We start from the raw sequence: 56,740 nt of genomic DNA on the forward strand, positions 1-56,740 counted from the left end.
GGCGATCATGCCCCCGTGTCGTCAAAAAGCTACCAGCCAAATATCCTGTCAGAACACTGAAGGTGCCTAAGTGAACTGCATTAGGCCTCGCGCCCGGCTTTTTTTGTGTCTGAGTGATTTTCCCGGGTGATCGGGAAATCAATTCCGGGGTAATCGGCTATCAACCGGGAATGCAGGGCTTCAGCTCTGGAAACTTCTCGTCGAAGCGCGCAGCCCACCGTGTCAGCCGGGCGCGGCCCTTTTCCCATTTTCCGGCAAAGCGCAGCGAGAGATAGCCAAGGCAGGCGCGCAGCGCCATCTGGCCGGCGGTGATCTTCTTCGGCAGCTTCGGCGGGTTGGCGTTGAGCAGGTCGAGTGCCGCCGTGATCTTCGCCCACTGGCGATCGAGCCAAGGCTGATAGACCATCTCCTCGGGCCGCGTGCGCCGTTCATAGACCATCGACAGCGCGCAGTCGCAAATGCCGTCGGCCAATGCCTCCAGCACTTCCGCCTCGAGCCGCTTGTCGGGATTGCGTGGAAAAAGCGCGTTCTTCGACAAACGGTTGAGATGCTGGGTGATGGCGCGACTGTCATGGATGGAGCGACCGTCGTCGAGCACCAGAACCGGGATCTTGCCGAGCGGGTTGGCGTCGACCAGTTCGGCCGGTTTGTCCTCGGTTTTGACCGCCACCGTTTCGATGTCGATGCCGGCATAGGCTGCGGCCATGCGCACTTTGGAACTGTAGGGAGAGGTGGACGCATAGAGCAGTCTGGGCATGATCGGTTTCCTGTTTTGCAGGCCGGCAGTGTTGACCGATCAGGCGCGATCGAGCAATGGCCAGAAGCGGAAAACCCAGCCGCCAGCGAGCGGCGCATCGGCCAGGGCCGTTTAGCGAGCGCTCCGTGAAGACGGCGCTTCATCACCATGGTCGCCGAGTTGCCGGAATCGCAGGGATCGCTCAGCCGGCAGGCAAGACCGAAGAGCCTCGCGCCGATATTTCATCACCCGCATGAATGACACAAAAAAAGCCCCACCGGACTTCGCCCTATGGCGAAGTCCTGGGAGCTGCGAAAAGATATCCTCCGTCCGCCTCTGTTCTCGCCTTCCGACTGCCTAAACAGCGAGCGGGGCGCCTGTCAGGCACCCGCCCTTGACTGTTTCGGCACCGCCCCGGCGAGGGAAGACGCGACTACTTCTTGCCGGCCTTCGCGGGCGCTGCCTTCGGCTTGGCCGCAGGTGCCGCTTTCTTCACCGGTGCTGAAGATTTCGCTGCCGCAGCCTTCTTTGCCGGAGCAGCCTTCGCAGCCGGCTTCTTGGCAGGTGCAGCCTTGGCAGCCGGTTTCTTGGCGGGCGCTGCCTTCTTCGCTGCGGGTTTCGCCGCGGCTTTCGCTGCAGGCTTCTTGGCCGGTGCCGCCTTCGCAGCCGGCTTTGCCGCTGCCTTCGCGGGTGCCGCCTTCTTCACTGCCGGTTTCGCAGCAGCTTTCGCTGCCGGCTTCTTGGCCGGTGCTGCTTTTGCCTTGGCCGCCGCGGCCTTCGGCTTGGCAGCGGGTGCTGCTTTCTTCACTGCAGCTGCGACCTTTGCCGTCGCTGCTTTTGCGGGTGCTTTCTTTGCCGGTGCCTTGGACGCCGGCGCTTTGGATGACTGCTTAGCCATGCGATGCCCCTTCCTTTGTGCCGACGGCCGTAATGACCCGGCACGCTCATGCATATCTGACTCGCGGCTTGCTAGCCAGCGAAGCAATAGACCGATTTTCGCAGCTTAAATTTCGGTTACGATCGGCACATGGTCGTGCTGACCGTCGCAGAAATTCACTGCTGATCTTCGACCAATGGCTAGAATGTGTCGCCGACATTCTCCACACTCCGCGGGACCGCTCCTCTCGTGAAGCTCCCAAGATCAGTGAACAGCTTTGCATGTCGATCGTCGGTCGCCGATATCATGACCGCCGCCTCATCGGTGCGATCATCTCGTGCAGGCGCACGATCTATACTGCAATGCGACAGCCGGTCGATGCATCGTCTTGTCAAGCACGATCGCAGATCGGCTTGCTCGTGAATTGACAGATAACTCTACATGACAGAGTATTCTGTACAGCATGCGGGAGCACTTCAATGTCGATCGCACAGGAGCAAGCGGCGCTGCCGCCGTTCCAGATTGCCAAGACGGTCCGCCACGGCGGCAGCATGGTTGTCCGTGGCCTCCGGCTTGGCTGCGCCGGAGCCAATCGATGAGTGCCGACGAAATCATCCACCAGAGCACTCGGCTCAGGATCATGGCCGCGCTGAGCATGCTGGAAAGGCGTCAAACACTGGACTTCACCGGGCTGAAGGCCATCGTGGACGTCACCGACGGCAATCTCGGCGCGCACCTCGATACGCTGGCCAGGGCGGGTTATGTCGACATCGAAAAGCTGTTCGTCGGCCGCCGGCCGCAGACGCGCGTCAAGGCGACGACGAGTGGACGGCGCGCGTTCCGCGGCCACGCCGCATTCCTGCGCAAAATCCTCGATCAGGCCGAGGCGGCGCCGCGCAGGAAATAGCATGGTGACCGGGCAATCCTGCGCGATCCGCAGTTCCGTCACGGCTGATAACCGAGGCAGATGGCGCCGAGCGCGACGATGGCGCAGGCGCCGACCCGCCGCGGCGTCAGCACCTCGCCGAGGAACAGGCGTCCGATGAAGGCCGCGAAGACGACGCTGGTTTCGCGGATCGCGGTAATCGGCCCGGCCGGCCCGAGCGCGAAGGCCGCGACCACGACACCGTAGGCCAGAAGTGCAAACAGGCCCCCGCCCAGCGCCTTCCAGGTTTCAGACGCGCGCAGGTCGACAATGAGCCGGCCACGGCAGGCGACGAAGGCCGCCGGCAGCAACGGGCCGTAGATCAGCAGGACCCATGCGGTGTAGGCGCCGGCGTTTCCCGCCGCCCGAACGCCGAGCGCATCGACCGTCGCATAGGCGGCGATGATAGCTCCCGTTGCCAATGCATAGAATATCGATGTCGTGGCGGCCCTGCCCCGTCCGAGTGAAAGGCCCATGATGCCGCCCGCGACCAGCGCGACACCAATGGTCTGCGGCAGAGTGAGCTGCTGGTTGGCCAGGAAGAACCCGCCGAGCGTGACAAGCAGCGGCACGCTGCCGCGAACGATCGGATAGACCTGTCCCAGTTCGCCATATCTGTAGGCGGCCACCAGAAACAAACTGTAGCCAACCTGCAGGCAGGCCGAGAGCACGATGTAGGACCAGGCCGGCGCGGCCGGAAGGGCGTGGAAGAAGGCGAAGGGGATGGCGAGCGCCGTGCTTGAAAAGCTCATGACGGTGACGGTCCACAGCCTGTCGGCCCCCGTGCGCAGGAACGCGTTCCAGCTTGCGTGCAGGATCGCCGCAAACAATGCGAGCCCGATGACCAGCGGGCTCATTGCGGCCTGCGCGAAGCAGCGACGATGCCCATGGCCGCCTTGCGGGCGTCGCGAATGGCGGCGTCGGCCTGCCCCATCTGCGCCAGCAAGGTCGCACCTTCGATCAGCATAAGCAGCGTCGCCGCCACGCTCTCGGCGCGGCCGCGCGGCATCACCTCTTCGAGGATAGACCGCATGCGCCGCTTGAGGCCGTTCTTTTGCCTGACAACGGCCTTGAAAACCGGATGCCTGGGATCGCCGAACTCGGCCAGCGCATGTGCGAACAGACAGCCATGGAAATCCGGGCTGCGGAACCAGCGTGCATGCCAGTCGAAGATTCTTCCGATTTTCTGTTCCGGCGGAATGCCCTCTTGGGCGAGCCGGTCGAGCTGGCGGTCGAAACGCATAGCGCGATAGCCAAGCACCTCGACGATCAGTTCGTCCTTGCTGGGAAAGTGGCGATACATCGTCATCTTGGCCACATCGGCTTCGGCGATGATCCGGTCGATACCGGTCGCATGGAAGCCGGCGCGCTTGAACAGCACGTAGGCCGTTTCAACGACGTGCTGGCGCTTATCGGAAACGGGCGATGGTGTCATGCGTTTACCGAGTGGTGAGACAGGTCTGTCTCATAGCTATGCGACGGATCGCGTCTGCTGTCAACGCGGCACAAAAAACGCCTGCAGCCGATCAAGCCACAGGCGCGGAAGAGATTGGAAGGGGAGACCGGGTTTAGCGCAGAATGCGGCAGCGGCCGTTGTAGACCATCCAGCGGTCGAAGCCCGAGACGCAAAATTCGACATTGTCGCCGATCGAGGCAAAGCCCTGGCCTTCCTCGATCAGGTACCAGATGGTGCGATCGCGGCCGTCGGACAGACTGACGGTGGCGCCGCAATAACGGCGACCGATCGGCCAGGTATCGTTGGCCGCCAGATAGCGATGCTGGTGGATGCGCCGGAAATCGGTGATCTGCACGTCAGGCAGATGCGGCACGTGATGCACCTGATAGGAAAAGCGGCTGGTGATCTTGTTCAGTACCCAGGGCTGACCGCAGACCCCGCTGTCTTCATCGGAATAGACCGTAAGATCGGCGGCCTGCACGGTCTGGGTGATACCGAGAGGCGCGGCAAGCGGGGTGCAGAGCGAAATCAGGGCGGCAAGGGCGGATTTGGCGAAGCGAGTCATGGCAGCCTCTCAAGGTCGATTGCGCGCACTGTGCGGATTCGCTCGGCGGCGGTCAAGCGGTTGCGTTGACAATGGTTTCCCAGTTTGAAACCGCTTTTTGACCAAAGCCGAGTTTGCACGCACCGGAATGGCTCTGGCACGTTCATATCCAGACCCAAGAGAGCACGGTCCCTGGGTCATCGATGAGCCCGCCTCAAGCCTGCTCGCCGGCCAGCCATTCCAACGACCAGTGCGCCGGCCGCCCCACCGCAAGCAGCCTGTGCAGGGCCGGCAGCAGCGTCCGCAGCTCGCCCTCCAGCGTGAACGGCGGGTTGACCACCAGCAGACCGCTGCCGTCGAGGCTGGGTTCCGAAGAGGCCGGCCTGATCTCGAATTCGATGTCGAGCAGCTTCGGAATGCCGGATTGCTTCAGCGCCTTGCGGAAGGCGATGATCGCCTTGCGGTCCTTGATCGGATACCAGAGCGCGTAGATGCCGCCGGGCCACCGCTTGTGCGCCCTTATAAGCCCGTCGACAAGGCGTTCGAACTCACCCGCTTCCTCGAATGGCGGATCGATGAGGACAAGGCCGCGCTTTTCCTTCGGCGGCAGATGGGCGCCGAGCGCCAGCCAGCCATCGAGCTCGATGATCCGGGCCTGGAAATCGCCGGCAAAGAACGTCCTCAGCCTCGCGGCATCCTTGGGGTGCAGCTCGATCGCCGTCAGCCGATCCTGCTTGCGCATGAGATGGCGCGCAATCAACGGCGAGCCCGGGTACTTCTGGATGCCACCCTCGGGGTTGAGCGACCGTATTGTCTCCAGATAAGGCGCGAGCAGCACCGCCACCGGCGCGGCAAACGAAGCATCGATCAGCCTGCCGATGCCGCCTTGCCATTCACCCGTCTTCTGCGCCTCGAGCGACGACAGGTCGTAGCGGCCAATACCGGCATGGGTGTCGACGACCCGAAACGCCTTGTCCTTCTGCTTCAGATACTCGAGCAAGCGTGTCAGCACGACATGCTTGACGACGTCAGCGAAATTCCCGGCATGATAGGCGTGGCGGTAGTTCATGGTTTTGTACCGTTATGCACGTCGTTGTCCCAAACCGCTGCACACTTTTGGGCGACATGCATCAGCCCCTGCCCCAGCGCGGCGGTGGCGGCTGCGAGTTGGGATTTTCCGGCCGGCCGCCACGAGTGCGCAAAGTCAGCAAGAACCCGATCAGGCCGATCGCCATCAGCGCGAAGCCGACCGGCCGTGCACGGCTGTCGATCTCGCCGGCGCCGGAGCGCAGGATGAGATCGACCGCCCGCATCGGTATGTCGTCGGCATCACCCGGTCCGACGGTGAAGATGTAGGGACCCGGGCTGACGGTCGCGATCACGCCGGCCTCGTCGCGAAAGATCTTGTCGGGCAGTTGCGGGCTGGCCTGGCGAGGATTGTCGGAATGGTTGAACTGCAGCGTCGAGGCGAGCACCGTGCGGCCATTGCTTGCAGCGGTCAGCGTCAGCACGGTGCGCTGCTGCGAGACGATGCGCTCTGCTCTTGCGGTCAGGTCGACCAGCACCCGCACCGGCGCGTCGCGGCCGGAGAGCGGCACCGTCAGCGGCTTGAAGCGGCCCTGCTCATAGACCCGCCAGGTGCCGATCTGATGGCCGGAGAAATTGCTCATCGCCCAGGGATAGACGACACCAATGCCGGCGCCGACGAGCAGGATCAGGACAAACAGAAAGCGCATTCACATCACCACATTCCATCGTGACCTTGCCAATAGCGCCCCAACGATCAAAAGGCGATGGCCAGCCGAGTCGCCACCCCAGGCGATCGAGCTAGACGTGCGCAAGCAACAACCCTGTGGCGGCGTGGCCGGGCGCCAATGCGGAGTTCTACCTATGCGCTTAAAATTCGTTGCCGAAATGACCGCTCCTCCACTATGAAATGAACACGCGCATGCGCTTTTCGGCGAAATGGGCCATCGGTGCGCCTTGCGAACCAGAGGCCTTGATGGGCAAAGATCATGAACAGCGGCACCAAAAGAGGATAAAGTCAAAATTCGTCCCTGTGAATGAATTTGCTTACAAAGCTTTAGCCCTTGCCCTTCTTCCAACTATAGCCAGCTGCGGCGTGCCTACGATAGGTCAAGCCCTATGGTATGAATATTCGCGCCCTGGAATTTATATTTTCACTCCGAGCGGTTTCGGGCAGCAATCTCGTTGCTATCTGAAATTTTCCCGTCGCTTGGGTCGTTAAATCCACTTTCGGCTGGATCCATCCCGACCTCGCCCTGAATTGCGCAACCCCTCCTCCATGGCGATCTTGGCTGCCAAGCGCTGATTCGACATAACGAACAGCGTGTGGCGCCGACGGCCAGCGACCGACCCAATACGCTGATTCGAAATGAGGAACTGCTCTGGACATCTCCCGGTTCAGCTTCGAGGCCGATGCCGGCCCGTGATTAACCATTCGCAAACAGATATGGTTAAGAAATATCTAATTTAGTTGACTATGATTTCCACAGGTATATTTTCGATGCGTTGGGATGTGCAATTTGGGCGAGCAATCGACGATGGTGACACCGAGCGTGTAATCGCGATTTCGGGGCGCAGAGAATGCTGAGTGGCAGCACGGAGGTTGTGTAGTCGCACCAGCTTCGCGAAAGCCAAAGAACAATTGACGCACATCAGTGATGGCGCTTCCGCAGATGCGGAGGTTTGCCACGTTCTGAGTAACGTGGCCGGGCGATGCTTTGTCCCGGCCCGGCGGTAGCGTGTGCGGTGCGTATGAGGAAAGCATGAGTAAGCTTGTCAAGGTTCTGAAACTGGAATCCGGCAGCCAAAGGGGCGCCAACCAAAGCCGACCACGCGCCCTTGTCGCCGGAGGAGCGGGATTTTTAGGATCGCATCTGTGCGAACGTCTTTTGCGGGACGGATACGACGTTGTCGCGCTGGACAATTTCCACACCGGCAAAAGATACAATCTCAATACCCTCCTGCATAATCCGCGCTTCAGCTGCATCGAGCACGACATCGTCGATGCATTGCCTTCGGATCTTCAATGCGACGAGATCTACAATCTCGCCTGCCCCGCCTCTCCGCCGCACTACCAGGCAGACCCGATCCACACCTTCAAGACAAGCGTGCTTGGATCGCTGAACCTTCTGGAACTCGCGCGACAGAACAAGGCCAAGATATTCCAGGCCTCTACATCCGAAGTCTATGGCGATCCCTTCGTGCACCCACAGCCCGAGAGCTACTTCGGCAACGTCAACACGCACGGACCGCGTTCCTGCTACGATGAAGGCAAGCGCTCGGCCGAAACCCTGTTCTTCGATTATTCGAGGACCTATGGCCTCGATATCCGTGTCGCCCGCATTTTCAACACCTATGGTCGCCGCATGCAGCCCGACGATGGGCGTGTGGTTTCGAACTTCATCGTCCAGGCGCTGCGCGGCGAGGACCTGACCGTCTATGGCAGCGGCCAACAGACGCGCTCTTTCTGCTATGCCGACGATCTGATCGAGGGCTTTATCCGACTGATGAACGCGCCGAGCGCGCCCGCCCACCCGGTCAATCTCGGCAACCCTGCCGAATTCACCATCATGGAACTGGCGACGCTGGTCGTCGATTACACCAACGCCCGATCGAAGATCGTGCATCGGCCGCTGCCCGTCGACGATCCCAGGCAGCGCAAGCCGGACATCTCCTTTGCCAAGGCCAATCTCGGCTGGGAGCCGAAAATCAGCTTGAGCCAGGGGCTCGCGCGTACCGTCGAGTATTTTGATGCCCTGCTTTACGGAAGCCACATCGCCAGAGGAGCTGCCGCTTCATGAGCCGGCCGGCAGTCCTGGTGACGGGTGGAGCCGGTTTCATCGGCAGTCACACCTGCAAGCAGCTGGCCGCCGCCGGCTACATGCCGGTGGTTTTCGACAATCTGAGCCGCGGCAATGAGAGATCCGTCGGCTGGGGTCCGCTTGTCGTCGGCGATATCCGGGTTCAGGATGCACTGCGGCGGGCTATGGAAACGTACCGGCCGACGGCCGTGATCCATTTTGCGGCGCTGGCCTATGTCGGAGAGTCCGTTCGCGAGCCGGCCGAATATTATTCGACCAATGTGACAGGCACCATCGCGGTGCTCGATGCCGCACGCGCGAGTTCGATCGAAAACATCATCTTCTCCAGCAGTTGTGCGACCTACGGCGTGCCGGAAGCGTTGCCCGTTCGCGAGACCTCCTCGCAAAATCCGATCAGCCCCTACGGGCGCTCCAAGCTGATGGGTGAACAGATCATCGGCGACTATGCATCCGCGTATGGAATGAAATTTGCGATCCTGCGCTATTTCAACGCTTGTGGCGCCGATCCCGACGGCGAGCTTGGCGAGTGGCATTCGCCGGAAACCCATCTGGTTCCCAGAGTGCTCATGGCCGCAGCGGGCATCATCGACGCGATCGAGGTTTTCGGCACCGACTACGACACGTCGGACGGCACCTGTGTAAGGGATTATATCCACGTCACCGATCTGGCCCGCGCGCACGTGAAAGCGCTCACGCATCTCGAGGGTGGCGGACGGAGCCTTGCAGTCAATCTCGGCACCGGGCGGGGCGTCTCCATCAAGGAGATCGTCAAGGCGGTCGGCCGAATGACGTCGAGGCCGGTTCCGGCAGTGCTCAGGAGCCGACGCCCTGGGGATCCGGCGGAGCTCTACGCCGATCCGGGAAGCGCACGCGAACATCTTGGCTTTGTGCCGGAGCTTTCAGACATCGACACCATTGTCAGGACGGCCGCTCCCTTTTTCGGACTGAAGACCAAGCCAATGAAACTGCCGCCAGCCAGGGTGGCAGCGTCGGTCGTCGCTCGACGAGTCAGAGATAGCGGGGGTGACAGCTCGCGCGCTGGCCGAATCCGCTAGGGCTGCAGATATAAGGCGAGCCGCCCGAGAACGTGCTGCCATCGCCCGGATTGAACGAGATTTTCACCGGCGCCGGCGTGCTGGCTTTGATCCGTTGCGGTGGTGCAAAGGCGTAGGCATTTTCAGTTGCTATTGTGCTTGTCATCTGGATCGGATGGTCGGCACGGAGCGAGCGCACGAGAAATGTGGCCTGCACGGGCTGGACCGCGGGCTGACTGCGGACCGGGTGGACTATGGGCCTGATAAGGACCGAACCGGTTTCAGTTGCGTCCATACCTTGACAACCTGCAACCATAGAGCTCAACGCTACGGCCGCGGCAATAGATACGACATTTTTGCTTGAGCAAAATACGCTCGCGGAATTTCTCATCCTCTGTCCCTTGCTATCAAGTATAAGCCAAGGGCGCGTTGCGACATACTATACTTGGGCCGCTTTCACGCCGCACGAGTGACCACTCGCACATCACACATTATATTAGATATCACTAATTATTAAATTTCATCAAAACCGTATGGCAGGGGCCATCGTCTCGTCGTCTGGCTGATGCAATTGAATGCGACTAGATGCGATCGGCGCGCCGACCGCGCCTGCCGAGCCGCTTAAGGCTTCACCATAAGCGATTCGCGGGTTCCGCGACAGGCGCACGGCAAGAACAGCCAGGCCACTGGCTCAGCGTGGCTGGAAGCATGGCCTACTTCTTGGCATCGACCAGCTTGCGGGTCTCTTCGAACTGCGCGCCCTTGGTGTCTCCTGCTTCGAATTTCTTGTATTCGTCGGAAGGATCCTCGGGAGATCGCTTGAAACCGTACCATTCCCCGTCCGGATCCTTGCGTTGCTCGATGTTCCGGCCCTGAATGCGATGGCTGTAGCAGGTGCGGTGCGGCTCGCCGGTGTAGCTCTTCGATCGCCAGGCGAGCTCCATGCACATCTTGCCGTCCTTGGTCACCAGCCATCTGCCCTCCGCGACGGTTGCCGTGCGCTGCCCGGACGTCCAGGCCCTGAGGTGTCGATTGTCCCGCGCGAAATAAGCTGCTCCGTCCTTCCATATCCATGTGCGGCCGGCATACAGAAGCTGTAGTTCGTAAGCAGTCGGAACAGCGGCGGTACCGGCTTCCGCCGTGCTTTTGTCGTTGGCGGCGGCCGCGTGCGCCGCTCCCGAAACAGCCACCTGACCGCAAAGAGCTAGGAGCAGCACAAGTTGCTTGAGACTTGCACACCGCCGAGGCCCCTTGCGATGCCGACGGCCGACATCAAGCGGCAGCGATCTGATCAAAGCTGTCGGCATAGTTGGCACTCGCATGTCTATTCGGTCCAAGGCGGCTGCGTCAGCACTTTGACGGCCACGCGAACCATTTAACAGTCGTGAGAAAGGCGGTGTCAACCGCCGCAAAGCATGCGGGCAACAACTATTCGCGACACGCGCATTGTCCATCAAGACGGCAACATCGCGATTGCGCATCGGGCTTATGGATCCGGACAGCCGGCCGACCTAAATCAGCAGCCATCGATGAAACCGAGGCCATAGTCGGGTTGGAAAGCAGGCCAATGCCGGAGGTTCCGCGGCCGCCTGAAGTTGCGCGGATGCGCGCTCGCAAGCCAGGCAATGCGATCGATCGGAAAGGCTTGGGCCGCTACCAATGCTGTGGATTTTGAGATACAGCACGCCGCGGCCGACGGAATCCGATAGCGCAAGCCTGCGCAGGAATTGTTGAATTGTTGAAACGAGCTGCCTCAATAATCGTGAGCCTGGCCCTGCTGGCGTGGGTCGTCAGCGACTCGCGCTGGAAGATGGTGGGCGATGCTTTCGCGAGCATTACGCCCGGCGCTTTCGCGGCGGTGGCGCTTGCGCTGTTCGTCACCTACGTGCTGCGCGCGCTGCGCGTCTGCGACGAGTTCCGCGACGAGGTGCATGGCCGTTTCGGTGCCTGCCTGCGGATCATCCTGATCCACAATGCAATGATCAACGTCGTGCCCTTTCGCGGCGGCGAGACGGCCTTTCCCCTGCTCCTGCGCCAGGTCTTCGGCATACCGATCATGCGCGCCAGCGCCTCGCTTCTGTGGTTCAGACTGCAGGATGCCTTCGTCGTCGGCGTGCTGGCCCTGGTGGTGTGGCCGGGCCTGCATCCGGCGACAAGGATCGCGGGCGTGGCGGCGGTGGTCGCTGCCGCCTGGTATCTGCCGCGCTGGGCGCGGGCGCCGCATGACTGGGCAGGCCGCGGCAAGATCGTGGCGAAACTCGGCAGGCTGCGCGATGTCTTCACCGAGGCGACCGGCCGATCGCGCTATGGCTGGTGGTGGACGATCGCCAATTGGTCGCTGAAGCTCACCGTACAGGGATGGTTGCTGGCAATGCTGCTGGGGACATCCTTTTCGACCGCCTTTCCAGGCGTCGTCGGGGCCGAAGGCGCCGCCATACTGCCGGTGCAAGGCGTTGCCGGCTTCGGCACCTACGAGGCGGGTGCAGCGGCGGCGCTGCTCACCTCCGGCATTGCCATGAAGAGCGGCCTTCAGGCAGCGCTGGCACTGCATCTGTTCATCTTCTGCTCGGCAATCGCCACGGGTGCGATCGCCTGGCTGTTTCCCTCGAAATCGACGCTGCCGGGGAACCCGGCCGTCGGCCCTGCAAGGAAACCATCCCTATGAGCGTATTGCCCATCCCTGCTTCGGGACTGCCTGACGGCACGGTGATGCCGGACCATACACTGTCCATCGTCGTACCCATGTACAACGAAGCCGAAAACGTCGAGCCACTGCTGGCACGGATTCACCAGGCTATGGAACGCTACGAGCAGCCATGGGAGGTCGTGCTGGTCGATGACGGCAGTACCGACGCGACGGTGAGCGAGATCAGGCGCCTGGCGGCGCATTACGGCCCGCATGTGCATGCGGTCGAGCTGGTGCGCAACTACAAGCAGACCGCCGCGATGCAGGCCGGCATCGACGCGGCGCGCGGCGACGTCATCGCCACGATCGACGGCGACCTGCAAAATGATCCCTTCGACATTCCGCGTATGGTCTACCGCCTGTTGAGCGAGGATCTCGACCTGGTGGTCGGCTGGCGCAAGGATCGCCAGGAAGGGTTTTTCATGCGCAGGCTGCCCTCGCGCATTGCCAACGCGCTGATCGCGCGCGTCACCGGGGTGCGCCTCAAGGACTATGGCTGCAGCCTGAAGGTCTATCGCGGCAACGTCATCCGCAGCGTCAAGCTCTATGGCGAGATGCACCGCTTCATCCCGGCATGGCTGGCCACGGTGACGACACCCAGACGCATCGCGCAGGAGGTGGTGACGCACCATGCCCGCATCCACGGCCAGTCCAAATACGGCATTTCGCGCACCTTCAGGGTCGTGCTCGATCTGGTGTTCATGTATTTCTTCATGCGCTATCGCACACGGCCCGGGCACTTCTTCGGCGGCATCGGCATCGTGCTTGGCGCGCTGGGTTCGCTGATCCTTGCCTACCTGCTTTGCCTGAAGCTGCTTTTCGCCGAGGACATCGGAACACGCCCGATGCTGTTCACCGGCTTCTTCCTGCTCATCGCCGGGGTGCAGATGGTGACGTCGGGCGTGCTGGCTGAAATGCTGGCACGGGTCTATCACGAAGCGAATGGAGCATCGGCCTATGTCGCGCGGCCACAGCCGGCGCCCAGTGACAATGACGGCTGGCTCCGCCCGGGCCGGCCATCATGAGCTGATCGGGACTTCCTGAAGGTTCCCGCCCAACAGACCGATGGCGCCCGGAGGGCAAGAGGCAAGGCGCAACGCGCCAAACCTCTCGCCCTCGACGGCGCCCCCCGGCGAAGACCAGACGGCGATCAAATCGGCCGCCACTTCAGGTCCGATGTTCCAGTCTAGTAACGCGAACGGCAGCTGGCGCGCTGGCCGAAACCGCTCGGGCCGCAAATCCAGGGCGAATGACCCAGGAACGGGCCGCCATTGCCCGGGCTGTAGGAGACCTTCACCGTCGCCGGCCTGCCGACCCGCTGCGGCCGCACGAAGGCGGCATAGGCCTCCTGCCTCGTACGCGTCACCATGGTCGTCTGTGTGAGCGGCTTGCGGTAGAGAACCTTCTTTCCGACGCGATCGAGCTTCCTGACGTGCTGGACCTTCTTGCCAAAACCTTGATCAACGATCCGTCCGTTGATTGAGCTGGTCTTGGTCGTGTCCATCGTCTGGCAGCCTGACAACATCGAGGCCAATGCGATTGCAGCAACAGCATAGGCATATTTTCTGCCGGTCAGATTTTCCATAAACTGTCTCATCATCTGCTCCCTGCCCTGTAATGCAACGTGATTGAAAGCGAAGAATATACTTCGAATCCGTCGTTTCTAATCGCTCGTGATTGGTCGGTTTCCACTCACATCGTTCCGTCATATTAGAAGAGACTTATTAAAATTCGTGCAAACGTCATAATGAACGCAGCCTTTCACTCTTCGCTCGAATTTGAAGGAAATTCGATTGTCGGATCGGCTGGCAGACGGAGCCTTGCCAAACGGCACACCGGCATACGCGACGGACTCGCGCCCGCGGCAAACAGAAGCCGGCGCTTGGGCTGTCAGGGATGTTGCGATGTATAAAACGCTCAGCGCCGCAACCGGCGCCGGCAGGGCCGACTGCCCCAGGCTCTCTCCAGCCGACAAAAAGGGCTGGCGATCCTTATCGCCGGAAGTGGCTGGATGTGGCGGCCCGCTCCAGAGTGCCTATGCCGCTATATGCACCCCTCGACAAATGGACCGCTGACCCACAGCGAGCCGCTGTTGAACATGCTGGTCCCGCTGTCATCGATGAACCCTACAGTCTTGTTGTCGACATGCAGCTTGCTCTTCGGCACCACTCGGCCGTCTATCTTGATATTCTTGACGAACAGGTTGCGATCGCCAGCCTTGCCCTGCCCCGCCCACAAGTCGTTGGCATAGCGGAGTTCGATTTTCCGCGGATTGGGCACGGCGCTTAGATTGAAGCGAAATGGTACGGTATGAGCGGACGCTGCCTTCAACTCCGCGACGATCGATTCTGCTGTGATCGCCGTGCTTTCCGTCCCCAGGACGTCCGCCTGTCCAACCGGCTTTCCGTCGACAAGCACGTCGAGCCGAGGGGAACCTTCGAAGCTGGTACCGGCCGCGTCGATCTCGAGGCTGGCAATGCTGCAACGCGCCGCGTCTTTCGTCGCATCGGCGATCATATCGGCAACGCGGCGCTTCTGCGACTGTACCCATCCCGCGATCGGCTGCAGGATGGCGGTGCGATCGCCGGTGCCGGCCTTGATGAGGTTGACCTTTTCCGTAGGATCCGTCTTGAGGTCATACGCCTCGATGCTGCCGGTGGTCGCGTTGAAGGTGACCTTTCGATCATCTTCGCGGTAGCCGAATTGGAAACCGCTCCAGGGAATGAAGAAGAATGTCTTGTTCGGCCGCTGCTCGCTGAACAAGCTGTGACCCTGCCAGGATCTTGGAAGCGGAAGGCCGAGTATATCGAGGATGGTCGGGGCTATGTCGATAATCCCACCGACAGCATGTGCGACGTCATCATGGAAAAGCTGCTTGTTGATCATGATAAGCGGGATATGGATATTTTCTTCGTAGAGAGCACTGGCATGAACGTAGTTCCCATGCTCTCCAAACGCTTCACCGTGGTCGCCGAGTATGACCACAAGCGTCGAATCGAGTTTGCCGGACTGCTTGAGTGAATCGAGTATCTGTCCCAGCGCCTGGTCGCCGACCTTCAGCGCGTTGAGGTAGGCGTTGAACTTCTCGTCATCGGAATAGTGAACTTTCGAGCCGTCAGAGAGGTCGGGGATCTCTTTCATCGCCGTAAACAGCGGGCTGTCGATGAGATAGGGGTAATGGGTCATCGCCGTAAACATCACCGCGAAGAAGGGATTTTCAGCATCCTCATTCACCCAGTTGATGACGGATTGAGCGGTACAGAGGTCGCTGTTGTAGTCGAAATTCTTCCATTCCTTGGAACTGAGCTTGAATGTGGGAATATCGCATTTCTGCCCACGGTAGTCCTGAATGACATCAAGCCCCTTGTTGAGCAGAAACTCATCCACGCGCTGGAACCGTGAATCCGCACTCCAGAAAAATCCGGTGCGAAAGCCGCTTGCGGTCAGAGTGTTGGATATTGAACTCAGCGGCAGATCCGGATGGCTCGCGGTCATTCCATAGTAAGATATGTCATTGTACATCGAGCTGAACAACGAAAATATCGAATAGTTTGTAGAGGGAGTGTGCGCATATATACTGTCGAAGCGTATCGAGTCACTTGAGTAGCTCTTTATGTTTGGTGTAACAGGATACTTTCCACCAAACGTCTCGACGTATCGGGATGGCACCGATTCCATCATGAAAACCAGCACGTTCTTTATCGGATTTGGTGATTGCACCTTGAAGCTGGACGTCTCCGCCGGACGTTCCCCAACGCTGGCGACGTCAACGTCCACCCCGGTATTCACGGCGAAAACGACGGGGGTCGGACTGAACAGAGCCGATTCAACAAAGTACACGATAGGGTTGGCAACCTTTGCCTCTGGCAAGGCCGTCGCCCGAACATGGTACCCGGTGCCGACCAGTCCAGCACCGACGCACAGGAAAAGCGTCCCCAGCAATACCGATCGAGCAGTTCCCGCCAGCCGCACGCACAGCCCTGCTGTCGCATAACCCAAGACCAGCGCCAGAACTATGGACAACGACGAGAATGCGAAATCCCTTGGGTTGAGCGCGTCACCTATGGCGTTCTTGGCGTCGGCATTCTGCAGGAAGTCGCCATAGATCAACCACTGGAAAGTAAACGGCTCGCTCAGCATTTTGACGAGATTGATGTTGGCAAACCCCCAACATAGCGAAATCAGGATGGCGAGATAGAAAGTGATGACCACGACGACGCCGAAGAGGCGGCTGGCCTTTGCCAGGAAAAGCAGGAGCAGGGCTGCTGCCGTCAGCGACGAAATGAAAATCAGATCGTGGTAGCTTGACGCTATCCCGCTGGGGATAGAGGCCAAGCGACCCTGGAGCGTCGATTGGGGATCGATGATGAAGCCGCGGTAGACACCCAGAAGCACCCAGGAGAAAAACCCGGTGCAAGCGATCAGCAGGCCTGCGCGGAGGAAGCGCTTGGAACCTTGTGAACCGGGCTGTGTCTTCAATTCCATCTGACCGTTCCGTGCATAACCGCGATGACAACCGAAAGAGCAAAGGGCCTGATGCTACGTTGCAATCTCAAAGCCGCTGCCATTTTCCAAGTGCCAGGTTCACTCGCCCGGCGAACCGACAGATCTCGAATTAGCCACCGCTTCCACCCCTGGGGTCGAGAAATCCCCGTGCCTTGGGTGTTTTGTCATGGCAATTCCTGAGTTGGCGGGCGCCAGGCTCTTCCAGACTATCTGACGATTGGCCGATCCCAGGCGGGGTCAAGATGGAATGTGCGGGTTCCGCTCCCGCCACGCCCGGCTCCGGAAACCGGGTAGGCCACGCTGACGATGCGCACACTGCCTGCTCCCTGCTGGAGCCCATATATGCCTTCCAGGCCGCGGTCATAAAACGCAGCGCCCGGGACGAAGAGCGCAACGCCAGCGAGCGAGGCCTGCAAGGCGAGTTTCGCGACGTTGCGCCGCAACGAAATTCTGTTCTCCGCCAGGTGCCTGGTGATGATTACGACCACAAGCAACCCGTAGACGAACGCATTGAAGGCAGCGAACCAGTAGAAGCCGGTGGCATCCGACGCGCGGTCCACTAGAAGGACCGGCAGCGAAGCTCCGATTGCAAGTGCCACATACGGAACGATGACGCGGGCAGGCAGCAGATTTTTCGGGCCACTGCCCTTGGGGGTAACACGAAAATCCACGAACGACTTGGTCACATAATCACGGATCGACGACAGCGTGCCCGCCAGCACCCACGGCCAACGCGCGAAGAATGAGAACAACATTCCCTCCCAACTGATCGTCCTGGCAGTGAGCGGGCGCGACAGGTCGAATGCCTTCAGCAACATCACCAGCATAATCAGGGAAATAGAGTTCGGAGCATAGTATAAAAGGAAATCAACATACGTCACATTGGCGAAGCTCTTCCCCGTCAGAAGCGCGTACATAGGCATGACGTACATGACAAGCGAAAACACGGCGAAAAGCGGATACCAGAGCTGGCGAAACAGGAACTGGAATTTCAGCCGTGGCGATAGCTTGGAAAGGTATATCGGCGAGTATTCGAGCATGATCGTCATCAGGCTCCGCGACCACTGGAACTCCTGCGTGACAAGATCGGCAAAGGTCTGCGGGCCATCGCCATGGGCAATGGCGTCTATGGCATGCACACCGCGCCAACCAGCCGCAATGAACAGCATGGACGTCGAGTGATCTTCGGCCAGTTCCGGGCCAAGGCCGCCGACCTGCTTGAGCGCTGCGGTTCTCACGGCATAGTGCGAGCCGATGCAGAGCGGCGTTCCGTCGCCCGTATGGCCGGACTGCAAGGGTCCGTGGAACATCCCTTCCGGGAACAGTCGGCCGCGTGCCGACCAGCTTTCAGCGGCATTGTTGTCGCATATGCTCGGCGCCGATACATAGCCAACCGCCGGGTCGGCAAAGGCGACCAGGATTTCCCTGAGATAGGTTGGTGTCGGGACGTGGTCCGCATCCATCTGAGCGACGAAGTGGTAGCGCTCATAACCATAGTGGTCGTAGAAGAACGCCAGGTTTCCCTCTTTGCAGCGCGTCCGGCGGGGCCACACCTTGCGGTGATAATCTTCCCGCCCGCGCCGCGTCGAAATCATGACGTTATGGGCATCGCACCAGGCAATCGTTTCCTCTGACGGGTCCTCGTCGGCCAGCCAGGTATCATGCGGACAGTCCTGCGCCAGCATCGCTTCGAGCGTTCGCGCAACCACCGAAAACGGTTCGGACGGAGCCTTGGTCACCACCATCGCGACCCGCGAACGTTCCGGGATCGTGTGAAGACTGGACGGCTTTTTCATCGCATGCACGTTCAAGAGAAAATACATCGGCATGAACGTCAGCCATACGAGCGTCAATGTCGCCAGCATGTATGGAATGACATGTTCGATGTGCCCGGGCTGCAGCCACCAGAACCAGAAAAATCCGAACGTTACCGACCAGCAGGCAAGTCCCAGCCTCCAGATCCGCCGCTGGGTGGCCGACAGCACCGGCACCAGAAAAGGAGGCTTCTCCGCCGCCTTCCCCGGAGCCGCCCCACGCCCCCGTTTCGGCATGGTCTTGCCGCTGATGATCCCCACGTCCGCGGAAACACTCATACACGTACCGCCGCCACCCGAGCATCAGCCGAACGACGGCAGACGCGCCTTGAAAACCCGCCCTTAGAATCCACTTGGGTGTCTTAGAGTCAACTAAATTAAGTGTTGGTTAACTATACTTCTTGCGAATTGGTTAACTTAACATCTTGAATCGGGAGGGTAATTCCGTGGACGCCTCCCCCGACCAGCACAGCAATCACAGCCGGCAAAAGTTTCAGCGTCGGAGAATCCGTCGAAGGGGCCGAGGCTATCGCAGGAAGATCCGCTCAAGGCAGCGTTAACCATGTTGCGAGGATCATGGTTAAGCAACCATTAATTGCGCTTGACTCTTTGGTCCGTCCGGCTCTTAAATTAGACAGGGATGATATATCGGAATATTGACGCGAATTTGTGAGTATCGCGGCGAAACTCTCTCGACGGCTCCTTCTGTGTTGGCGCCTTGAGAAGTATTTTTGGGTGGGCTTCGTGCGAAGGTTCGCACAACCGCCAATGATCGCTCCGAAATCCCGCAGATTCCGCTAATCGAGCCGATAGGTTTTTGGGTAGCCGTATCGATCAGGCATCGATGCGCACGGGCGAAGCCTTAACTTCCGCGAGAAGTCGAGGCCATGGGAGAATCTATGATGACACACTCCGCGGCAAAGGCACTTGCAATCGCGCTGGTATTGGGCGGAAGCGCCGCCTTCCCTACTGCAGGAGGGGCCGGCTCCGTAACCGCGACCGACCCCCTTCAGACGAGCAGCGCTGCGTCGGCGTTCGGTTCCTATGATCCCTACGGGGACTTCAGCACCGACAAGAGCGCCAGCATCGAAGAGCTGTTCCTGCCCTGGGAAGACGTCGATCTGTCGACGCTGCCGCTTGCCGACGCTTATGCGCTGCAGCGCGGCCGTTCGCTTCTGATCACGATTGAGCCGTGGACATGGTCCAAGGACTGGCGCATCACCCCGCCCGAATTGCGCGACGGCATTTTGAGCGGCAAATATGATGCCAACATGCAGGCAATCTGCGGCCTGGTGGGACAGATGAAGAGCCCGGTGACCATTCGCTGGGCTCAGGAAATGGAAGACAAGAACGGCCGCTTCACCTGGGCCAACTGGGCTCCCAAGGACTGGATCTCCGCTTACAAGCGCGAAGTCGACATCTGCCGCAAGGCTGCCCCCGCCGCCAAGTACATGTGGTCGCCCAAAGGCGAAGAGGGTTTGGAAAAATACTACCCCGGCGACGACTATGTCGACGTCATCGGCCTGTCGGTGTTCGGTCTGCAGAAAAAAGACGGTGACGAGACCGGTCGTGACCGCACCTTCGCTGAACTGCTGAAGCCCGGCTATGACCGCGTTGCGGTGTTCAACAAGCCGATCGTCGTTGCGGAACTCGGCTATGTCGGAAAGCAGGACTATGTCTCGAAATGGCAGGAAGATTCCCGCAAATCCTACGCGGAGTTTCCGGCGCTGACTTCGGTCGTCTACTTCAACCAGAAGGAAGTGTGGCCGTGGCTGGGTGGCTATGGTCTGCCCGACTGGAGGGTGACCCAGCATGTCTTGCCCTAGAGCATGATACTCAAAAAGTGAGAAGCGGCTTTTCGGACAAACGGGGCACCGTTTGTCCAGGCGTCATGCTCCGTTTCTTTGATTTAGTGGCGGATTCAGATTTCAGGATTCCACCTGAAATCATCCGGTTCCAGGCGTTCCAATAAACCGGGCGTGGCGTAACAGTAGGGGTAGGGGTTGTGAAACGAGTACTGGGCAATTGTATCGGAACGGCACTTGCCTGTTCCATCGGTCTGTTTGCTTTCCAGCTTCCCGCAACGGCCAAGACGGCGACGAAAATCGCCGAACAGGCCATGCGGGCAGAGGTGGTGCCGGACGAAGGCATCTACCAGATGTACCAGAACCGCTCGTGGCTCTGGGGTCGGGAGGGTGCTGGATATTTTGCCGTCCAGCGCCGTCAGTTCAGTGCCTGGACCTCGGACAAGGCGCGCAAGCTGGGCTACGGTGACGGCATCTGGTTCATTCCCGGAGGAGGCAAGCTGTGCTTCCGCGCAAAATGGCACGGAGCCGGAGGCGACTCCAACGCTCTTTCCTGTTTTGAACATCGCCAGGCAGGCAGGATTCTCTACCAGCGCCGGGTTCCGGATGGAGAATGGTACGTATTCAGGAGTTCGCACCGCAACCTTGCGGACGCGTTCATGAAATTGAAACACGGCGACTACGTCAGCCGCAAACAGAGCCGGATCAAGGCAAAGCAGTAGAGACTTTCATCCGCGACAGGTCACTGGTCCAAAAGCGGGTCGACTGAACGGTCAGCGACCTGCCTCAGTCACGTTCAGGCGACCTGCCTTAAGCCTTGCGCTCCCAGCGGCGATCTGGCGTCTGTTGCCAATAGGTGACGGCGTGGCCAGCGCTCTTCATCACCTTCCAGTGCCCTCGCGCCGCCTCGAGCTGGGCGGCATCGTGGCCATCGAACAGGAACACGGCGCGCTCGTAGCCGCCAAGGTCAGGCGGCACCGCGCCGTCGACCAGGAACCTTATCTTTGCGTCGTTGGGATTGCTGTCGCCGGTGGTCAACAGAATCGGCTGTTCGCCGGGATGAGCCTCACGATCGGTCGCGTGCGCCAGGAACGAATCGTCCCGGAAGGTCCAAAGATGCTGGTCGAGCGCATCGCGGCGTTCCTCGGTGCCTGTCTGCACCACGGCGCGCCAGCCACGGTCGACGCTGCGCTCCAGGAGGCCTGGCAGCGCATCCTCCAGCGTCGATTCGGTCAGGTGGTAGAACAGGACGTCGGCCATCGCTTCAGCCTATAGTGATTGAACCCGTTCACTGCTCATAATTGTCGCGCACCAGCCGGTCGAGCAGCCTGACGCCGAAACCGGAACCCCAGGACTGGTTGATCTCGTTCGACGGCGCCCCCATCGCCGTGCCGGCAATGTCGAGATGGGCCCATGGCGTGTCCTTGACGAAGCGCTGCAGAAACTGCGCCGCGATGGTGGCGCCGCCAAAACGGCCGCCGATGTTCTTCATGTCGGCGTTCTTGGAATCGATCAGCTTGTCGTATTCGGCCCCCAGCGGCATGCGCCACAGCCGTTCCTGCGTCGCCTGCCCCGCCGCCGCCAACTTTTCGGCCAGTTCGTCATTGTTGGAAAAGAGGCCGGCATAATGTTGACCGAGCGCCACCATGATGGCGCCGGTCAGCGTCGCCAGATTGACCATGAATTTCGGCTGGAAGCGGTCGTTGCAGTACCACAACGCATCGGCCAGCACGAGGCGGCCCTCGGCGTCGGTATTGAGCACCTCGATGGTCTGGCCCGACATCGAAGTGACGATATCACCGGGGCGCTGGGCATGACCGTCGACGGCATTTTCGACCAGTCCGATGATACCGACGACATTGGCTTTCGCCTTGCGGGCCGCCAGCGCATGCATCAGGCCGGTAACGGCGGCGGCACCGCCCATGTCGCCCTTCATATCCTCCATGCCCGAGGCCGGCTTTATGGAATTGCCGCCAGTGTCGAAAGTGACGCCCTTGCCGACGAAGGCGATCGGGCTGTCCTTCGGCTTGCCGCCGTTCCACTGCATGATCGCCATGCGGGCGCCGCGCGGCGATCCTTTCGCGACACCCAGCAGCGAGCCCATGCCGAGCTTCTTCATTAACTTCTAAGCCAAAAACTCGACCTTGACGCCTACTGCCTCGAGTTCCTTGGCGCGGGCAGCGAACTCGACCGGCCCAAGCACGTTTGCCGGTTCGTTGACGAGGTCGCGCGCCAGTAGGACGCCGTCTATCACCGCCTCGGCATCGGCGAAGGCCTTCTTCGCAGCGGCCGGATCGGCGGTGTGGATGGTCACCTTGACCGGCTTCTTCGGCTCTGCCTTGCCGTCGTCCTTGTCCTTCCTGGTCTTGTACTTGTCGAAGGAATAGCTGCGCAGGAGAATGCCCGCGGCAAGGCTTGCCGCGTCTTTCGCGCTCGGCGAGGCGCCGGCCACATCGAGGACCACCGCCACTTCGGTCGCCTTGCGCAGCGACGCGGCAACGGTGCCGCCAAGCTTCAACCACGCATATTCGTCCAGTCCCGATACCTTGCCGGCGCCTATCGCCACCAGTCTGTCGAGCGATGCTCCCTGCGGCGCCAGAACTTCCACCGTGCTGGCGAACTTGCCCGTGAACTCAGCCACGGGAAAGGCCCGCTCCAGTGTCTTGCCGGGATCACCGGCCTTGGCGACGTCGCTCAGGCCGCCCTCATCCGCCGCGAGCACGAAGACCGTGCCCTTCTTGTTCACCGCGCTCTGGGACCCGGAAAATTTGGCGAAGGCGATCGACGGTCTTTGATTCATCATGTCCTGCTTTCAGGGAATGCGCGACTTTTGGGGAAGCGGTTCGAAACGATGCGCGACATTTGGTCGTTTTCCGGCATTTGGCAAGACTTTGCCGAATTGGCATCCCATATGACCTATGGAATCGATGACGATTCGTCGCGGCACGGCCCCGCTTTTTGCCGCAACCTGTTGTTAACCATCGATGTTCGCCCTTTCTTATCCATTCCCGCCGACACTCCGCCCAGCCGGGGGGCGTGATGTGGGACAGAACCCGGATAGACCATCTGATGAGCCAGTTGTGCAGGCGCTGCCGGACAGCTACCTTGTTCGGTGGCATGATGCCGTTCGAAAAAATCGAGAAAAGCCTTCATGAAGGTCGTTGAACGCTACATCATGCGCCGCGCTTTCGTGGTCTTCATGGCCGCTCTTGTGTGGACGCTGGCGATCGTATGGACGACGCAGGTGCTGGCAAAGATCGATCTGGTCACCGACAGCGGCCAGTCGGCGCTGACCTTCTTCGAAGTCGCCGCCCTCATCCTTCCGTCCATCATCCCGATCGTGGTGCCTTTTGCCCTGGTGGTAGCGGTCGCACAGACACTCAGTGTCATGAATTCGGATTCCGAACTCGCCGTCGTCAACGCCGCGGGGGCCTCGCGCTGGACGATCGTGCGGCCGATCATGTTGCTGGCGCTCGCCGCCGCCGTTTTTTCCTTTGCCGTCGACAACGGCATCGACCCTTACGCACGGCAGAAGAACCGGGCCCTGGTGGCGTCGTCGCGCGCGGATCTGTTGTCGCTGATCATCCAGGAAGGCACCTTCCGCAAGATTGACGACGGGTTGTTCCTGCAGATCGGCGAGCGCCTTCCGAACAATCGGCTGGGTGGCATTTTCGTCGCCGATTCGCGCGAAGAAGGCGTCAACCTCGTCTACTACGCCAAGACCGGCAGCATCGTCGAACGCGGCGGTGAAAAGGTGCTGATGATGAATGACGGCGTCATCCATCGCAAAACGCTGACCGGCGATCTCTCCGTCATCCGCTTCACCTCCTATGCCTTCGACATGTCGGCCTTCATGGCGGCGGCTTCGGCGGTGACGCTCCTGCCCAAGGACCAGACGACGCAGTACCTGCTCAACCCGGGTGCCAACGACAAGTATTATCAGCAGAACCCCTACGAATACCGGGCCGAGGTCAACCAACGGTTCTCGGAATGGACCTATTCCATGGTTTTCGCGCTGATCGCGCTTGCAGTCGCCGGCGATGCGCGCTCGCACCGCGAGGCGCGCGTCAATCCGCTGATCACGGCGATCACGATATCGCTGTTTGTGCGTTGGCTGGGCTTTTTTGCCGCCAGCAAGGCGGATGAGGTCCCGCAATATGCGTATATGGTCTATGGCGTGCCGATCGTGGCTTCCGCGGTGGCGATCTGGTTCATCGTCTCCAACCGGACACTGGAACTGCCCGTGACCTGGGCGGACTGGATGACAAACTTCGCCACGCGCATCGCTGACAGCTGGAATGCTTTCAAATTGCGTTTGTCCAGGCGCGGCGCATCAGGCCAAGGGGTCGGCTGATGGGCTGGACACTGGGCCGCTATTTCTTTTTCCGCTATGTGACGATCACCATCTGGTTCTTCATCGGCCTCCTGGCGCTGGTGTTCCTGATCGATTTCACCGAGCTGTCCGGACGCACCACCGGCCTGCCCGGCTTCACCTACGGCACGGCGGTAGCCATTTCAGGCCTCCGTATGCCGATGATCATGCTGCAGACGGTGCCGTTCGTCGGTCTCTTCTCGGCGATGGCGACGCTGGTGTCGCTGAACCGGCGCTACGAGCTGGTCATCGCGCGTTCCGCCGGTGTTTCCGCCTGGCAGTTCCTCTTGCCCTGCTGTATCGGAGCCTTGCTGTTCGGCGTCCTGTCGGTTGGCGTCATCAATCCACTCGCCGCGCACGCATTCTCCTGGTCCGAGCAGATCGAAACCCAGCTGCGTTCGGGCAAATCGAATACGGTCTCGGCCGATGCCGCGCCCTGGATCCGTCAGAAAACCAGTTCGGGCGACACCATCATCGGTGCGCGGGCCATCCTGAACCAGGGCCTGGAAATGGCCGATGTCGTATTTTTCATTCTCGACCCGCAAGGCAACATCGTCGAGCGCAAGGACGCCGCCCGTGCCTTCCTGCGCGACGGCTATTGGGAATTGCAGGACGTCAAGACGTTCCAGAACGGCACGATCCAGGCATCGGCAACCGATCGCGTACCGACCAATCTGAAGCCCGAATTCGTGCAAGAGCGGCTGGCTCGCCCCGAAACCATCCCGTTCTACGACCTGCCCGGAAAGGTCGAGGTTGCCCGCTCCTTTGGCCTCAAGGCAAATGCCTTTGCCATGCAGTTTGATTCGCTCGTGGCGTTGCCGTTCCTTCTCGTCGCCATGACGCTGATCGCGGCAACGGTTTCAATGCGATTTGCCAGGATGGGACAGTCGGCGACGATGATTCTGGGTGGCATCATCGCTGGCTTTCTGCTTTATGTCGTTTCGGTGCTGGTGAAGGCATTCGGCGTGGCGGGATTCGTGCCGACTGTCGTAGCCGCCTGGGTACCGGTCATGGTGGCTATGTTCTTCGGGGTGACTTTCCTGCTATACAAGGAAGACGGCTAGTGAGGGAGGCGTTTTTGCCCAGCAACAGGCAGGCCGGTTTGGCGCGCCTCTATGCGGCGACCGCCTTGGCGTGCGTGCTTGCCTACGCCGTTCCGGCACCGGCGCTTGCGCAGGACGTCGGCGACATGGCGACATCGGTTCCGGCCGGCTCGCAAATGCTGCTGGCGGCCGATACGCTGGTCTACAACAACGACAACCAGACCGTGACCGCCGTCGGCGGTGTGCAGATCGACTATGGTGGCAATCGCCTTGTCGCCCAGCGGGTCGAATACAACCGCAACACCAAGCGGATGGTCGCGAGCGGCAACGTCGAAGTCATCAACAGCGACGGCACCAAGATCAATTCGCAACATATCGACATCACCGATGACTTCGCCGACGGCTTCGTCAACGCGTTGCGGGTCGAGACCATCGACAAGGCCTATTTCGCCGCCGAAAGCGCAGAACGCATGGGCGGCGTGCTGACCACTTTCCACAATGGCGTCTACACCGCCTGCGAGCCGTGCGAGGATAAGCCGGACAAAGCGCCGACCTGGCGCGTCAAGGCCAAGAAGATCATCTGGAACGGTGAGAAGAAGACGGTTCGCTTCGAGAATGCGAATTTCGAATTCTTCGGTTTTCCGCTTGCCTATCTGCCTGCATTCGAAATTGCCGACCCGACGGTGAAGCGCAAGAGCGGCTTCCTGATCCCGAGCATCATCTACAAGAGCGATCTCGGCGTCGGCGTGAAAGTCCCCTATTATCTCGCATTGGCGCCGACCTACGACCTGACCGTCACCGGCACCGGCTATACCAGGCAGGGTTTCCTCGGTGAGGCCGAGTGGCGTCAGCGCTTCGACAATGGCGAGTACAGCTTGAAGATCGCCGGGATACACCAGCAGAATCCCGACGCCTTCCTCGACACCACTGCCTTCCCATCCAGCTCTGGCCACAACGTCAATTCGGGCAGCGCCGGCGATCCCAACAAATTCCGCGGCATGATGGGTACCCAGGGGCAGTTCGCCATCAACTCACGCTGGAACTTCGGCTGGGACGTGCTGCTGCAGACCGACAAGAACTTCTCGAACACCTACGGCATCGACAAGTACAATAGCAGCGTTCACCAGTCGTCAGTCTACTTGACGGGTCTCAACGGCCGCAATTATTTCGACGTGCGCGCCATGCATTTCGATGTGCAGGAAGATACGCCTGACGACAATATCTCTGCGCGAAGTGGACAACAGCCGTGGGTGCTGCCGTCGCTCGATTACGCCTATATTCCTGATGCCTCGGTGGCCGGCGGCCAGCTGTCCCTCAATGTCAACGCGCGTGTCATCCGCCGCGACGATGTCGATGAGACCTTCGTCCAGCCCTACAATGCCCTCACTCCGACGCAGCGCGTCCGCGGCATCGAAGGCGAATCGGGCCGTCTCACCGCCGAGGCCGAGTGGAAGCGGAGTTTCGTCACAGATGACGGACTGGTGCTAACGCCGTTGCTCGCGCTGCAGGGCGATGTGGACTACCTCAACGCATCGTCGGCTTCGCTAGACGCCATCGACCGAATGGCAACGCATTTGGGCGAGCAGGACGATATGCGCTCGTCATTTGCCCGTTACATGGCAACCGCGGGCCTCGAGATGCGTTGGCCGGTGCTGTTTTCCATGGCCAGCGGGTCCAGCCATGTCATCGAGCCAATGGCGCAGGTCTTCATGCGTCCGAACGAGCAATATGTCGGCGGCCTCTCAGTGCCCAACGAAGACGCCCAAAGCATGGTCTTCGACGCGACCACCTTGTTCGAGCGCGACAAGTTCTCCGGTTACGACCGCGTCGAAGGCGGTTCGCGCGCCAATGTCGGCTTCCGCTATTCCGGCTCGTACAATAATGGCTGGGGCACCAATGCGATTTTCGGCCAATCCTATCAGATCGGCGGCGAGAACTCCTTTGCCGCGCCGGATCTGGTCAATGCCGGCGCCAATTCCGGCCTCGACACGACCAAGTCCGACTATGTCGGCCTGTTCGGCATCAACAGCCCCAACGGCTTCGCGGCCTCGGTCAGCGGCCGTTTCGACGAACAGAGTTTCGAGGTCCGCCGTGCCGAGGTGAAGGCCGCCTATTCCGGCCTGCCTGTGTCGCTGAGCGCCAAATACGCCTTCATCCAGGCCCAGCCGCTGTACGGTTTCACGGAAGACCGCCACGAAGTCACACTTGGTGCATCCACGCATCTGGCCGAAAACTGGCGCGTCTTCGGCACAGGAACCTACGACCTGCAGCAAAGCCTGCTGGTCAAGGACGGTGTCGGCTTCGCCTACAACGATTCCTGCTTCACTTATCTGATGACCTACTCGCAGTCGCGCGATCTGAACACCAGGGAGGTGTCGCAGACCATCGGCTTCAATCTGTCGTTCCGCACCCTCGGCGATTTCGGCTCGTCGACCAGTGGCGTCGACACGATCCAGTAACAATCGGCGACATCGTTTCGCCGCATAGGGCTGGCACGGATTTCGCGCACCTGGAAAGATGAAATTGGGCGGGACCGGGATAGAATTGGGATACCAACGATGAGGAAATACCTCTTTTCAGCAGGTTTCGCGTTGCTCGTGGCGGCGACGTCCGTGTCGATCACTGCAATGACGCCGCCGGCTTTCGCCAGCGAGATCAAATACGTCGTCAACGACATTCCGGTCACCAGCGGCGACATCGCCCATCGCGCCGCCTTCCTGAAGCTGCAGCGCAAGAAGGGCGATGCCGGCCAGGAAATGATCGACCAGACGCTGCGTATGGCCGAGGCCAAGCGGCTTGGCATCCGCATCAGCGACGCACAGGTCGAGGCGGCGTATCAGCGCTTTGCCTCGAGCAACAAGATGCAGCTCAGCCAGCTTGACGGCGTCATGGAGAAGTCAGGTGTCACCAAGAGCCACTTCAAGGAATTCATCCGCGCCCAGATGGCCTGGAACCAGGCTTTGAGCGCACGCTACCGTTCCGGCGACGGCACAGGTGCCGTCAGCGAGCAGGATCTCGTGAGGAAGATGCTCGAAAAAGGCGGCGCCAAACCGAGCGCCACCGAATACATGCTGCAGCAGGTCATCTTCGTGGTGCCGGCGGCTGAACGCAGCGCGACGCTGGGCAAACGCAAGCGCGAGGCCGACGCCATGCGCGCCCGCTTCAACGGCTGCAACACGACGCGCGAATTCGCCAAGGGCTTGATCGACGTCACCGTTCGCGATCTGGGCCGGGTGCTCGCGCCGCAGCTGCCGCCGGACTGGGCCGAGCAGATCAAGGCTACCAAAGTCGGCGGTGCCACCGCCACGCGCGAAACCGAGCGCGGCGTCGAATTCATCGGCATCTGCTCGTCGCGCGAAGTGTCCGACGACAAGGTCGCCCAGATGGCGTTTCAGGCCGAAGGCTCCGGCGGCGACAAGGATGCCGACGCGCTCAGCAAGAAATATGTCGACGAGCTGAAGGCAAAAGCCCGCATCGTCAAGCGCTGACGTGGGCAACACAGTGAGTGCGCTCGCGTTGAGCGCCGGCGATCCGTCCGGCATTGGGCCGGAGATCGCCATCGCCGCCTTTATGGCGCGCGAAGCTGCCGCCCTGCCCCCCTTCTACCTGCTCGCCGATCCGGCGCTGATCGCCTCCCGGGCGCGCCTGCTCGGCATTTCGCTGCCGGTCGTCGAAACGACATCAGCGCAAGCGGCGCAGGTCTTTGCCCGCGCCTTGCCGATCGTTCCGCTAGCCGCCGGCTGCATCGACAGCCCCGGCCGGCCGGATCCGGCCAATGCGGCCGCCACCATCGAGGCCATCGACCGCGCCGTCGCCGATTGCCTTGCCGGCGAAGCCTCGGCCGTGGTCACCTGCCCCATCGCCAAGAAGCCGCTCTACGATGCGGGCTTTCGCTTTCCCGGCCACACCGAATATCTGGCGCATCTGGCAGCCCGGCACAGCGGCGTCGAGGCGATGCCTGTGATGATGCTGGCAGGACCCGACCTGCGCACCGTTCCCGTCACCATCCACATCGCGCTGGCCGAGGTGCCGAAGGCACTGACCACCGAACTGATCGTCGCCACCGCGCGCATCACCGCCGCCGACCTTACCGGCCGCTTCGGCATCGCCAAGCCGAGGCTGGCGATTGCCGGGCTCAACCCACATGCCGGCGAAGGCGGCGCCATGGGCCTCGAGGACGAGCTGATCGTGCGCCCGGCGGTCGACATCCTGCGTGCCGAAGGAATCGACGCTTTCGGCCCTTTGCCGGCCGACACGTTGTTCCATGTCCGGGCGCGGGCGGGCTACGACGCGGCCCTTTGCATGTATCACGACCAGGCGCTGATCCCGGCCAAGGCGCTGGCTTTCGACGAGGCGGTCAATGTCACGCTCGGCCTGCCCTTCATCCGCACCTCGCCCGACCACGGCACGGCCTTCGACATCGCCGGCAAGGGTGTGGCGCGGCCCGACAGCTTGATAGCCGCGCTGAAGCTTGCCCGGCGGCTGGCCGACACGAACACGAAGGCAATCGCCGTATGAGACCTCGGGCATGAGCATCGACGGGCTGCCGCCGCTACGCGAGGTGATCGAGCGTCATGGGTTGCAGGCGAAGAAGGCGCTCGGCCAGAATTTTCTGCTCGACCTCAACCTCACCGGCAAGATCGCGCGCACCGCCGGCGACTTGTCCGATGCAACAGTAATCGAGGTCGGTCCTGGTCCCGGCGGGCTGACCCGCGCCTTGCTCAACAACGGAGCGCGCCATGTGGTCGCCATAGAGCGCGACGAACGTTGCCTGGCTGCTCTTGCCGAAGTGTCCGACCACTATCCCGGCCGGCTGGAGGTTGTTTCCGGCGATGCGCTGAAGACGGATTTCGCAGGCCTTGCCAGCCGAGCGACCGGGAACGGCGGTCCGGTCAAGATCGTGGCCAACCTGCCCTACAACATCGGCACGGAGCTGCTGGTGCGCTGGCTGACGGTCAGCGACTGGCCGCCTTTCTACACCTCGATGACTTTGATGTTCCAGCGCGAAGTGGCCGAGCGCATCGTCGCGCCCGCCGGCAGCGACAGCTATGGCCGGCTAGGGGTTCTTGCCGGCTGGCGGACGGAGGCGAGGATCGCCTTCGACGTACCGCCACAGGCATTCACGCCGCCGCCAAAGGTCACCTCCTCGGTGGTGCATCTGGTGCCGCGCCCGACCCCTCTGTCCGCCGAGGTAAAAAAACTCGGCCGCGTCACCGAAGCCGCGTTCGGCCAACGTCGCAAAATGCTGCGGCAAAGCGTGAAGAACCTCGGCGGCGAGGCCCTGCTCGAACGCGCCGGCATCGATCCGACACGCCGCGCCGAAACGCTGAGCGTCGAGGAGTTCGTGCGGCTGACCAATGCGGTGTAAGAAGCTGCCGATCTCCCACCCCTCGTGGGGGAGATTGGCGCTTCACCGCCTCAGCCCGTCTTCTCGTCCAACAGTCCAGAGACGAAATCGAACAGGCCTGGCCGGCGGTCGCGTCTTAGCCGCTCGGCGACGACGATACCGCGCACTTCGGCGAAGGCGCGGTCAAGGTCGTCATTGACGATGACGAAATCATATTCCTTCCAGTGCTCGATCTCGTTGCGGGCGTTTTTCAGCCGCGTCTCGATCACCGCCTCCTGGTCTTCAGCGCGACGTTTCAGCCGCGCCTTCAACTCCTTCATCGATGGCGGCAGGATGAAGATCGAGACAATGTCGGCGCGCATCTTCTCCTTGAGCTGCTGGGCACCTTGCCAGTCGATGTCGAACAGCATGTCGCGCCCCTCGGACAGCGCCAGTTCGGCCGGTTCGCGCGGCGTCGCATAGCAATTGCCATGCACCTCGGCCCACTCCAGCAGTGCGTCGGAATCACGAAGCCGCTCGAATTCGCGCATCGTCCGAAAATGATAGTGGACGCCTTCGATCTCGCTTCCGCGGCGCGGCCTGGTGGTGACCGAGACCGACAGTTCGAGGCTGGAATCGCTTTCCAGAAGATTGCGCGCGATCGTCGACTTGCCGGCGCCGGATGGCGACGACAGGACGAGCATCAGGCCCCGGCGGCGAATGCGGGACCCCAAATCCTTGGCAACCATCGGCTACTCCAGATTCTGGATCTGTTCACGAAATTGGTCGACCACCGCCTTCAGGTCCAGGCCGATCGCGGTGACGGCTGCGGCATTCGATTTGGAACACAGCGTATTCGATTCGCGGTTAAATTCCTGTGCCAGAAAATCGAGCTTGCGACCGACCGCACCGCCGCCCAGCAGCAGAGCCCGGCCGGACGCGACATGCGTTTTCAGCCGGTCGATCTCTTCGCGAATATCGGCTTTGGTGGCCAGGAACGCCGCCTCCATGTGCAGTCGGGTGGCATCCAGATTGGCGGAAGCGTCCATCAGCAGCCTGACCTGCTCGGCGATGCGTTCGCGAATCACCGTCGTCTCGCGGGATGGATCCGCCTCGGCTCGCAGCGTCAGCACCTCGATCGTGTCGATATGACCCGACAACAGCAAAGCCAGCGCGGCTCCTTCGCCCTGACGTGCCTGTTCGAGCCCGTTCAAGGCCACTTCGAGCGCGACCATGATCGCGGCATCGAGCGCGGCCCTCGCCTCCTCGGTTTCGACGGTTTCAGGAATGTCGAGCACGCCGCGCAGCGAAAGCAATCCATCTGACGTCGCCGCAGCAACGCCGAATTGCTCCTGCAGCCGTTTGGCGAGCCCAGCAAGGTCCTTCAGGAAGGCTTCGTTGACGACCGGCTGCGCCTGCGCGCCAACGGCACGGCCGATGGTCAGCGTCGCCTGGAAATTGCCGCGTGCAAAACGTTTCTGAAGTATCTGCCGGACAGCAGGTTCCAACCGTTCGAAGCCTTGCGGCAGCCGCAGCCGTACCTCGACGCTCTTGCCGTTGACGGACTTGACCTCCCAGGCGATCGAAGTGCCTTCGTGCTCGGCGACGGCACGTGCAAAACCGGTCATGCTCTGCAAATTCATATCGCCCACACGTCCCTGGCACATCGCCCTGAACCGGCTTTCCGGACAGGAGCGAGTGCGGCTTGAAAAAAGACTGCGCCGCAGGCGCGTCGAAATCGGACGCGCGGCGCTCTTCCAAATGTCAGGGCGTTGCCTGTCGGGCAACGCCTTTCTTCATTTACTGGGCAGCGCCCGCGTCACCGCCGCTGGCATCGCTGTCGCCGGTGCCAGTCGTCTTGGCGGCTTTGGCGGCATCATCGGCCTGCTTCTTCAGCAACGCGCGATAGCGGGCGACATTCTCGTTGTGCTCGTCCAGCGTCGCGGCAAAGACGTGCCCGCCGGTGCCGTCGGCAACGAAATAGAGGTCGGCGGTTTTCGACGGATTGGCCACCGCCTCCAGCGCTGCACGACCCGGATTGGCAATCGGCGTCGGCGGCAAGCCATTGATCACATAGGTGTTGTAGGGAGTCTGTTTCTGGATGTCCGACTGGTAGATCGGCCGGTCCGCCGGCTTTCCCTTGCCGCCGAACAGCCCATAGATGATGGTTGGATCGGATTGCAGGCGCATGCCCTTGGCAAGCCGGTTCAGGAAGACGGCGGCAACTCGCGAACGCTCGTCACCCTTGCCCGTCTCCTTCTCGACGATCGAGGCCAGCGTGACGAACTCCTCGACGTTGGCCAGCGGCAGGTCAGGCGCGCGCCGCTCCCAGACATCGTCGACCAGCTTCTTCTGATCCGCCAGCAGCTTGTCGACCATCTGCTGGCGTGTCGCGCCGCGCGTGAAGCGCAGCGTGTCGGTGGCGAGGCTGCCCTCCGGCGGCGTGGTTGCCGGCATGTCGCCGCTCAACGCAGTCTCCTCGGCGATGCGCTGCAATGCCTGGTCGACCGTCAGTCCCTCAGGAATGGTCAGCGAATACATCACCGACTTGCCGCTCTTCAAAAGCTCCATGATATCGCGCATGGAAGCCCTGGGCTTGATCTCGTACTCGCCGGCTTTCAGCGCGGAATCATTGCCGAAGGCCCGCACGCCAAGACGGAATACCCGGGCGTCGCTGATCAGTCCGCGGCGTTCGAGCTGGTCGGCGATATCCTGGACGCCGGTGTTCGGCTTGACCAGGAAGGTGTCGCCATTAGCCGAAGGTCCGGGTTCGGTGAATTCCTGCTTGCCGAAATAGACCGCGACGCCGGCCGCCAGAACCACCAGCATCACCGAGGAGATGACGAAGTTCATGAACACGACGACCTGGCTGCGTGACGCACGCGAGCGCTTCGGCGGTGGCGTGCCAGCCTCTGGCCGCAACGCCTCGCTGGCCGTTTTCGGCACGATCGGGCCGGATGTCGGCGGCCGTTGCCCGAATTCTCCGTTGCCTGCCGGATTTGTGTTCATTTCGCCCTACCGTTTGATCGCCCAACGAATCCCCAGCGGCAGAGTAGGGGCGAATATGGCAAAATTGACGGCACGCCAAAGCGCCGCCCGGCAGCCGGACGATCAGCCATTGTAGCGCTGGAAGACCAGCGACGCGTTGGTCCCGCCAAAGCCGAAGGAATTGGACAGCGCCACGTCGATCTGGCGGGCACGCGGCTTGTTCGGCACCAGATCGATCGCGGTTTCGCGTTCCGGGTTATCGAGGTTGATGGTCGGCGGCGCGACATTGTCTCTGATGGCAAGAATAGAGAAGATCGCTTCGGCGGCACCCGCCGCTCCAAGCAGATGGCCGATCGACGACTTGGTTGACGACATCGAAATCTTCGATGCGGCATTGCCGACAAGCCGCTCGACGGCACCGAGCTCAATCGTGTCGGCCATGGTCGAGGTGCCGTGCGCGTTGATGTAGTCGACATCGGCCGGCGTCAACTTGGCCCGGTTCAGTGCCGCCGTCATGCAACGGAAGGCGCCATCGCCATCCTCGGCGGGCGCGGTGATGTGATGCGCATCGCCGGTGAGACCATAACCCGTCACCTCGGCATAGATCTTGGCGCCGCGCGCCCTGGCATGTTCGAGCTCCTCGAGCACGACAACGCCGGCGCCCTCGCCCATGACGAAGCCGTCGCGGTCGCGATCATAGGGTCGCGACGCCGTTTGCGGCGAATCATTGCGTTCCGTCGACAGTGCCCGGCATGCGGCAAAACCGGCGATCGACAGCCGCGTCACCGGCGCTTCGGCGCCACCGGCGACCATCACGTCGGCATCGCCCCACATGATCAACCGGGCAGCATCGCCAATGGCGTGCGCGCCGGTCGAACAGGCCGTGACGACGGCATGGTTCGGGCCTTTCAGCCCGTGCCGGATCGAAACCTGCCCGGAGACGAGATTGATGATCTGGCCCGGGATGAAGAAAGGGCTGATGCGGCGCGGGCCGCGCTCCTTGAGGATCATCGCGTTCTCGGCGATGCCCTCGATGCCGCCGATGCCGGAGCCGATCAGGACGCCGGTGGCACACCGCTCTTCATGCGTCTTGGGTTCCCAGCCGGAATCCTTCAGCGCCTCGTCGGCGGCGGCAATCCCATACAGGATGAAGTCGCCGATCTTGCGCAGTTCCTTCGGCTCGAGCACGGCCTCCGGATTGAAGGTGGCATTGCTGCCGTCACCACGCGGAATGACGTGGGCGATCTTGCAGGCAAGATCCTCCACCTCGAACTCAGTGATGCGCTTGGCAGCGCTGCGGCCGGTCAGAAGTTCCTTCCAGCTGTGCTCGAAGCCCATGCCGAACGGCGACAGCAACCCAAGGCCCGTGACGACGACACGCCTCATCGCAGGTCCTCCCCGGTGATGACTGCGGAAAGCGTCAGGCCGAAGCCTTGTCGATGTACTTCACGGCATCGCCAACGGTCAGGATGGTCTCAGCCGCGTCGTCGGGAATCTCGACGCCGAATTCTTCTTCGAACGCCATGACGAGTTCGACCGTGTCGAGGCTGTCGGCGCCCAGATCATCGATGAAGCTCGCCTGCTCCGTCACTTTGTCGGCATCGACGCCAAGGTGCTCGATGACGATCTTCTTGACGCGCTCTGCGGTGTCACTCATTTGGGCATCCTCGTCTTTTGTTTGTCTGTCTTCGTTAGCGGGCAGAATGCCGCTAATCAAGCTGAAAGATGGTCCTGCCGGAAACGCAACGACTACGAACCGGTTTTTGCCCGAACCGCCGGGTTGCGGGCCGCATTACACGAAAAATAGCTGAGGTCCAAGCCGAAATGGTCTCTTTTCACAACCCGCCGGACCTTGTTTAGAATTCGCCCTGCCGAGTCATATGGTGCGGTTTTCGAGAACCGGAGCGGAGCGTACTTTCAGTACGCGAGCACCGGAAGCGCAGATAACCGCGGCAGATGGCCGGCAGGGTAGAATTATCAACAAGGTCCGTCAGATCATCGCCATGCCGCCATTCACGTGGATGGTCTGGCCGGTGACGTAGGCGGCTTCGTTGGAGGCGAGATAAGCGACGGCGGACGCGACTTCAACGCTGGTGCCCATGCGCCGCGTCGGGATCGCCGCCATGATCGCCTCTTTCTGCTTGTCGTTGAGCTTGTCGGTCATCGCCGATTCGATGAAGCCCGGGGCGACGCAGTTGACGGTGATGTTGCGGGTGGCGATCTCCTGTGCCAGCGATTTGGAAAAGCCGATCATGCCGGCCTTTGAGGCGCAATAATTGGTCTGGCCGGGATTGCCGGTGACGCCGACCACCGAGGTGATGTTGATGATGCGGCCATGGCGGCGGCGCATCATCGGATGGGTGAGTTCGCGGGTCAGCCTGAACACGGCGGTCAGGTTGACTTCGAGCACGGTGTCCCAGTCGGCATCCGACATGCGCACGAACAACCCGTCCTTGGTGATGCCGGCATTGTTGACCAGGATGTCGACGCCTTCGAGATCGGCCTCGGCTTTCTGGCCGAGCGCCTTGACCTCGTCACGGTTCGACAGGTTGGCCGGGAACAGCTTGACCCGGTCGCCAAGCTCGCTGGCCAGCGCTTCCAGTTTCTCGACGCGGGTGCCATGCAGGCCGACGATCGCGCCCTGCGCATGCAGCATCCTGGCGATCGCCTCACCGATGCCTCCCGATGCGCCGGTGACGAGCGCCTTGCGGCCAGTCAATTCGAACATGTGTTTAATCCTCTTTCAAATCGGACAGCCCGCGAATTGGCTATCTGTAGACGTCGCCGTTCCAGAAGTCTTCGGCTCTCAGAATGCCTTCTTCGCCGCTCCTGATCCGCCCGAGCACCTCGGCGGCAAGGTAGTAATCCTCTACATCCTCAAGGCCCCGCTCAATGAATTCGCGCAGATAGTAAGCCTTGCTGCGACCGGTTTCGGCCGAAAGCGAATCCAACCGTCGCTCGACTTCAGAAGAAAGACGGATCGATGTGGGCATGCCGCACCTCGTTGCGATGCATGTATGTGGTCATGCGCCGGTGAATTCAAGTTGCGCAGCTCAACGAAGCGCCACCAGCACTGCCTCGACCTCAGCCGCGGAGCCGACCGACGCGGTGGCAATGTCGCGGTTGATGCGCCGCGCCAATCCTGAAAGCACCTTGCCGGCGCCGATTTCGTAAAGCGTGGTGATGCCGTTCGCGCCGAACCACTCCACCGTCTCGCGCCAACGCACGCGGCCGGTTATCTGTTCGACCAGGCGGCGGGCGATCTCGTCCGGATCGCTGGTCGGGCTAACCGTGACATTGGATAGGACGGGAACCACCGGCGAATTCTTTGTCACGCCGGCCAGGGCTTCCCGCATGACGTCGGCCGCGGGCGCCATCAGCGCGGAGTGGAAAGGCGCGGAAACCTGCAGCATCAGCGCTCGCTTGGCGCCCTTTTCCGTGCACAGTTTCGCCGCCAGTTCGACCGCAGCCTTGGTTCCGGAAATAACCAGCTGACCGCCGCCATTGTCGTTGGCGATCTGACAGACCGACCCTTTGGATGCCTCGGTGCAGGCTGCTTCGACATCGGCCTGTTCCAATCCGATGATCGCCGCCATGGCGCCCTCGCCGGCCGGCACCGCCGCCTGCATGGCATTGCCGCGTATGCGCAGCAACCGGGCGGCATCGGCAACCGAAACGAAGCCAGCAGCGGCCAACGCCGAATATTCGCCCAGCGAATGACCGGCGACATAGGTGACCTTGCCTTTCAGCGAGAAGCCGCGCGATTCCAGCGCCCGGACCACGGCCAGGGACACCGCCATCAGTGCCGGCTGCGCGTTTGCGGTCAGCGTCAACGCCTCTTCCGGCCCTTCCCAGATCAGCTTCGACAAGTTCTCACCAAGTGCGTCGTCGACTTCCTGGAAGACCCTGCGCGCTTCGGGGAAGGCGTCGGCGAGATCCTTGCCCATGCCGACCGCCTGGCTGCCTTGTCCGGGAAAGGTGAATGCGACGGCCATGCGAGGGCTCCCAAGGGCTGGTTTTGCTTGCCTGAAGACGGGTTTTTCTTGCCTGTGAGGCATGGCGGGGCGCCAAGTCAAGCCCGGTTCGACCCTGCCCGACGGCCGCCTCATCCGCCGAGTGCCTGTTCCGAAAGGCTTTTTGGCGATCACTCCTGATGAAAACCGCTCACGATTCGTTTGCTGGCTCTTCTTATTTTGGCCACAGGCGCTAGCTTTGCGTGACAATTCCATGACAATCGAGTGACGTGTTTGTCGCTGGGTGGGGAAGTTTAAGTGGCAAAGAGTTACAAACGCGCCGGCAAGCCCGCGCCACAGTTCCTGGAAGACGACCCCTCCACCGGCTATCTGCCGGGCAGGAGATGGCCGGTCGTGCGCTATGGGCTTGTCAGCCTGGCGATCGCGGCCGTCCTGGTGTTTGCGATCGAACTGATCGTGCGCGGCGATTTTGCTGGCACCGTCTCCTTCTTCCTGCAGCCGCTGAAGCCCGGCTGGACCACCATCGTCGTCTTCGCGCTGATCCTGATCGGCCTCGATGCGGTGCTCGGCCGCAGCCATCAGAGCCTGATGATCGTCGCGCCGCTGACGCTATCCCTTGCCTTCGTCGGCCACCAGAAGTCGCATTATCTCGGCGATCCGCTCTATCCCACCGATTTCCTCTATGCCCGCCAGATCTTCGCGCTGCTGCCGCTTTTGGTGCGCGACCGGCCGATGACCGCGCTCGCCATGGTCGTCGGCATCGTCGCCGGCCTGTCACTGCTCGTCTACGGCTGGCGGCTGTGGCGCCGCAAGGTTCCCGCGCTCAGCCGCAAGGGCCGCCTTGCCCGGCTGACGCTGGCCGTGCCGCTGCTCGCCTTCTTCGTTTCGATCATGGACTACGCCACCTTCTCCTGGACCAGGGACCGGCTGCAGATCATCCCGATCATGTGGGACCAGAAGGAAAACTATGCCTCCAACGGTTTTGCGCTGGCCTTCGCCCTCAATGTGCCGATGGCGCATGTCTCGGCGCCGCCAGGCTATACCGACAAAGCGATCGCGGCGATCGGCAGACCTGATGTAACCGCCTCGGTGCCGGCCGAGAAGCCCGACATCATCATCGTCATGAGCGAATCCTTCTGGGATCCGACCAAGCTGCCCGGCGTCACCATCACGCCCGATCCGATCCCCAACGTGCGGGCGCTGCGCTCGGGCTCGATGTTCTCGCCGGAATTCGGCGGCATGACCGCCAACATCGAGTTCGAGGCCCTGACCGGCTTCTCCAATGCGTTCCTGCCGGCCGGCAGCATCCCCTATCAGCAATATGTGCGCACGCCGACGCCTTCGCTCGCAACCTTCCTCAAGAGACAGGGTTACCGGGCGCGCGCCATCCATCCCGGCACCAACTGGTTCTGGAACCGGGGCGCGGTCTACGCTGATTTCGGCTTCAACGACTTCAAGTCGGAAGAGACGCTGCCACCCATGCAAAAGCGCGGGCCGCTGGCATCGGATGCGGCGATGACCGACGAGATCATCAGCGAGGCCGACGCAAGCGACGAGCCGGTGTTCTTCTTTGCCGTCAGCCTGCAAAATCACGGCCCCTACGAGCCGAACCGCTACTACAATCCGACGCATACGGTGCAGGCGCCGATCAGCCAGTGGGCGCGCGAATCGCTGCTCAGCTATGCCGAGGGCTCAGCCGACGCCGATCGCGGTCTTGAACGCCTCGTCGAATGGGCGAAGAAACGCTCCCGCCCCACCGTGATCGCCTTCTTCGGCGACCATCTGCCGCCGCTGGGGCCGGTCTATGTCGAAACCGGCTTCCTGAAGGACAATGTCGCACCGCGCAAGGAAGCGTCGCCCGAGGCCGCCCTCGAACACCACGAGACGCCGCTGGTCATCTGGTCGAACCGCACCGGACCGGCTGAGCACATGGGTGCCGTCAGCCCAGCCTTCCTGCCTTATCATATCCTGAAGACGGCCGGCATCAGCCATCCCTACTACACCGGCTTCCTGGGCGAGATGAGCGAACGCTACCGTGTCGTCGACCGCAATTTGCTGCTGACGCCGGCTGGCGAGGCCACGCCCGATTGGGCGCGGCAGAAGGAGATCGACCCGGCGATCCGCGATTTCCGCCTGCTGCAGTACGATATGATGTTCGGCAAACGCCACGCGGCGCCCGACTTCTTTCCCGAAACGGTCGACAAGATTGTCGCCGCCCATACGAGTTGAGACCGGCGATTCCCTCAGAGCCGGCTGGTCCGTCTCGGATCGCGCGTTCAGTTCGTCAATTGCAGCTTCGAGAACTTGTTGGCAATCTGCTGGAAGACGTCCGGCAATTTGGTCGGATCGTTGACTGCGTAATAGCCGCTCGGATCAGAGGCGCAGGCGCTGTAAAGCGCACGGTTGGCTGCGGTGTCGGACTGCAGCACCATGGTGTAGATCTGTACGCCCTGGTCCTTCAATTGGGTGCAGACGCTTTTGGTCCAGCCATCGACGTTGCGTGCCGCCGTCGTCTGGTTATCCGATCCGAAACGACCGCCGGCCAGATAGCCATAGGATGTGTAGTCCGACTTCGTCGGCTGTTGGCTGGCGCCATAGACGACGTTCTCACCGTCGGTGAGCAACAGCACGATCTTGCTGATGCCGGGCGTCTTCCACGGCGCTCCATCAGTGTAGGGCGCGGCGGGCGACAGCACCCGCATACCCCATGACAGGCCCTCGGAGACATTTGTGCCCGAACCGTTCCACTCGGTCATCCGACTAGCCGCCTTGCGCAGCTTGTCGAAATCGTCGGTCAGGGGGACCACCGGAGTCGGACACGCACGGTTCGGACCGATAGTGATGGGAGAGCCGGTCTCGGTGATGAGTTCCTTGGCGGGCGCAACATATTTGGCGATCTTTTCCCTGGCAGCCCTGTCATCGGGCGACAAAAGGTCGATGAGGTTGCCGAGCAGGTTGCTGAGATCGATGCCCAGAATGTTGATGCCCGACTGGGCAAGCCTGGTTTTGTCGCTGACATCGTTGAGGTAGGAGTTGTTGTAGTATTTGTCCGAATTGCCATAGGAGCCAGACGGCTTTTGGGCGTCTTCGGGATCATCCGGCGCAAAGTACGGCACGAACAGCGTGTCGGGCTTGGCCGTGTCGGGTGGCGTGTCGGAGATATTGTAAGCGCCTGGCCGCGCCTCGACACAACCCTTCCATCCGGTGCCATTCCATCCGGCATCGGTCCATCCGGTCTTCTTGAGCTGTTTGAAAAGCGCCATGTGGTTCGGCCGCTTGCCGTCGATGACGGGAAAATTGACGCCGTTGGTCGAGGACTTGCCGTCCATGTCGATCCAGGACGGATCGAAGCCGTCGCCATTGACGTTGACAGCCGTTACGAAAGGAACCAGCGAGGCGCGGACCTTGCGCGTCGGCGATTTCGCCGCTTCGAGCGTGTCGAGCAACGATTTTGTCGCCGTCCTCAACGCCGTCATACGCACGCCGGCCATCGAGCCGGTGTTGTCCAGCACCAGCACGACTTCGAGCTGGTTGTTCGATTCGACCGCCGAGGCATCGACGACGATGTGCTTGCTGTCGCCGAACAGGAAGGCGAAGTTGAGATTGACGTCCGCCGAGGCAACCGCCTTTGTCTTGACGAAGTTGACGCCCTTGTCGACAGTCAACGTCGCCTGCGCATTGCCGAGCTCGCCATGACCGACGATGTTGGCCTGGAAATAGCGGTTGAAAGCGTCATTGCGGGTGATGTCGAGATCGCCAAGGTGCGAGGAAGCAAGGTTTGCCGAATCGAGAGCGTTCTGCAAATTGCTCTTGGCCCGCATAAGGGTCGAGACATCGGTTGCGAAAGCGACAGCCGTCAGGATGACCGGCAAACCCAGTCCCAGCACAAGCGTGAAATTGCCGCCCGTCGAGCGCCAGAATTTGTCGAGAAGCATCCTTACCCCCGGAAATGCTTGCCGCTTTTGTGCGGTCGTCCGGGCTTTTGCGCCTTCCATGATGAATCGACCGTTGACGGCCAGGCTTCAACTCCACACAACCTGCTGGTGTGGTTAAGACGTGGTTGCCGGAAACCACAACTCCAGCCGTTGCTGCTCCCCGATCGTCGCGTGGGACACACGGGAATGCCGCTTGCCCTTGCTTTACGGTCGGATTGCTGTATAGACGCCCGCAATCTGCCGGTCCTTGCTGGGGGCTGAACGGAGGGCCGGAGGTCTTTTCGAAAACCTTCGTGTGAAGCCGGAAGTGCTTCCGCCTCCCGTGTCTCCGCTCTCGACCGTCTCGTTATGCTCCTTTCTTCCCCCTGCCCCTTCGAGGGTTTGCGGGTCAGAGAAGTTGCAGAGGCTTTTGCCGCCGGGAACCGGGAGAGAAACGAAGAAAGGCATAAGACATAATGGCTCTTTACGAACATGTGTTTCTTGCCCGGCAGGACCTCTCGCAGCAGCAGGTCGATGCTCTTGTCGAACAGTACAAGGGTGTCATCTCCGCGAATGGCGGGTCCGTCGGCCGGGTCGAGAATTGGGGACTGAAGTCCCTCACCTACCGGGTCAACAAGAACCGGAAGGCTTACTACACGCTGATGGACCTGAATTGCCCAGCGGCCGCGCTCAACGAGATGGAGCGCCAGATGGGCCTGTCCGAAGACGTGCTGCGCTTCCTGACCATCAAGGTCGAGGCGCATGAGGAAGGCCCGTCGGCCATGATGCAGAAGCGCGAAGAGCGCTCGGAACGCGGCGGCTTCGGCGACCGCGACCGTGGCGATCGTGGCCCGCGCTCGTTCGGCGACCGTGATCGCGGCGACCGTGGCGATCGTCCGCCGCGCTCGTTCGGCGACGCCGGTGCCGATCGTGGTCCGCGCCGTCCGCGCGAAGGCTTTGAAGGGGGTGCAGAATAATGGTCGACATCAATCAGATCCCGACCCGGCGCCCGTTCCATCGCCGCCGCAAGACCTGCCCGTTCTCAGGCGCCAACGCGCCCAAGATCGACTACAAGGACGTGCGTCTCCTGCAGCGCTACATTTCCGAGCGCGGCAAGATCGTGCCGTCGCGCATCACCGCCGTCAGCCAGAAGAAGCAGCGCGAACTCGCCAAGGCAATCAAGCGCGCCCGCTTCCTCGGCCTGCTGCCCTACGTGGTTCGCTAATAGCGTCAATGCGGGCGGCTCGCCGCCCGCTCTTCTCCCACGGCGACGGGCGCCGCAGGGTTGGACATCAAATCCCGGGTTGAGGTCAAAAACCTCTAACTGCCGCGACAGGCAGGACAGCGTCACCAGCGCCCCCGGCGCTCAAGCTTCCTGACCTGTTCCAGAGACATTCGGCGCCGATCTCATCGATCGATTGGCGCCCAACCGAAGGAACAAAACCATGGACGTCATTCTTCTCGAACGCGTTTCCCGCCTCGGCCAGATGGGCGACACCGTCAAGGTCAAGGACGGCTTTGCCCGTAACTTCCTGCTGCCGCAGGGCAAGGCGCTGCGCGCCAACGAAGCCAACAAGAAGAAGTTCGAAGGCCAGCGCGCCCAACTCGAAGCCCGTAACCTCGAGCGCAAGTCGGAAGCGGCCCAGATCGCCGAAAAGCTCGACGGCAAGAGCTTCATCGCCGTCCGCTCCGCCGGCGAAACCGGGCAGCTTTACGGTTCCGTTTCGACCCGCGACATCGCCGATCTGCTGACGGCGGAAGGTTTCTCGATCAACCGCAACCAGATCCTGCTCAACCAGCCGATCAAGACCATCGGTGTCACCAATGTGGCGATCGCGCTGCATCCGGAAGTCGAGGTCACCGTCACGCTCAACATCGCCCGCACGGCCGACGAAGCCGAGCGCCAGGCCAAGGGCGAGACACTGACCACCGCCGAAGCCATCTATGGCGACGACATCAACGACAACGCCCGGCCGGAGAACTTCTTCGATCCGAACACCGAGTTCGAGGGCGGCGAAGACAACGCCTGATCACACTTCGCAAGACGATTGGAGCCATGGGCTGATCACGACTTAAAGCCAAGCTCCGATCACTTTGCCGTCATCCAGCCATGCTGGACCAATGCCCGGGTCTCTCGCCCGGGCATTTTTGTGCCAAATGGAACTTTTCGAACCCCTATATATTGTTGCAGACTATGGCGTAGCGCGTCCTTTGGCCGCGCAAAGCACGCTGTGCAACTTTGGTTCGGCGCAAGACCCCCGGCGAAATCGATCCCGATTTTCGCGGTCACGCGCCAAGGCAGCCTGTTTGGCCGAGAGGGGACATTTGGTCATGAATATTCTGTTGAAGCGCGTTCTCGACCGCCTGGTGCGCACCGGCAATCTCAAGGTGACCGGCCCCAAGGGCTCGGCTGTGGTTTTCGGCGACGGCAGCGGCGAACCGGTGCACATGCATATCAAGACGGCGCATGCCGAGCGCGCCATCACCTTCGATCCGATGCTGGCAGTGCCAGAGTCCTACATGGACGGCGAACTCGACATCCTCGAAGGCGGCGTGCTGGGCGTGATGCGCATCGCCTTCCAGAATATGGGCAGCGGCGGCATCGACGCCACCTGGTCGAAGGCCATCGAAGGGCTGCGCCACGCCTTCCGCCGCCTGCAGCAGATCAACACCGCCTCGCGCTCGCGCCGCAACGTGCAGCGCCACTACGATTTGTCGGGCGACCTCTACCGGCTCTTCCTTGACCAGGACATGCAGTATTCCTGCGCCTATTTCGAGCAGCCGGACATGACGCTGGACGAAGCGCAGGCCGCCAAGAAGCGCCACATCGCCGCCAAGCTCCGGCTGAAAGCCGGCCAGACGGTGCTCGACATCGGCTCCGGCTGGGGCGGGCTTGGCCTCTACCTCGCCAAAGCGTTCGACGTCGACGTGCAGGGCGTGACGCTGTCGACCGAGCAGCATGGCGTCGCCACCGACCGGGCGCACGCGCAAGGGCTGGAAAGCCGCGTGCATTTCGAGCTCAAGGACTACCGCGAGCTCAACGAGCGTTTCGACCGCATCGTCTCGGTCGGCATGTTCGAACATGTCGGCGTCAACCACTACCGCACCTTCTTCGACAAGAGCGCGACGCTGCTCAAGCCGGATGGCGTGATGCTGTTGCACACGATCGGCCGTTCCGGCGTGCCTTGGGCGACCAGCGCCTTCATCCGCAAATACATCTTCCCGGGCGGCTATATCCCTTCGCTCTCAGAAGTCATGCCGGCGATCGAAAAGTCGGGCCTGGTCGTCACCGACGTCGAGATCCTGCGGCTCCACTATGCCGATACGCTGAAGCACTGGGGCGAGCGCTTCGCTGCCAACCGCGACAAGGCCAAGGCGATCTATGACGAGCGCTTCTGCCGCATGTGGGAATTCTATCTGGCGGCCTCGGAAGCCGCCTTCCGCTGGCAGGACCTGGTCATCTTCCAGATCCAGATCACCAAGAAGAACGATACGCTGCCGATGTCGCGCGACTACATGGCCAAATGCGAAAAGGCGCTCGAGATACGCGATATGGGGCATCGTGAAACGGCTCCCGTCAAAAAGAGTCCGACCGCCAAGCCAGCTCGTCGCCGCAAGGTTGCGGACCAGGAATAGCATTGCCGCTTGCCATTGCCGGCGCCTGCACTGAAAAAGGTCCCGTGACCGTCGCGGGACCTTTTTCATGACCTACGTCCTCTATGCCGCCGCCGCTCTGGCCGAGATCGCCGGCTGCTTTTCGTTCTGGGCCTGGTGGCGGCTGGATAAGTCGCCGCTTTGGCTTCTTCCCGGCCTCGGCTCGCTTGCCCTGTTCGGCCTCCTGCTGGCGCTGGTCGACACGTCAGCCGCCGGCCGCGCCTACGCCGCCTATGGCGGCATCTACATTGCGGCATCGCTTGGCTGGCTGTGGCTGGTGGAGGGCGTGCGCCCCGACCGCTGGGATTTTGCCGGCGCGGCGCTCTGCATTGCCGGCGCTTCCGTGATCCTTCTCGTCCCGCGGGGCGCGTGAGATGGAGTTGCCGGCATCCCTTCGCCAAGGTGTCGAGCGCTTGCTCGAAAACGTTCCGCTGGCGATACTCAAACAAGCGGCAAAAACGCTGTCCGACCGTTATCGTGCCGAATTGCGCGACGGCCGTCTGCACATGGCCGAGGATCTGGCGGTGAAAGCCTATCTGGCGACGCGGCTGCCGGCGACCTATGCCGCGATCCGCGCCAGTCTCGATGCGCTGAGCGATGCCAAGCCCGCCTTCCAACCCAAGAGCCTGCTCGATGTCGGCGCGGGTCCTGGTACTGCGCTTTGGGCCACGACTGAGCTGTGGCCCGATCTCGAACAGGCTGTGTTGTTCGAAGCCAGTGCGGCGGTACGCAAGGTCGGCGAGACACTTGCCGCCGGTGCGATTGCCGCACAGACGAGGTGGCTGGCGGGTGATGCCACCATCGACCTTGCCGACCTCCAGTCGGCCGATCTGGTCACTTGCGCCTATGTGCTCGATGAAATCGCTCCCGCATCACTGCCGAAGCTCATCGACCGGCTCTGGCAACTCACCGCCGACACGCTGCTTGTGGTCGAGCCGGGCACCCCCGCCGGCTGGCAGCGCATCCTTGCCGTGCGCCGGCAGCTGATCGAGGCGGGCGCGCATGTGCTAGCGCCTTGCGCGCATCAGGCGCCCTGCCCGCTGGTCCAGCCCGACTGGTGCCATTTTTCCCGCCGCGTCGCCCGCTCGCGCCTGCATCGGCTGGCCAAGGATGCCGACGTGCCGTGGGAAGACGAGAAGTTCATCTACGTCGCGGCTTCTCGCGACGGACCCACATCACACCAAGCGCGGGTTCTTGCGCCGCCGAAGTCCGGCTCCGGCAAGGTTCTGCTTAAGCTTTGCCAGGACGACGGCACCGCCGCCGAGCGCTTGTTCACTAAGCGCGACGGCGCCGACTTCAAGCTGGCTCGGCGCCTGGACTGGGGCGACAGGCTGGGTTCCGAATAGGCAGCCGTGGCGCTTGCGACCGCGCCGAAGAAAAATTCGGAGCGATGTCGAATCCAGGCCGTGCCGTTCGACCATTGGCGTTCTCGGATCTTTCGAGACGCCAAGAGTGTCAAACGGCATCAGCCAACAGGAGAGACGCAATGAGCTATATCGCAGGATTTGTCGCCGCGGTGCCCGCCGCCAACAAGGAAGCCTATCGCAAGCATGTCGCCAAGGCGGCATCGGTGCTGAAGGAGTTCGGCACCACCCGCATGGTCGAAGGATGGGGCGACGACGTGCCCGGCGGCAAGATCACCGACTTCAAGGGAGCCGTGAAGGCGAAGCCGGATGAAATCATCACCTTTTCATGGCACGAATACGCGGACAAGGCGGCGGCGGACGCTGCCTATCAGACGATGATGAGCGACCCGCGCATGGCGGAGATCGGCGCGTCCATGCCCTTTGACGGCAAGCGCATGATCATCGGCGGCTTCACGCCGTTCATCGGCCTGAACACGACCGGCAAGACCGGCTATATCGATGGCTCGCTGGTGCCGGTGCCGGCCGCCAACAAGCAAGCCTACCTTGCGGTGGCGGCGAAGCAGGCCGCGGTGATCAAGGAACATGGCGCAACCCGCGTCGTCGAGGCGTGGGGCGACGATGTTCCCGATGGCGAGATCACGGATTACCGAGGCGCCGTGAAAGCGACGGGCGACGAGGTTGTCGTCTATGCCTGGGTCGAATGGCCGTCGAAGCAGGTGCGCGACGACGCCTGGAAAAAGGTGATTGCCGATCCGCGCATGTATGCCGACGCCATGCCCTACGACAACCAGCGCCGGGTTCACGGCGGCTTCGCACCGATCCTCGACGCCTGATCCCAAGAACCCTAGACAATCCTGGAAAAGGAAACCCACCATGCGTTATGCCTGTCTCATCTACTACCACCCCAAGACGCTGTTCGGCGGCAGCCCGCAAGCCAACGCCGTGCTGGCCGAATGCGCCGGATATGACGAGGTGCTCAGGGCCAGCGGCCACTTCGTAACCGCCGAGGCCCTGGTGTTGCCGGAAGAGGCGATGACCGTGCAGGTCCGCGACGGCAAGATGTCTTCGGTCGACGGCCCGTTCATGGAGACCAAGGAGATCCTGGGCGGCATCATCGTCATCGAAGCCCGTGACCTCAATGAAGCGGTGCGGGTGGCGAGCGGCCATCCGCTGGCAACGATCGGCTTTATCGAAGTCCGCCCGGTCGTCGACTTCAGCCAGCCGCCGCCGGCCCTGTGAGCACCGCCGGCCCGCGCGACGCCCTGGAGGCGGCCTACCGCACCGAGGCGCGGCGCGTGCTGGCGACCTTGATCCGCCTGCTCGGCGGTTTCGACGCGGCGGAGGAGGCCTTGCATGAGGCCTTCACGGCTGCCGCCGAACAATGGCCGCGCCAGGGTGTTCCGGCCAATCCCTATTCCTGGCTGGTCTCGGCCGGCCGCTTCAGAACCATCGACCGCTGGCGCCGGGAAGCGCGGCTGACCGGGGCCCTGCCCGAGCTCATGGCTCTGGCCGAGCCGACGCCGGAGCCAGCCATGCCGGAAGACATTCAGGACGATGAATTGCGGCTCATTTTCGTCTGCTGCCACCCGGCGCTGACGCCGGATGCACGCATTGCCCTGACCCTGCGCGAAGTGGGTGGCTTGACCACCGAGGAGATCGCCCGCGCCTATCTGACGCCGGCACCGACCATTGCGCAACGCATCGTGCGGGCCAAGGCGAATATCCGGGACGAGGCCATCCCTTACGAAGTGCCCGACCGCGACGACCTGCCGGCGCGTCTCGAGAGTGCGCTGCAGGTGATCTACCTGATCTTCAACGAGGGTTACGCGGCAACCGAGGGGCCGAACCTGACGCGGGCCGATCTGTGCGCCGAGGCGATCCGGCTCGGCCGGCTGATGGTTGAGCTGCTCGACCAGCCGGAGGCGCAAGGGCTGCTTGCCCTGATGCTGCTGCACGAGGCGCGGCGCGCAACACGGGTCGATGCCAGCGGCGATCTTGTGCTGCTGGAGGACCAGGACCGCGCGCTGTGGGACCGTGCGCTGATCGCCGAGGCCGACGGCCTGATCGGTCGGGCGATCGCCTCGCGCCGCATCGGACCTTACATCCTGCAGGCGGCCATTGCTTCCGTCCACGCCGAGGCGGCAGGCACGGCGGAGACCGACTGGGTACAAATCGTCGCGCTTTCCGATGTGCTCGGCCGCGTCGATCCTTCACCCGTCGTGGCACTTAACCGCGCCGCGGCCATAGGCATGCGCGACGGCCCGCAGGCCGGACTGGCGGCAATCGAGGCGGTCATGGGACAAGGCGGGCTGGACGGCTACCATCTGGCGCACGCGGCGCGAGCAGACATGCAGCGCAGGCTTGGCTTGACCGAAGCGGCAAGGACCTCCTACCGGCGGGCGATCGAGTTGACCCGGCAACCGGCGGAACGCCGGTTCATCGAGGGGCGACTCGGTCAGCTTTGAGCGGGATGGCTGCACAGGGCACCATTCTTGTTTTCCCGTTTTGTTCTCCCTGTAGATGCGCTACAATCGTTCTTTCGATTCGAGTCAATTGTGATTCTTTCCACCGAAAAAACTCGGCTGTGAATCGCGGGTATCAAAGCTGATTGGACAGGCACTGGTGCAGATAAGTCAGCATGGACTTGTCACGTTCTGATATCGAGAAGCCGGGATCGAAATCGGGGACATCATGGCAGAAGCAGCGCGAAAATTCGGCGTGGCGGAAACACCGCTTTATCGTGAAGCGCCCAACAACATCGAGGCCGAGCAGGCGCTGCTCGGCGCCATCCTCGTCAACAACGACGCCTTCTATCGCGTCTCGGACTTCCTCAAGGCCAGCCATTTCTACGAACCGCTGCACCGCAAGATCTTCGAGGTGGCGTCCGAGTTCATCCGTATGGGCAAGGTGGCGACGCCGATCACGCTGAAAACCTTCCTGCCCGCCGACGAGAAAGTCGGCGACATGACGATGGCGCAATATGTCGTGCGGCTGGCGGTCGAGGCCGTCACCGTCGTCAACGCCACCGACTATGGCCGCGCCATCTATGACCTTGCCACACGCCGCGCGCTGATCACCGTCGGCGAGGACATGGTCAACATCGCCTATGACGCGCCGGTCGACATGGCGCCCGGCGAACAGATCGAGGACGCCGAACGCCGCCTGTTCGAGCTGGCCGAAAACGGCCGCTACGATGGCGGCTTCGAGAGTTTTTCCGATGCGTTGAAGAACGCCGTCGACATGGCCAGTGCGGCTTACATGCGCGACGGCCACCTATCCGGCATTGCCACCGGCCTGCGCGATCTCGACCACCGCATGGGCGGCCTGCAGCCATCCGATTTGATCATCATCGCCGGCCGCCCAGGCATGGGCAAGACGTCGCTGGCCACCAACATCGCCTATAACATCGCTGCCGCCTATGAGCCTGCCCAGCAGGCCGACGGTTCGGTCAAGGCGGCCAATGGCGGCGTCGTCGGCTTCTTCTCGCTTGAAATGTCGTCGGAGCAGCTGGCCACCCGCATCATCTCCGAGCAGACCGAGATTCCATCGTCGAAAATCCGGCGCGGCGATTTGACGGAAGCCGATTTCGGCAAGCTTGTCGCCTACACGCAGGAGAACCACAAGCGCCCGCTCTACATCGACCAGACGGGTGGTATCTCGATCGCCCAGCTCGCGGCGCGCGCCCGCCGCCTCAAGCGGCAGCGCGGGCTGGACCTGATGGTCATCGACTATATCCAGCTGATGCAGGGTTCGTCCGCCAAGGCGTCGCAGAACCGCGTCCAGGAAATCACCGAGATCACCACCGGACTGAAGGCACTCGGCAAAGAGTTGGGCGTGCCGATCATCGCCCTCTCACAGCTCTCGCGTCAGGTCGAAAGCCGCGACGACAAGCATCCCCAGCTGTCCGATCTGCGCGAATCGGGCTCGATCGAGCAGGACGCCGACGTCGTGCTGTTCGTGTACCGTGAGGAATATTACATCAAGAACAAGGAACCGGAGAAAGGCACGCCCGAGCACCTCGCCTGGGAAACGAAGATGATCGAGGTCCAGGGCAAGGCCGAAGTGATCATCGCCAAGCAGCGCCATGGCCCGACCGGCACCGTCAGCCTTGCCTTCCAGGGCGAGTTCACCCGCTTCTCCGACCTCGCCGAGGAGCATCATCTGCCGGAAAGGTTCGAGTAGCTTTTTGACCTACCCCAGCCCACCTCGCCCAGGCCATTTTCAAGCAGCATCCCGCTGATGGCCAAGTCGCGCGTCCAATTCATCTGCCAGAGTTGCGGATCGGTGCATCAGCGCTGGGCCGGCAAATGCGATGCCTGTGGCGAGTGGAACACGCTGGTCGAGGAAGGCACGTCCGGCGGCATCGGCTCGGGACCAGCCAACACGCGCAACGCCCGCAAGGGCCGCGCGGTGGTGCTGACCACGCTGTCCGGCGATATCGAGGACGCGCCGCGCATCATCTCGGGCATTGGCGAACTCGACCGCGCCACCGGCGGCGGTTTCGTGCGCGGCTCGGCGCTGCTGGTCGGCGGCGACCCCGGCATCGGCAAGTCAACGCTGCTCACCCAGGCGGCCGCGGCGCTGGCATCAAAAGGCCACCGCATCGTCTATGTCTCCGGCGAAGAGGCGGTCGCGCAGATCAGGCTGCGGGCGCAGCGGCTTGGCGTCGCCTCTTCTCCGGTGGAACTTGCCGCCGAGACCAATGTCGAGGACATCCTGGCGACGATCGCCGACGGCAAGCGGCCTGATCTCGTCATCCTGGATTCGATCCAGACGCTGTGGACCGACCTTGCCGATTCGGCGCCTGGGACCGTCACACAGGTGCGCGCCGCCGCCCAGGCGATGATCCGCTATGCGAAATCTACGGGTGCTGCGATCGTACTGGTCGGCCATGTCACCAAGGAAGGCCAGATCGCCGGGCCGCGCGTCGTCGAGCACATGGTCGACGCCGTGCTCTACTTCGAAGGCGAAGGCGGCCATCACTATCGCATCCTGCGCACGGTGAAGAACCGTTTTGGCCCGACCGACGAGATCGGCGTCTTCGAAATGTCGGACAAGGGCCTGCGTGAGGTCGCCAATCCATCCGAGCTTTTCCTTGGCGAACGCCATGCCAAATCGCCGGGTGCTGCGGTTTTCGCCGGCATGGAGGGGACAAGGCCGGTGCTGGTCGAGATCCAGGCACTGGTCGCACCCTCCTCGCTCGGCACGCCGCGCCGCGCCGTCGTCGGCTGGGACGGCGCCCGGCTGTCGATGATCCTGGCGGTTCTCGAAGCCCATTGCGGCGTGCGCTTCGGCACTCACGATGTCTATCTCAATGTCGCCGGAGGCTACCGGATTTCGGAGCCCGCGGCCGATCTGGCAGTGGCGGCCGCCCTGGTTTCCTCGCTCACCGGTCTTGCCCTTCCCGCCGATTGCGTCTATTTCGGCGAAATCAGCCTTTCGGGCGCCGTGAGGCCGGTTGCGCATGCGCAACAGCGCCTCAAGGAAGCCGAAAAGCTGGGTTTTGGAAGCGCGGTTCTGCCCTCGGGCAGCGGGGAACTAGCCGGGGGGATCGGGGCCGGTTCTTTCCAGCCGACCGAGCTTGCCGACCTCGTGGCACGCATAGCCGGCTCACGCCGAAGCCGCGTGGACGAAGAAGATTAGAGCATCGGACCCAGAGCCCGATGCTCCGCGCTATAATGCGGCTCATGGAGTGGGGCGAAAGACATGCCGATTACGCTGCTTGACGGAATTCTCGTCGGCTTCACTCTGGTCTCGGCGATGCTCGCCATGGTTCGCGGCTTCTCGCGCGAAGTCCTGTCCGTCGTCTCCTGGGCAGCGGCGGCAGCGGCGGCGTTCTTCTTCTACAAGCCGGTTGTGCCTTACCTCGCGCCCTACATCGAGAATGAAAAGGTCGCCATGGCGGCGGCCGCCGGCGTGGTTTTCATCATCGCGTTGATCGTCGTCTCGGTCATCACCATGAAGCTAGCCGACTGGATCATCGATTCCAGGATCGGCGCACTCGATCGTACGCTCGGTTTCCTTTACGGCGCCGCGCGCGGCATCCTGGTCGTTGCCGTCGCCCTGCTGTTCTTCAACTGGCTGGCCGGTGCCAAGGCACCAGCCTGGGTCACGGAGGCCAAGTCGCGGCCGCTGCTCGAACAGATCGGCGCCAAGCTCGAAAGCCTGCTGCCCGAGGATCCGGAAAACGCGATCCTCAAGAAGCTCAATCCGAATCAGCCGGCCGCCGAGACGCCAGCGGCTCCGGACGCACCGGCCGCGGATGCTCCGGCGGGCGGCGACGATGCCAACACGCCGGCGCCTGACGACAATGACGCAACACCACCGGCCAACAACGCTCCGGCCGCTCCGGCACCGGCGGCACCGGCAAACTGACGCCGACAACGGCGTCAGGATCTGACGATGGTGTGAACGATCGCACGGCCCGCGTTGCTTTCGGCGCGAACCAGCATTATATGGCGATTTTAGCGGAGCTTAAGATGGCAGACGCAGACGACGTGCTTTCCGCCGAGGCCGACGACCATTTCCACGACGAATGCGGTGTGTTCGGCATTTTCGGCCGGCAGGACGCTGCGGCCATCGTTACACTGGGCCTGCATGCGCTGCAGCATCGCGGCCAGGAAGCGGCCGGGATCGTTTCCTATGACGGCAGCCAGTTCCATGTCGAACGCCATGTCGGCCTGATCGGCGACACCTTCACCAAGCAGCGCGTCATCGACAGCCTGCAAGGCAACCGCGCCATTGGCCATACGCGCTACGCCACCACGGGCGGCGCCGGCATGCGCAACATCCAGCCCTTTTTCGCCGAATTGGCCGATGGCGGCTTCGCCGTCGCCCACAACGGCAATCTGACCAACGCCATGACCGTGCAGCGCGCGCTGCAGAAGCAAGGCGCGATCTTCTCCTCCACCTCCGATACCGAGACGCTTTTGCACCTCGTCGCCACCAGCAAGGAACGCGACTTGAACTCGCGTTTCATCGATGCGGTGCGGCAGGTCGAGGGCGCCTTCTCGCTGGTGGCGATGACGGCCAAGAAGATGATCGGCTGCCGCGATCCGCTCGGCATCCGGCCGCTGGTGCTCGGCGATCTCGACGGCGCCTGGATCCTGGCCTCCGAAACCTGCGCGCTCGACATCATCGGCGCGCGTTTCGTTCGCGACCTGAAGCCCGGCGAGATGGTCGTCGTCACGTCCAAGGGTATTGAAAGCCTGTTCCCCTTCGAACCGCAGAAGACCCGCTTCTGCATCTTCGAATATGTCTATTTCGCGCGGCCGGATTCCTCGGTCGAAGGCCGTAACGTCTATGAGGTGCGCAAGCGCATCGGCGCCGAGCTGGCGGTCGAAAGCCCGGTCGAGGCCGACATCGTCGTGCCGGTGCCGGATTCGGGCACGCCGGCGGCGATCGGCTTTAGCCAGGCGGCCGGCATTCCCTTTGAGCTCGGCATCATCCGCAATCATTATGTCGGCCGCACCTTCATCCAGCCGGGCGATTCGATCCGCCACATGGGCGTCAAGCTGAAGCACAATGCCAACCGCCGCATGATCGAGGGCAAGCGCGTGGTGCTGGTCGACGACAGTATCGTGCGCGGCACCACCAGCCAGAAGATCGTGCAGATGGTGCGCGACGCCGGTGCCAAGGAGGTGCATATGCGCATCGCCTCACCGCCGACACGCGCATCCTGCTTCTACGGTGTCGACACGCCGGAGAAATCGAAGCTCCTGGCATCGCGCATGTCAATCGAGGAAATGGCCGAGTTCATCCGTGTCGATTCGCTTGGCTTCCTCACCATTGACGGGCTCTACCGCGCGGTCGGCGAGGCCAGCCGCGACAACGACCAGCCGCAATTCTGCGACGCCTGCTTCACCGGCCAGTATCCGACCCCCCTGCTCGACTTCGAAGGCCACGACAATGTGCGAACGCTGTCGCTGCTGGCGACGAGCGGGACGTAGGCCGGACCGTCATCAGCGTTAGTCAAATTCCCGGAATCCATCGCATGACCCTCGACCTTTCCGGCCGCGTTGCGGTCGTCACCGGCGCCTCGCGCGGTATCGGCTATTTCATTGCCAAGGAATTGGCTGCCGCCGGCGCGCATGTCATTGCGGTGGCGCGCACTGTCGGAGGACTGGAAGAGCTCGACGACCAGATCAAGGCGGCCGGCGGCCAGGCGACACTGGTGCCGCTCGACCTCGCCGACATGGCCGGTATCGACCGCCTGGGCGGCGCCATCCACGAACGCTGGGGCAAGCTCGACATTCTCGTCGCCAATGCCGGCGTGCTCGGCGTCATTTCGCCGATCGGTCATGTCGAAGCAAAAACCTTCGAGAAGGTGATGACCATCAACGTCACCTCGACCTGGCGGCTGATCCGCTCGGTCGACCCCCTGCTGCGGCTCTCCGATGCTGGACGAGCGATCATCCTGTCTTCCAACGCAGCGCACTCGGCGCGTGCCTTCTGGGCGCCCTACGCGGCCTCCAAGGCCGCGGTGGAGACGATAATGCGCTCCTGGGCGCATGAGACGCAGAGCCTGCCGCTCCGGGTCAACGCCGCCGACCCCGGCGCCACCCGTACCGCCATGCGTGCCCAGGCAGTGCCGGGCGAAGATCCCGAGACGTTGCCGCACCCCGCCGAGATCGCCAAACGCATCGTACCGCTGGCCAGGCCGGAGCTGAAAGAGACCGGATTGATCTTCCAGGCCAAGCACAATCGCTTCGTCGCCTATCGCCAGCCGGAATAAAACTTGACTGCGAGATGGATTAAATAGGCCTCCGGCAACGTTTCCTCTGACGTAACCATTCGAACTGGAGGATCGACATGCGCAGACTTGTTCTCGTTGCCACCACGGCCATCGCGGCCGCCCTCGCCGCCACAGTCGGCGCAGCCCTCTCGCAAGATGCCAAGATGAGCTTCTTCGTCACCAGTGTCGGTTCCGGCAAGGGTGCCGACCTCGGCGGCCTCAAGGGCGCCGACGCGCATTGCGCATCGCTGGCGGAAGCCGCCGGCGTCACCGGCAAAAGTTGGGCCGCCTATCTGTCGACCAGCGACACCGACGCCCGCGACCGCATCGGCAATGGGCCATGGGTAAACGCAAAGGGCATCAAGATCGCCGACCATGTCGCCTCGTTGCACAGCGATGCCAACGGCATCACCAAGCAGACGGCGCTCAACGAGAAAGGCGAAGCGGTCAACGGCCGCGGTGACACGCCCAACCGCCACGACGTGCTGACCGGCTCCAAGCCCGACGGCACCAAGATCGCCGACCAGACCTGCGGCGACTGGACGATGAGCGGGGCGGAAGGCGCCGCGATGATGGGCCATCATGACCGCGCCGGCCTCGACGATTCGGCAGCGGCCAAATCCTGGAATTCCTCGCACGCCTCGCGCGGCGGCTGCAGCCAGGAGGCGCTCAAGGGCACCGGGGGCGACGGCCTGTTCTATTGTTTTGCCACCAACTGAGCCGATTGCGCTTCGAAATCGGGCTGGGAAACCTGCCGTCACATCACGCGGCTGTGATGTGACGGTGGGAGGGGGTCATGCTTTCGTCATTTCCGCGGAGTTGATAGGACCGCAGCGACTCCCCAACAACAAGCGCCCGACTGGCAGAACAAGGAAATCCCCATGGCTACGACCGCAGCAGCGTTGGTCTGGTATCTGGTAATCGCCGGCCCGCAAGGCGGCATGGTCGTGCTGCCCAGCACCTTCGACAAACGCGAACAGTGCACCGCCGCCATCACCGAATATCAGAAGCAGCCGACACCGGCCGGCTGGTCGGTGCAATGCGTGCCGAGCGCCTCGCCCTTCACCGACGAGGGCGACGCCGAAGAACCGTCAGCGCAGTAAGCGTCAGCGGCGCGCGCTCACCGTCAGCTCCGGC

At 62.0% G+C, this 56,740-nt stretch carries 53 protein-coding genes and 1 pseudogene (1 of these 54 cut by a window edge); 31 read left to right on the forward strand and 23 right to left on the reverse strand.

The window, feature by feature from the left end:
• Positions 1-160: 160 nt before the first annotated feature.
• Both NKJ00_RS26225 and NKJ00_RS26230 read right to left on the reverse strand, forming a co-directional pair.
• A complete protein-coding gene (locus NKJ00_RS26225) occupies positions 161-757 on the reverse strand; it encodes a glutathione S-transferase family protein (protein WP_031213750.1) in 597 nt (198 codons plus the stop codon).
• 412 nt (positions 758-1,169) lie between these two features.
• On the reverse strand, positions 1,170-1,634 hold the full coding sequence (locus NKJ00_RS26230; RefSeq protein WP_024504297.1) for a hypothetical protein: 465 nt from the start codon (positions 1,632-1,634) through the stop codon (positions 1,170-1,172).
• Positions 1,635-2,208: 574 nt separating this feature from the next.
• On the opposite strand from NKJ00_RS26230, the gene NKJ00_RS26235 reads away from it, so the two are divergent.
• A complete protein-coding gene (locus NKJ00_RS26235; RefSeq protein WP_352550507.1) occupies positions 2,209-2,520 on the forward strand; it encodes a transcriptional regulator in 312 nt (103 codons plus the stop codon).
• Between the two features lie 38 nt (positions 2,521-2,558).
• On the opposite strand, the gene NKJ00_RS26240 is transcribed toward NKJ00_RS26235, so the two are convergent.
• The 5 genes from NKJ00_RS26240 to NKJ00_RS26260 form a co-directional block, all read right to left on the reverse strand.
• Positions 2,559-3,395, reverse strand: coding sequence for an EamA family transporter (locus NKJ00_RS26240; protein ID WP_352631876.1), 837 nt, complete (start codon positions 3,393-3,395; stop codon positions 2,559-2,561).
• Positions 3,392-3,973, reverse strand: coding sequence for a TetR/AcrR family transcriptional regulator (locus tag NKJ00_RS26245; RefSeq protein ID WP_352550511.1), 582 nt, complete (start codon positions 3,971-3,973; stop codon positions 3,392-3,394). Before NKJ00_RS26245 ends, NKJ00_RS26240 begins: the two co-directional genes overlap by 4 nt.
• Before the next feature lie 133 nt (positions 3,974-4,106).
• Positions 4,107-4,559 carry a hypothetical protein gene (locus NKJ00_RS26250; protein ID WP_023813788.1) on the reverse strand — a complete coding sequence of 151 codons (453 nt, stop codon included), beginning with the start codon at positions 4,557-4,559 and terminating at the stop codon, positions 4,107-4,109.
• Between the two features lie 193 nt (positions 4,560-4,752).
• Positions 4,753-5,607 (reverse strand): 23S rRNA (adenine(2030)-N(6))-methyltransferase RlmJ, encoded by an 855-nt coding sequence (locus NKJ00_RS26255; protein WP_352631878.1) that lies wholly within the window; start codon positions 5,605-5,607, stop codon positions 4,753-4,755.
• Positions 5,608-5,668: 61 nt separating this feature from the next.
• Positions 5,669-6,274, reverse strand: coding sequence for a hypothetical protein (locus tag NKJ00_RS26260; protein WP_352442189.1), 606 nt, complete (start codon positions 6,272-6,274; stop codon positions 5,669-5,671).
• Between the two features lie 1,053 nt (positions 6,275-7,327).
• Between NKJ00_RS26260 and NKJ00_RS26265 the strand changes: the two genes are divergently transcribed.
• On the forward strand, positions 7,328-8,365 hold the full coding sequence (locus tag NKJ00_RS26265; protein ID WP_352442188.1) for a UDP-glucuronic acid decarboxylase family protein: 1,038 nt from the start codon (positions 7,328-7,330) through the stop codon (positions 8,363-8,365).
• Positions 8,362-9,441 (forward strand): UDP-glucose 4-epimerase GalE, encoded by a 1,080-nt coding sequence (gene galE, locus NKJ00_RS26270; RefSeq protein WP_352631881.1) that lies wholly within the window; start codon positions 8,362-8,364, stop codon positions 9,439-9,441. The genes NKJ00_RS26265 and galE overlap by 4 nt, the downstream gene beginning before the upstream one ends.
• 692 nt (positions 9,442-10,133) lie before the next feature.
• On the opposite strand, the gene NKJ00_RS26275 is transcribed toward galE, so the two are convergent.
• Positions 10,134-10,610, reverse strand: coding sequence for a DUF995 domain-containing protein (locus NKJ00_RS26275; RefSeq protein WP_352631883.1), 477 nt, complete (start codon positions 10,608-10,610; stop codon positions 10,134-10,136).
• Between the two features lie 548 nt (positions 10,611-11,158).
• On the opposite strand from NKJ00_RS26275, the gene NKJ00_RS26280 reads away from it, so the two are divergent.
• Positions 11,159-12,085 (forward strand): lysylphosphatidylglycerol synthase domain-containing protein, encoded by a 927-nt coding sequence (locus NKJ00_RS26280; protein WP_031213747.1) that lies wholly within the window; start codon positions 11,159-11,161, stop codon positions 12,083-12,085.
• 44 nt (positions 12,086-12,129) lie between these two features.
• On the forward strand, positions 12,130-13,131 hold the full coding sequence (locus NKJ00_RS26285) for a glycosyltransferase family 2 protein (protein WP_352631921.1): 1,002 nt from the start codon (positions 12,130-12,132) through the stop codon (positions 13,129-13,131).
• Between the two features lie 161 nt (positions 13,132-13,292).
• Here NKJ00_RS26285 and NKJ00_RS26290 read toward each other — a convergent pair whose 3' ends face one another.
• From NKJ00_RS26290 to NKJ00_RS26300, 3 genes are all read right to left on the reverse strand, one after another.
• Positions 13,293-13,703 carry a hypothetical protein gene (locus tag NKJ00_RS26290; protein ID WP_352631885.1) on the reverse strand — a complete coding sequence of 137 codons (411 nt, stop codon included), beginning with the start codon at positions 13,701-13,703 and terminating at the stop codon, positions 13,293-13,295.
• A 446-nt stretch (positions 13,704-14,149) separates the two neighbouring features.
• Positions 14,150-16,591, reverse strand: a complete 2,442-nt coding sequence (locus NKJ00_RS26295; RefSeq protein WP_352631887.1) for a sulfatase-like hydrolase/transferase — start codon at positions 16,589-16,591, stop codon at positions 14,150-14,152.
• Positions 16,592-16,818: 227 nt separating this feature from the next.
• Positions 16,819-18,705 carry a glycosyltransferase family 2 protein gene (locus tag NKJ00_RS26300; RefSeq protein ID WP_023813776.1) on the reverse strand — a complete coding sequence of 629 codons (1,887 nt, stop codon included), beginning with the start codon at positions 18,703-18,705 and terminating at the stop codon, positions 16,819-16,821.
• 623 nt (positions 18,706-19,328) lie between these two features.
• Here NKJ00_RS26300 and NKJ00_RS26305 point away from each other — a divergent pair.
• Positions 19,329-20,252 carry a glycoside hydrolase family 26 protein gene (locus NKJ00_RS26305; RefSeq protein WP_031213745.1) on the forward strand — a complete coding sequence of 308 codons (924 nt, stop codon included), beginning with the start codon at positions 19,329-19,331 and terminating at the stop codon, positions 20,250-20,252.
• Between the two features lie 179 nt (positions 20,253-20,431).
• Positions 20,432-20,953, forward strand: a complete 522-nt coding sequence (locus tag NKJ00_RS26310; RefSeq protein ID WP_128305682.1) for a DUF995 domain-containing protein — start codon at positions 20,432-20,434, stop codon at positions 20,951-20,953.
• Between the two features lie 88 nt (positions 20,954-21,041).
• Here the strand turns inward: NKJ00_RS26310 and NKJ00_RS26315 are convergent, their stop codons facing one another.
• On the reverse strand, positions 21,042-21,491 hold the full coding sequence (locus NKJ00_RS26315; RefSeq protein ID WP_352631889.1) for a DNA polymerase III subunit chi: 450 nt from the start codon (positions 21,489-21,491) through the stop codon (positions 21,042-21,044).
• A gap of 28 nt (positions 21,492-21,519) precedes the next feature.
• A pseudogene (locus NKJ00_RS26320) lies at positions 21,520-23,031 on the reverse strand (leucyl aminopeptidase).
• Between the two features lie 351 nt (positions 23,032-23,382).
• Here NKJ00_RS26320 and lptF point away from each other — a divergent pair.
• The 6 genes from lptF to rsmA all read left to right on the forward strand — a co-directional run bounded on the left by lptF (position 23,383) and on the right by rsmA (position 31,014).
• A complete protein-coding gene (gene lptF, locus NKJ00_RS26325) occupies positions 23,383-24,585 on the forward strand; it encodes an LPS export ABC transporter permease LptF (RefSeq protein WP_023813771.1) in 1,203 nt (400 codons plus the stop codon).
• Positions 24,582-25,667, forward strand: coding sequence for an LPS export ABC transporter permease LptG (lptG, locus tag NKJ00_RS26330; RefSeq protein WP_031213741.1), 1,086 nt, complete (start codon positions 24,582-24,584; stop codon positions 25,665-25,667). Before lptF ends, lptG begins: the two co-directional genes overlap by 4 nt.
• On the forward strand, positions 25,667-28,105 hold the full coding sequence (locus NKJ00_RS26335; RefSeq protein ID WP_352631891.1) for an LPS-assembly protein LptD: 2,439 nt from the start codon (positions 25,667-25,669) through the stop codon (positions 28,103-28,105). Before lptG ends, NKJ00_RS26335 begins: the two co-directional genes overlap by 1 nt.
• Positions 28,106-28,204: 99 nt before the next feature.
• Positions 28,205-29,134, forward strand: a complete 930-nt coding sequence (locus NKJ00_RS26340) for a peptidylprolyl isomerase (protein ID WP_023813768.1) — start codon at positions 28,205-28,207, stop codon at positions 29,132-29,134.
• A gap of 13 nt (positions 29,135-29,147) precedes the next feature.
• Positions 29,148-30,164: a 4-hydroxythreonine-4-phosphate dehydrogenase PdxA gene (gene pdxA, locus NKJ00_RS26345; protein WP_502895161.1), complete on the forward strand. Its 1,017-nt coding sequence runs from the start codon at positions 29,148-29,150 to the stop codon at positions 30,162-30,164.
• Positions 30,165-30,174: 10 nt separating this feature from the next.
• Positions 30,175-31,014 (forward strand): 16S rRNA (adenine(1518)-N(6)/adenine(1519)-N(6))-dimethyltransferase RsmA, encoded by an 840-nt coding sequence (gene rsmA / locus NKJ00_RS26350; protein ID WP_352609739.1) that lies wholly within the window; start codon positions 30,175-30,177, stop codon positions 31,012-31,014.
• Positions 31,015-31,064: 50 nt separating this feature from the next.
• Here rsmA and gmk read toward each other — a convergent pair whose 3' ends face one another.
• The 3 genes from gmk to mltG all read right to left on the reverse strand — a co-directional run bounded on the left by gmk (position 31,065) and on the right by mltG (position 33,825).
• On the reverse strand, positions 31,065-31,721 hold the full coding sequence (gene gmk / locus NKJ00_RS26355) for a guanylate kinase (protein ID WP_013532512.1): 657 nt from the start codon (positions 31,719-31,721) through the stop codon (positions 31,065-31,067).
• Between the two features lie 3 nt (positions 31,722-31,724).
• Positions 31,725-32,615 carry a YicC/YloC family endoribonuclease gene (locus NKJ00_RS26360; RefSeq protein ID WP_352442178.1) on the reverse strand — a complete coding sequence of 297 codons (891 nt, stop codon included), beginning with the start codon at positions 32,613-32,615 and terminating at the stop codon, positions 31,725-31,727.
• Between the two features lie 157 nt (positions 32,616-32,772).
• Positions 32,773-33,825 carry an endolytic transglycosylase MltG gene (mltG, locus tag NKJ00_RS26365; RefSeq protein ID WP_352442177.1) on the reverse strand — a complete coding sequence of 351 codons (1,053 nt, stop codon included), beginning with the start codon at positions 33,823-33,825 and terminating at the stop codon, positions 32,773-32,775.
• Between mltG and NKJ00_RS26370 the strand changes: the two genes are divergently transcribed.
• Positions 33,824-34,096, forward strand: a complete 273-nt coding sequence (locus NKJ00_RS26370) for a hypothetical protein (RefSeq protein ID WP_352442176.1) — start codon at positions 33,824-33,826, stop codon at positions 34,094-34,096. The genes mltG and NKJ00_RS26370 overlap by 2 nt on opposite strands.
• On the opposite strand, the gene fabF is transcribed toward NKJ00_RS26370, so the two are convergent.
• The 5 genes from fabF to fabD all read right to left on the reverse strand — a co-directional run bounded on the left by fabF (position 34,084) and on the right by fabD (position 37,955).
• Positions 34,084-35,346, reverse strand: coding sequence for a beta-ketoacyl-ACP synthase II (fabF, locus tag NKJ00_RS26375; RefSeq protein WP_127273339.1), 1,263 nt, complete (start codon positions 35,344-35,346; stop codon positions 34,084-34,086). The genes NKJ00_RS26370 and fabF overlap by 13 nt on opposite strands.
• Positions 35,347-35,380: 34 nt before the next feature.
• On the reverse strand, positions 35,381-35,617 hold the full coding sequence (locus NKJ00_RS26380) for an acyl carrier protein (RefSeq protein ID WP_006203723.1): 237 nt from the start codon (positions 35,615-35,617) through the stop codon (positions 35,381-35,383).
• A 333-nt stretch (positions 35,618-35,950) separates the two neighbouring features.
• A complete protein-coding gene (gene fabG, locus NKJ00_RS26385) occupies positions 35,951-36,688 on the reverse strand; it encodes a 3-oxoacyl-[acyl-carrier-protein] reductase (RefSeq protein ID WP_023813762.1) in 738 nt (245 codons plus the stop codon).
• 40 nt (positions 36,689-36,728) lie between these two features.
• The gene (gene relB, locus NKJ00_RS26390) at positions 36,729-36,953 is read right to left on the reverse strand and encodes a type II toxin-antitoxin system RelB family antitoxin (protein ID WP_352631894.1); all 225 of its coding nucleotides are present in this window, start codon (positions 36,951-36,953) and stop codon (positions 36,729-36,731) included.
• Positions 36,954-37,013: 60 nt separating this feature from the next.
• The gene (gene fabD / locus NKJ00_RS26395) at positions 37,014-37,955 is read right to left on the reverse strand and encodes an ACP S-malonyltransferase (RefSeq protein WP_352631896.1); all 942 of its coding nucleotides are present in this window, start codon (positions 37,953-37,955) and stop codon (positions 37,014-37,016) included.
• A 276-nt stretch (positions 37,956-38,231) separates the two neighbouring features.
• On the opposite strand from fabD, the gene NKJ00_RS26400 reads away from it, so the two are divergent.
• Entirely contained in the window at positions 38,232-40,163 is a 1,932-nt protein-coding gene (locus NKJ00_RS26400) for an LTA synthase family protein (protein ID WP_352631898.1), read from the forward strand.
• A gap of 47 nt (positions 40,164-40,210) precedes the next feature.
• On the opposite strand, the gene NKJ00_RS26405 is transcribed toward NKJ00_RS26400, so the two are convergent.
• Positions 40,211-41,869, reverse strand: coding sequence for a pilus assembly protein TadG-related protein (locus NKJ00_RS26405; RefSeq protein WP_352631900.1), 1,659 nt, complete (start codon positions 41,867-41,869; stop codon positions 40,211-40,213).
• Between the two features lie 455 nt (positions 41,870-42,324).
• Between NKJ00_RS26405 and rpsF the strand changes: the two genes are divergently transcribed.
• The 16 genes from rpsF (at position 42,325) to NKJ00_RS26485 (ending at position 56,706) form a co-directional block, all read left to right on the forward strand.
• Positions 42,325-42,825 carry a 30S ribosomal protein S6 gene (rpsF, locus tag NKJ00_RS26410; RefSeq protein ID WP_013532520.1) on the forward strand — a complete coding sequence of 167 codons (501 nt, stop codon included), beginning with the start codon at positions 42,325-42,327 and terminating at the stop codon, positions 42,823-42,825.
• A complete protein-coding gene (gene rpsR / locus NKJ00_RS26415) occupies positions 42,825-43,073 on the forward strand; it encodes a 30S ribosomal protein S18 (protein ID WP_006203718.1) in 249 nt (82 codons plus the stop codon). Before rpsF ends, rpsR begins: the two co-directional genes overlap by 1 nt.
• Positions 43,074-43,293: 220 nt before the next feature.
• The gene (gene rplI / locus NKJ00_RS26420) at positions 43,294-43,878 is read left to right on the forward strand and encodes a 50S ribosomal protein L9 (protein WP_127289263.1); all 585 of its coding nucleotides are present in this window, start codon (positions 43,294-43,296) and stop codon (positions 43,876-43,878) included.
• Positions 43,879-44,179: 301 nt separating this feature from the next.
• On the forward strand, positions 44,180-45,484 hold the full coding sequence (locus NKJ00_RS26425) for a cyclopropane fatty acid synthase (protein WP_128305695.1): 1,305 nt from the start codon (positions 44,180-44,182) through the stop codon (positions 45,482-45,484).
• Between the two features lie 67 nt (positions 45,485-45,551).
• Complete coding sequence (locus tag NKJ00_RS26430) at positions 45,552-45,875, forward strand: YnfA family protein (protein WP_352631902.1); 324 nt, start codon at positions 45,552-45,554, stop codon at positions 45,873-45,875.
• A gap of 1 nt (position 45,876) precedes the next feature.
• Positions 45,877-46,848 (forward strand): small ribosomal subunit Rsm22 family protein, encoded by a 972-nt coding sequence (locus NKJ00_RS26435; protein ID WP_352442170.1) that lies wholly within the window; start codon positions 45,877-45,879, stop codon positions 46,846-46,848.
• Between the two features lie 140 nt (positions 46,849-46,988).
• A complete protein-coding gene (locus tag NKJ00_RS26440) occupies positions 46,989-47,702 on the forward strand; it encodes a DUF1428 domain-containing protein (RefSeq protein WP_352631904.1) in 714 nt (237 codons plus the stop codon).
• 40 nt (positions 47,703-47,742) lie between these two features.
• Positions 47,743-48,108: a YciI family protein gene (locus tag NKJ00_RS26445; RefSeq protein ID WP_023813752.1), complete on the forward strand. Its 366-nt coding sequence runs from the start codon at positions 47,743-47,745 to the stop codon at positions 48,106-48,108.
• On the forward strand, positions 48,105-49,334 hold the full coding sequence (locus NKJ00_RS26450; RefSeq protein WP_352631906.1) for an RNA polymerase sigma factor: 1,230 nt from the start codon (positions 48,105-48,107) through the stop codon (positions 49,332-49,334). The genes NKJ00_RS26445 and NKJ00_RS26450 overlap by 4 nt, the downstream gene beginning before the upstream one ends.
• Before the next feature lie 226 nt (positions 49,335-49,560).
• Positions 49,561-51,051 (forward strand): replicative DNA helicase, encoded by a 1,491-nt coding sequence (locus NKJ00_RS26455; protein ID WP_127261333.1) that lies wholly within the window; start codon positions 49,561-49,563, stop codon positions 51,049-51,051.
• Between the two features lie 57 nt (positions 51,052-51,108).
• Entirely contained in the window at positions 51,109-52,512 is a 1,404-nt protein-coding gene (gene radA / locus NKJ00_RS26460; RefSeq protein ID WP_023813748.1) for a DNA repair protein RadA, read from the forward strand.
• Between the two features lie 63 nt (positions 52,513-52,575).
• A complete protein-coding gene (locus NKJ00_RS26465) occupies positions 52,576-53,244 on the forward strand; it encodes a CvpA family protein (RefSeq protein ID WP_127413003.1) in 669 nt (222 codons plus the stop codon).
• A gap of 104 nt (positions 53,245-53,348) precedes the next feature.
• Positions 53,349-54,818: an amidophosphoribosyltransferase gene (purF, locus tag NKJ00_RS26470; protein ID WP_352631908.1), complete on the forward strand. Its 1,470-nt coding sequence runs from the start codon at positions 53,349-53,351 to the stop codon at positions 54,816-54,818.
• Positions 54,819-54,862: 44 nt separating this feature from the next.
• Positions 54,863-55,603, forward strand: coding sequence for an SDR family NAD(P)-dependent oxidoreductase (locus tag NKJ00_RS26475; protein ID WP_352631910.1), 741 nt, complete (start codon positions 54,863-54,865; stop codon positions 55,601-55,603).
• 77 nt (positions 55,604-55,680) lie between these two features.
• On the forward strand, positions 55,681-56,322 hold the full coding sequence (locus NKJ00_RS26480) for a hypothetical protein (protein WP_352631912.1): 642 nt from the start codon (positions 55,681-55,683) through the stop codon (positions 56,320-56,322).
• A 162-nt stretch (positions 56,323-56,484) separates the two neighbouring features.
• Positions 56,485-56,706, forward strand: coding sequence for a hypothetical protein (locus NKJ00_RS26485; RefSeq protein ID WP_013532531.1), 222 nt, complete (start codon positions 56,485-56,487; stop codon positions 56,704-56,706).
• Between the two features lie 3 nt (positions 56,707-56,709).
• On the opposite strand, the gene NKJ00_RS26490 is transcribed toward NKJ00_RS26485, so the two are convergent.
• On the reverse strand, positions 56,710-56,740 hold the 3' portion of the coding sequence (locus NKJ00_RS26490; RefSeq protein ID WP_352631914.1) for an OsmC family protein. 476 nt of this gene lie beyond the right edge of the window; only the last 31 of its 507 coding nucleotides appear in the window; the start codon falls outside the window, past its right edge; the stop codon is at positions 56,710-56,712.

Source organism: Mesorhizobium sp. M0227, assembly GCF_040321855.1.
Lineage (GTDB): Bacteria > Pseudomonadota > Alphaproteobacteria > Rhizobiales > Rhizobiaceae > Mesorhizobium.

Excerpts from the sequence above, each read along its gene's own strand:
- NKJ00_RS26225 (WP_031213750.1), bottom strand. The coding sequence starts at position 757 with ATGCCCAGACTGCTCTATGCGTCCACCTCTCCCTACAGTTCCAAAGTG.
- NKJ00_RS26230 (WP_024504297.1), bottom strand. The coding sequence starts at position 1,634 with ATGGCTAAGCAGTCATCCAAAGCGCCGGCGTCCAAGGCACCGGCAAAG.
- NKJ00_RS26235 (WP_352550507.1), top strand. The coding sequence starts at position 2,209 with ATGAGTGCCGACGAAATCATCCACCAGAGCACTCGGCTCAGGATCATG.
- NKJ00_RS26240 (WP_352631876.1), bottom strand. The coding sequence starts at position 3,395 with ATGAGCCCGCTGGTCATCGGGCTCGCATTGTTTGCGGCGATCCTGCAC.
- NKJ00_RS26245 (WP_352550511.1), bottom strand. The coding sequence starts at position 3,973 with ATGACACCATCGCCCGTTTCCGATAAGCGCCAGCACGTCGTTGAAACG.
- NKJ00_RS26250 (WP_023813788.1), bottom strand. The coding sequence starts at position 4,559 with ATGACTCGCTTCGCCAAATCCGCCCTTGCCGCCCTGATTTCGCTCTGC.
- NKJ00_RS26255 (WP_352631878.1), bottom strand. The coding sequence starts at position 5,607 with ATGAACTACCGCCACGCCTATCATGCCGGGAATTTCGCTGACGTCGTC.
- NKJ00_RS26260 (WP_352442189.1), bottom strand. The coding sequence starts at position 6,274 with ATGCGCTTTCTGTTTGTCCTGATCCTGCTCGTCGGCGCCGGCATTGGT.
- NKJ00_RS26265 (WP_352442188.1), top strand. The coding sequence starts at position 7,328 with ATGAGTAAGCTTGTCAAGGTTCTGAAACTGGAATCCGGCAGCCAAAGG.
- galE (WP_352631881.1), top strand. The coding sequence starts at position 8,362 with ATGAGCCGGCCGGCAGTCCTGGTGACGGGTGGAGCCGGTTTCATCGGC.
- NKJ00_RS26285 (WP_352631921.1), top strand. The coding sequence starts at position 12,130 with ATGCCGGACCATACACTGTCCATCGTCGTACCCATGTACAACGAAGCC.
- NKJ00_RS26290 (WP_352631885.1), bottom strand. The coding sequence starts at position 13,703 with ATGAGACAGTTTATGGAAAATCTGACCGGCAGAAAATATGCCTATGCT.
- NKJ00_RS26295 (WP_352631887.1), bottom strand. The coding sequence starts at position 16,591 with ATGGAATTGAAGACACAGCCCGGTTCACAAGGTTCCAAGCGCTTCCTC.
- NKJ00_RS26300 (WP_023813776.1), bottom strand. The coding sequence starts at position 18,705 with ATGAGTGTTTCCGCGGACGTGGGGATCATCAGCGGCAAGACCATGCCG.
- NKJ00_RS26305 (WP_031213745.1), top strand. The coding sequence starts at position 19,329 with ATGACACACTCCGCGGCAAAGGCACTTGCAATCGCGCTGGTATTGGGC.
- NKJ00_RS26315 (WP_352631889.1), bottom strand. The coding sequence starts at position 21,491 with ATGGCCGACGTCCTGTTCTACCACCTGACCGAATCGACGCTGGAGGAT.
- lptF (WP_023813771.1), top strand. The coding sequence starts at position 23,383 with ATGAAGGTCGTTGAACGCTACATCATGCGCCGCGCTTTCGTGGTCTTC.
- NKJ00_RS26340 (WP_023813768.1), top strand. The coding sequence starts at position 28,205 with ATGAGGAAATACCTCTTTTCAGCAGGTTTCGCGTTGCTCGTGGCGGCG.
- rsmA (WP_352609739.1), top strand. The coding sequence starts at position 30,175 with ATGAGCATCGACGGGCTGCCGCCGCTACGCGAGGTGATCGAGCGTCAT.
- gmk (WP_013532512.1), bottom strand. The coding sequence starts at position 31,721 with ATGGTTGCCAAGGATTTGGGGTCCCGCATTCGCCGCCGGGGCCTGATG.
- NKJ00_RS26360 (WP_352442178.1), bottom strand. The coding sequence starts at position 32,615 with ATGAATTTGCAGAGCATGACCGGTTTTGCACGTGCCGTCGCCGAGCAC.
- NKJ00_RS26370 (WP_352442176.1), top strand. The coding sequence starts at position 33,824 with ATGAACACGACGACCTGGCTGCGTGACGCACGCGAGCGCTTCGGCGGT.
- mltG (WP_352442177.1), bottom strand. The coding sequence starts at position 33,825 with ATGAACTTCGTCATCTCCTCGGTGATGCTGGTGGTTCTGGCGGCCGGC.
- fabF (WP_127273339.1), bottom strand. The coding sequence starts at position 35,346 with ATGAGGCGTGTCGTCGTCACGGGCCTTGGGTTGCTGTCGCCGTTCGGC.
- NKJ00_RS26380 (WP_006203723.1), bottom strand. The coding sequence starts at position 35,617 with ATGAGTGACACCGCAGAGCGCGTCAAGAAGATCGTCATCGAGCACCTT.
- fabG (WP_023813762.1), bottom strand. The coding sequence starts at position 36,688 with ATGTTCGAATTGACTGGCCGCAAGGCGCTCGTCACCGGCGCATCGGGA.
- relB (WP_352631894.1), bottom strand. The coding sequence starts at position 36,953 with ATGCCCACATCGATCCGTCTTTCTTCTGAAGTCGAGCGACGGTTGGAT.
- fabD (WP_352631896.1), bottom strand. The coding sequence starts at position 37,955 with ATGGCCGTCGCATTCACCTTTCCCGGACAAGGCAGCCAGGCGGTCGGC.
- NKJ00_RS26405 (WP_352631900.1), bottom strand. The coding sequence starts at position 41,869 with ATGCTTCTCGACAAATTCTGGCGCTCGACGGGCGGCAATTTCACGCTT.
- rpsF (WP_013532520.1), top strand. The coding sequence starts at position 42,325 with ATGGCTCTTTACGAACATGTGTTTCTTGCCCGGCAGGACCTCTCGCAG.
- rpsR (WP_006203718.1), top strand. The coding sequence starts at position 42,825 with ATGGTCGACATCAATCAGATCCCGACCCGGCGCCCGTTCCATCGCCGC.
- rplI (WP_127289263.1), top strand. The coding sequence starts at position 43,294 with ATGGACGTCATTCTTCTCGAACGCGTTTCCCGCCTCGGCCAGATGGGC.
- NKJ00_RS26425 (WP_128305695.1), top strand. The coding sequence starts at position 44,180 with ATGAATATTCTGTTGAAGCGCGTTCTCGACCGCCTGGTGCGCACCGGC.
- NKJ00_RS26430 (WP_352631902.1), top strand. The coding sequence starts at position 45,552 with ATGACCTACGTCCTCTATGCCGCCGCCGCTCTGGCCGAGATCGCCGGC.
- NKJ00_RS26435 (WP_352442170.1), top strand. The coding sequence starts at position 45,877 with ATGGAGTTGCCGGCATCCCTTCGCCAAGGTGTCGAGCGCTTGCTCGAA.
- NKJ00_RS26440 (WP_352631904.1), top strand. The coding sequence starts at position 46,989 with ATGAGCTATATCGCAGGATTTGTCGCCGCGGTGCCCGCCGCCAACAAG.
- NKJ00_RS26445 (WP_023813752.1), top strand. The coding sequence starts at position 47,743 with ATGCGTTATGCCTGTCTCATCTACTACCACCCCAAGACGCTGTTCGGC.
- NKJ00_RS26455 (WP_127261333.1), top strand. The coding sequence starts at position 49,561 with ATGGCAGAAGCAGCGCGAAAATTCGGCGTGGCGGAAACACCGCTTTAT.
- radA (WP_023813748.1), top strand. The coding sequence starts at position 51,109 with ATGGCCAAGTCGCGCGTCCAATTCATCTGCCAGAGTTGCGGATCGGTG.
- NKJ00_RS26465 (WP_127413003.1), top strand. The coding sequence starts at position 52,576 with ATGCCGATTACGCTGCTTGACGGAATTCTCGTCGGCTTCACTCTGGTC.
- purF (WP_352631908.1), top strand. The coding sequence starts at position 53,349 with ATGGCAGACGCAGACGACGTGCTTTCCGCCGAGGCCGACGACCATTTC.
- NKJ00_RS26475 (WP_352631910.1), top strand. The coding sequence starts at position 54,863 with ATGACCCTCGACCTTTCCGGCCGCGTTGCGGTCGTCACCGGCGCCTCG.
- NKJ00_RS26480 (WP_352631912.1), top strand. The coding sequence starts at position 55,681 with ATGCGCAGACTTGTTCTCGTTGCCACCACGGCCATCGCGGCCGCCCTC.
- NKJ00_RS26485 (WP_013532531.1), top strand. The coding sequence starts at position 56,485 with ATGGCTACGACCGCAGCAGCGTTGGTCTGGTATCTGGTAATCGCCGGC.